The 49,566-nt window shown below is 48.3% G+C and carries 43 protein-coding genes (1 of these 43 running past the window's edge); 12 read left to right on the top strand and 31 right to left on the bottom strand.

Annotated features, from left to right (window positions below; genetic code table 11):
* Positions 1 to 21: 21 nt before the first annotated feature.
* The gene (locus A3849_RS21540) at positions 22 to 1,314 is read right to left on the bottom strand and encodes a WD40/YVTN/BNR-like repeat-containing protein (protein WP_178382771.1); all 1,293 of its coding nucleotides are present in this window, start codon (positions 1,312 to 1,314) and stop codon (positions 22 to 24) included.
* 24 nt (positions 1,315 to 1,338) lie between these two features.
* Complete coding sequence (gene bcaP / locus A3849_RS21535; protein ID WP_074113266.1) at positions 1,339 to 2,724, bottom strand: branched-chain amino acid transporter BcaP; 1,386 nt, start codon at positions 2,722 to 2,724, stop codon at positions 1,339 to 1,341.
* Between the two features lie 258 nt (positions 2,725 to 2,982).
* Here bcaP and A3849_RS21530 point away from each other — a divergent pair, with 258 nt between their 5' ends.
* Positions 2,983 to 3,909 (top strand): L-lactate dehydrogenase, encoded by a 927-nt coding sequence (locus tag A3849_RS21530; protein ID WP_074113265.1) that lies wholly within the window; start codon positions 2,983 to 2,985, stop codon positions 3,907 to 3,909.
* Between the two features lie 241 nt (positions 3,910 to 4,150).
* Here A3849_RS21530 and A3849_RS21525 read toward each other — a convergent pair whose 3' ends face one another.
* Positions 4,151 to 5,062, bottom strand: a complete 912-nt coding sequence (locus tag A3849_RS21525) for a tyrosine-type recombinase/integrase (protein WP_083613614.1) — start codon at positions 5,060 to 5,062, stop codon at positions 4,151 to 4,153.
* Positions 5,063 to 5,120: 58 nt separating this feature from the next.
* On the bottom strand, positions 5,121 to 6,056 hold the full coding sequence (locus tag A3849_RS21520) for a LysR family transcriptional regulator (RefSeq protein ID WP_074113263.1): 936 nt from the start codon (positions 6,054 to 6,056) through the stop codon (positions 5,121 to 5,123).
* Between the two features lie 133 nt (positions 6,057 to 6,189).
* Here A3849_RS21520 and A3849_RS21515 point away from each other — a divergent pair, with 133 nt between their 5' ends.
* Complete coding sequence (locus tag A3849_RS21515) at positions 6,190 to 7,467, top strand: APC family permease (RefSeq protein ID WP_074113262.1); 1,278 nt, start codon at positions 6,190 to 6,192, stop codon at positions 7,465 to 7,467.
* A gap of 76 nt (positions 7,468 to 7,543) precedes the next feature.
* Here the strand turns inward: A3849_RS21515 and A3849_RS32485 are convergent, their stop codons facing one another.
* On the bottom strand, positions 7,544 to 8,161 hold the full coding sequence (locus A3849_RS32485) for a hypothetical protein (RefSeq protein ID WP_218619253.1): 618 nt from the start codon (positions 8,159 to 8,161) through the stop codon (positions 7,544 to 7,546).
* A gap of 188 nt (positions 8,162 to 8,349) precedes the next feature.
* Here A3849_RS32485 and A3849_RS21505 point away from each other — a divergent pair, with 188 nt between their 5' ends.
* Positions 8,350 to 9,300 (top strand): alpha/beta hydrolase, encoded by a 951-nt coding sequence (locus tag A3849_RS21505; protein WP_074113260.1) that lies wholly within the window; start codon positions 8,350 to 8,352, stop codon positions 9,298 to 9,300.
* A gap of 230 nt (positions 9,301 to 9,530) precedes the next feature.
* On the opposite strand, the gene A3849_RS21500 is transcribed toward A3849_RS21505, so the two are convergent.
* The 3 genes from A3849_RS21500 to A3849_RS21490 all read right to left on the bottom strand — a co-directional run bounded on the left by A3849_RS21500 (position 9,531) and on the right by A3849_RS21490 (position 14,753).
* Positions 9,531 to 10,757 carry an aminotransferase class I/II-fold pyridoxal phosphate-dependent enzyme gene (locus tag A3849_RS21500; protein ID WP_074113259.1) on the bottom strand — a complete coding sequence of 409 codons (1,227 nt, stop codon included), beginning with the start codon at positions 10,755 to 10,757 and terminating at the stop codon, positions 9,531 to 9,533.
* 306 nt (positions 10,758 to 11,063) lie between these two features.
* Complete coding sequence (locus A3849_RS21495) at positions 11,064 to 12,167, bottom strand: GerAB/ArcD/ProY family transporter (RefSeq protein ID WP_074113258.1); 1,104 nt, start codon at positions 12,165 to 12,167, stop codon at positions 11,064 to 11,066.
* Positions 12,168 to 12,983: 816 nt separating this feature from the next.
* Positions 12,984 to 14,753 carry an ABC transporter substrate-binding protein gene (locus tag A3849_RS21490; protein ID WP_074113257.1) on the bottom strand — a complete coding sequence of 590 codons (1,770 nt, stop codon included), beginning with the start codon at positions 14,751 to 14,753 and terminating at the stop codon, positions 12,984 to 12,986.
* 161 nt (positions 14,754 to 14,914) lie between these two features.
* Between A3849_RS21490 and A3849_RS21485 the strand changes: the two genes are divergently transcribed.
* Positions 14,915 to 16,153, top strand: a complete 1,239-nt coding sequence (locus A3849_RS21485) for an MDR family MFS transporter (RefSeq protein WP_074113256.1) — start codon at positions 14,915 to 14,917, stop codon at positions 16,151 to 16,153.
* A gap of 143 nt (positions 16,154 to 16,296) precedes the next feature.
* Here A3849_RS21485 and A3849_RS21480 read toward each other — a convergent pair whose 3' ends face one another.
* Positions 16,297 to 17,253 (bottom strand): helix-turn-helix transcriptional regulator, encoded by a 957-nt coding sequence (locus A3849_RS21480; RefSeq protein ID WP_074113255.1) that lies wholly within the window; start codon positions 17,251 to 17,253, stop codon positions 16,297 to 16,299.
* A gap of 120 nt (positions 17,254 to 17,373) precedes the next feature.
* On the opposite strand from A3849_RS21480, the gene A3849_RS21475 reads away from it, so the two are divergent.
* Both A3849_RS21475 and A3849_RS21470 read left to right on the top strand, forming a co-directional pair.
* A complete protein-coding gene (locus A3849_RS21475) occupies positions 17,374 to 18,306 on the top strand; it encodes a Gfo/Idh/MocA family protein (RefSeq protein WP_074113254.1) in 933 nt (310 codons plus the stop codon).
* A gap of 353 nt (positions 18,307 to 18,659) precedes the next feature.
* Entirely contained in the window at positions 18,660 to 19,058 is a 399-nt protein-coding gene (locus A3849_RS21470) for a hypothetical protein (protein ID WP_256700849.1), read from the top strand.
* Between the two features lie 163 nt (positions 19,059 to 19,221).
* Here the strand turns inward: A3849_RS21470 and A3849_RS21465 are convergent, their stop codons facing one another.
* Both A3849_RS21465 and A3849_RS21460 read right to left on the bottom strand, forming a co-directional pair.
* Complete coding sequence (locus tag A3849_RS21465) at positions 19,222 to 20,061, bottom strand: hypothetical protein (protein WP_074113253.1); 840 nt, start codon at positions 20,059 to 20,061, stop codon at positions 19,222 to 19,224.
* Between the two features lie 293 nt (positions 20,062 to 20,354).
* Positions 20,355 to 20,864, bottom strand: a complete 510-nt coding sequence (locus A3849_RS21460; protein WP_074113252.1) for a GNAT family N-acetyltransferase — start codon at positions 20,862 to 20,864, stop codon at positions 20,355 to 20,357.
* A gap of 182 nt (positions 20,865 to 21,046) precedes the next feature.
* Between A3849_RS21460 and xerS the strand changes: the two genes are divergently transcribed.
* The gene (xerS, locus tag A3849_RS21455) at positions 21,047 to 22,129 is read left to right on the top strand and encodes a tyrosine recombinase XerS (protein WP_074113251.1); all 1,083 of its coding nucleotides are present in this window, start codon (positions 21,047 to 21,049) and stop codon (positions 22,127 to 22,129) included.
* 32 nt (positions 22,130 to 22,161) lie between these two features.
* Positions 22,162 to 22,992 (top strand): pentapeptide repeat-containing protein, encoded by an 831-nt coding sequence (locus A3849_RS21450; protein WP_083613616.1) that lies wholly within the window; start codon positions 22,162 to 22,164, stop codon positions 22,990 to 22,992.
* A gap of 135 nt (positions 22,993 to 23,127) precedes the next feature.
* Here A3849_RS21450 and mobB read toward each other — a convergent pair whose 3' ends face one another.
* The 9 genes from mobB to A3849_RS21405 form a co-directional block, all read right to left on the bottom strand.
* Positions 23,128 to 23,697 (bottom strand): molybdopterin-guanine dinucleotide biosynthesis protein B, encoded by a 570-nt coding sequence (mobB, locus tag A3849_RS21445; protein WP_074113250.1) that lies wholly within the window; start codon positions 23,695 to 23,697, stop codon positions 23,128 to 23,130.
* A 37-nt stretch (positions 23,698 to 23,734) separates the two neighbouring features.
* Positions 23,735 to 25,018, bottom strand: coding sequence for a molybdopterin molybdotransferase MoeA (locus tag A3849_RS21440; RefSeq protein WP_074113249.1), 1,284 nt, complete (start codon positions 25,016 to 25,018; stop codon positions 23,735 to 23,737).
* Between the two features lie 206 nt (positions 25,019 to 25,224).
* Positions 25,225 to 25,728, bottom strand: coding sequence for a DUF4178 domain-containing protein (locus A3849_RS21435; RefSeq protein ID WP_074113248.1), 504 nt, complete (start codon positions 25,726 to 25,728; stop codon positions 25,225 to 25,227).
* Between the two features lie 57 nt (positions 25,729 to 25,785).
* Positions 25,786 to 26,196, bottom strand: a complete 411-nt coding sequence (locus tag A3849_RS21430; protein WP_074113247.1) for a DUF350 domain-containing protein — start codon at positions 26,194 to 26,196, stop codon at positions 25,786 to 25,788.
* 126 nt (positions 26,197 to 26,322) lie between these two features.
* On the bottom strand, positions 26,323 to 26,994 hold the full coding sequence (locus A3849_RS21425; protein WP_074084504.1) for a PspA/IM30 family protein: 672 nt from the start codon (positions 26,992 to 26,994) through the stop codon (positions 26,323 to 26,325).
* A 62-nt stretch (positions 26,995 to 27,056) separates the two neighbouring features.
* A complete protein-coding gene (gene lpdD, locus A3849_RS21420) occupies positions 27,057 to 27,404 on the bottom strand; it encodes a prenylated flavin chaperone LpdD (protein ID WP_074113246.1) in 348 nt (115 codons plus the stop codon).
* 87 nt (positions 27,405 to 27,491) lie between these two features.
* Positions 27,492 to 28,424 (bottom strand): dihydroorotate dehydrogenase, encoded by a 933-nt coding sequence (locus A3849_RS21415; protein ID WP_074113245.1) that lies wholly within the window; start codon positions 28,422 to 28,424, stop codon positions 27,492 to 27,494.
* Entirely contained in the window at positions 28,417 to 29,121 is a 705-nt protein-coding gene (locus A3849_RS21410) for a dihydroorotate dehydrogenase electron transfer subunit (protein ID WP_074113244.1), read from the bottom strand. The genes A3849_RS21415 and A3849_RS21410 overlap by 8 nt, the downstream gene beginning before the upstream one ends.
* An 87-nt stretch (positions 29,122 to 29,208) precedes the next feature.
* Positions 29,209 to 30,249 carry an NADH:flavin oxidoreductase/NADH oxidase gene (locus tag A3849_RS21405; protein WP_074113243.1) on the bottom strand — a complete coding sequence of 347 codons (1,041 nt, stop codon included), beginning with the start codon at positions 30,247 to 30,249 and terminating at the stop codon, positions 29,209 to 29,211.
* A gap of 209 nt (positions 30,250 to 30,458) precedes the next feature.
* On the opposite strand from A3849_RS21405, the gene A3849_RS21400 reads away from it, so the two are divergent.
* Positions 30,459 to 31,340: a polysaccharide deacetylase family protein gene (locus A3849_RS21400; RefSeq protein ID WP_074113242.1), complete on the top strand. Its 882-nt coding sequence runs from the start codon at positions 30,459 to 30,461 to the stop codon at positions 31,338 to 31,340.
* 103 nt (positions 31,341 to 31,443) lie between these two features.
* Here A3849_RS21400 and A3849_RS21395 read toward each other — a convergent pair whose 3' ends face one another.
* Complete coding sequence (locus tag A3849_RS21395) at positions 31,444 to 32,112, bottom strand: 3D domain-containing protein (protein WP_074113241.1); 669 nt, start codon at positions 32,110 to 32,112, stop codon at positions 31,444 to 31,446.
* 365 nt (positions 32,113 to 32,477) lie between these two features.
* On the opposite strand from A3849_RS21395, the gene ppk1 reads away from it, so the two are divergent.
* Entirely contained in the window at positions 32,478 to 34,598 is a 2,121-nt protein-coding gene (gene ppk1, locus A3849_RS21390) for a polyphosphate kinase 1 (RefSeq protein ID WP_074113240.1), read from the top strand.
* Here the strand turns inward: ppk1 and A3849_RS21385 are convergent.
* From A3849_RS21385 to A3849_RS21370, 4 genes are all read right to left on the bottom strand, one after another.
* Entirely contained in the window at positions 34,546 to 36,075 is a 1,530-nt protein-coding gene (locus A3849_RS21385; RefSeq protein WP_074113239.1) for a Ppx/GppA phosphatase family protein, read from the bottom strand. The two genes, ppk1 and A3849_RS21385, sit on opposite strands and share 53 nt — an antisense overlap.
* Before the next feature lie 117 nt (positions 36,076 to 36,192).
* A complete protein-coding gene (locus A3849_RS21380; RefSeq protein WP_074113238.1) occupies positions 36,193 to 36,915 on the bottom strand; it encodes an amino acid ABC transporter ATP-binding protein in 723 nt (240 codons plus the stop codon).
* Positions 36,902 to 37,561 carry an amino acid ABC transporter permease gene (locus A3849_RS21375; RefSeq protein ID WP_074113237.1) on the bottom strand — a complete coding sequence of 220 codons (660 nt, stop codon included), beginning with the start codon at positions 37,559 to 37,561 and terminating at the stop codon, positions 36,902 to 36,904. The genes A3849_RS21380 and A3849_RS21375 overlap by 14 nt, the downstream gene beginning before the upstream one ends.
* A 142-nt stretch (positions 37,562 to 37,703) precedes the next feature.
* Positions 37,704 to 38,522, bottom strand: coding sequence for a transporter substrate-binding domain-containing protein (locus A3849_RS21370; protein ID WP_074113236.1), 819 nt, complete (start codon positions 38,520 to 38,522; stop codon positions 37,704 to 37,706).
* A 335-nt stretch (positions 38,523 to 38,857) separates the two neighbouring features.
* Here A3849_RS21370 and A3849_RS21365 point away from each other — a divergent pair, with 335 nt between their 5' ends.
* The gene (locus A3849_RS21365) at positions 38,858 to 40,603 is read left to right on the top strand and encodes an alpha-glycosidase (RefSeq protein ID WP_074113235.1); all 1,746 of its coding nucleotides are present in this window, start codon (positions 38,858 to 38,860) and stop codon (positions 40,601 to 40,603) included.
* 111 nt (positions 40,604 to 40,714) lie between these two features.
* Here A3849_RS21365 and glgA read toward each other — a convergent pair whose 3' ends face one another.
* Together glgA and glgB are read right to left on the bottom strand one after the other, a co-directional pair.
* Complete coding sequence (gene glgA / locus A3849_RS21360; protein ID WP_074113234.1) at positions 40,715 to 42,139, bottom strand: glycogen synthase GlgA; 1,425 nt, start codon at positions 42,137 to 42,139, stop codon at positions 40,715 to 40,717.
* Positions 42,140 to 42,179: 40 nt separating this feature from the next.
* On the bottom strand, positions 42,180 to 44,099 hold the full coding sequence (gene glgB, locus A3849_RS21355; protein ID WP_074113233.1) for a 1,4-alpha-glucan branching protein GlgB: 1,920 nt from the start codon (positions 44,097 to 44,099) through the stop codon (positions 42,180 to 42,182).
* A gap of 216 nt (positions 44,100 to 44,315) precedes the next feature.
* Between glgB and A3849_RS21350 the strand changes: the two genes are divergently transcribed.
* Positions 44,316 to 45,539 carry a glucose-1-phosphate adenylyltransferase gene (locus A3849_RS21350; RefSeq protein ID WP_074113232.1) on the top strand — a complete coding sequence of 408 codons (1,224 nt, stop codon included), beginning with the start codon at positions 44,316 to 44,318 and terminating at the stop codon, positions 45,537 to 45,539.
* Positions 45,540 to 45,617: 78 nt separating this feature from the next.
* Here the strand turns inward: A3849_RS21350 and A3849_RS21345 are convergent, their stop codons facing one another.
* The 4 genes in view from A3849_RS21345 to A3849_RS21330 are tightly spaced (at most 36 nt apart) and all read right to left on the bottom strand, a layout consistent with a single transcriptional unit that may run on beyond the window.
* Complete coding sequence (locus A3849_RS21345) at positions 45,618 to 47,045, bottom strand: sensor histidine kinase (RefSeq protein ID WP_074113231.1); 1,428 nt, start codon at positions 47,043 to 47,045, stop codon at positions 45,618 to 45,620.
* Complete coding sequence (locus tag A3849_RS21340; RefSeq protein ID WP_074113230.1) at positions 47,042 to 47,740, bottom strand: response regulator transcription factor; 699 nt, start codon at positions 47,738 to 47,740, stop codon at positions 47,042 to 47,044. Before A3849_RS21340 ends, A3849_RS21345 begins: the two co-directional genes overlap by 4 nt.
* Positions 47,733 to 49,016 carry a hypothetical protein gene (locus A3849_RS21335; protein ID WP_178382769.1) on the bottom strand — a complete coding sequence of 428 codons (1,284 nt, stop codon included), beginning with the start codon at positions 49,014 to 49,016 and terminating at the stop codon, positions 47,733 to 47,735. Before A3849_RS21335 ends, A3849_RS21340 begins: the two co-directional genes overlap by 8 nt.
* Positions 49,017 to 49,052: 36 nt before the next feature.
* Positions 49,053 to 49,566 carry the 3' portion of a phosphonate ABC transporter ATP-binding protein gene (locus tag A3849_RS21330; protein WP_074113228.1) on the bottom strand. 212 nt of this gene lie beyond the right edge of the window, so 514 of the gene's 726 nt are visible here — the last part of the coding sequence; its start codon lies off the right edge, out of view; its stop codon occupies positions 49,053 to 49,055.

Below are 49,566 nucleotides of genomic sequence, written 5' to 3'. Positions count from 1 at the left end.
TCTCATATTCATGATCTGAAATTACATCACCCGCCAGCTTAACCCTCCATTAGTGGTCTGCAGCAGGATGGATTTGCGGTCTTCTTTTTTCTCGATCAACAGCCATCCGACCTCGGAGGAAACGAACTGCAGCTTCACAATCTCAGGATACTCCGCTAGCTTCGATTGCAGCACACCGCTGGCAGGAAGCGCCGTCCAGGTCTTGCCTTGATTCGTTGTCTTGTACAGCACATCCTTCTTCAGGGTCCAGCCAAGCTGTGCGTTCAAAAAGGAAGGCGCAATATGGCGGTTAATCCCAATCTGGGCTCCTAGTCCAAAGGTTACAAATTTCCAGTTCCCTCCCCCATTGGCAGTGAAATAACCATTGTAAGTAATACTGCCTTCCTTGTCCTTTTGGCAGCCTACTGACATCCACCCGTTCAGACTGGCCTTGTCAAAAAAATCAGGCTCGCCTGTGATCACCCGGTCACAGCCCCGTAACTGTTCATTCACAAGAAATTCCGGTCCCTGATCCCAGCTTATCCCACCGTCTTTGGTCATGTAGATTTTGGGAAGTGCGCCGGTCTGTAAAGTTACAAACCCATGTTCAAAATCCTTGAACACCATTCCCGTAATCACACCGGATATCGGGATCGTATTATTCGGCAAGTTAGGGTTATATTGCTCGTTTTGCATAACCAAGTTCCAGATCGCTCCACCATCGTTTGTAGCATACAGCGCTTTACTCTCTTTGGTGGCTTTTGCATCCCAGGACGTCATCAGCCATCCGTGCTCAGGGGAATTGAAATAGATCGAAGAAATCGCATTGGCATCAGGAAAAGAAGAAATTTTCCAGCTGCTTCCCCCATCTGTCGTGCGTAGTACAACCGTTTCCGTATGACCCGACGCGCTGCGGATGATCCATCCATTGCTTGGATCTGTGAAGAATATGTCTTTGCCATAGACAGGATTGGACAAAAACTGGACATTCGAAGATGGCGAAATATTGCTCCAGGTCTTGCCGTTATCCATCGTCATGTATATCCGCAGCTCATTTTTGGTAACGCCCCAGGCTAGTCCTATGGCATCATTCAGCAGTCTGAAATCCGTCAGACGGGTCTGAATCTGATATTTCGGTGTACTTTTTTCGTTATCGATATTTTGGGCATCCGGGGTAATTAGTGTAATCGTCTGCCCCTCTTCCGGCGCCTCCGTCGGCTGTGGGGGCTGGGACGGTTCCGGAGGAGGAGAAGAGCAAGCAGAGAGTATAAGCAAGGTCAGGAATACCGTAATTACAGCTCCTAGAACCTTGAAACCTGTAATCTTAAATGACAAAGCCCTCTCCTCTTCCTGCATGAATTATTTGTTATGATTCAGATTACTTCTCTTGTAACCGTATAATGCATAGATGATTAAACCGATGACCAGCCAAATTACGAAGCCGATCCAGGTATCTGTACCCAAATTATACATCAAATATCCGCAAGCCGCCGCACTAAGCAAAGGAATTACAGGCACCCATGGAACTGTAAATCCTCTTTTCAAGTTCGGATGGGTATGCCGCAGTGCGATTACACCCAGCGAAACGACAAGAAAAGCGAAAAGTGTACCAATACTGGTCAGATTAGCCAGACGGTCCAGCGGAACAAAACCAGTGACCACGGCAATAATGCCGCCTACCATCCAGGTGCTGCGTACAGGAGTGTGCGTCTTAGAACTAACTTTGGATAAGGTCTGGGGCAGAAGACCGTCCCGTGAAATCGCAAACATCAGACGGGTCTGGCCGAATAGCAACACGAGCAGAACTGTAGTCATCCCGGCAATTGCCCCCACGGAGATCAGACCGGCTATCATATTCTGGTCCACAAAACGGAGCGCAAAGGAAACCGGGTCACTGACATTCAGGCTCTGGTAAGGAACGATCCCGGTGAGCACCAGCGATACAACGATATAGAGCACCGTACAGATCGCCAGGGAGGAAATGATCCCAATCGGCAGATCACGCTGTGGCCGTTTTACTTCTTCTGCTGCGGTGGATAAGGCATCAAAGCCGATATAGGCAAAAAATACAGTAGCTGCACCATTGACTACGCCATGCAATCCAAAGGGCATAAAGGGTGTCCAATTCTCCGGTTTCACATAGAAAACACCCGTAACAATAAACAAAATGACCACCGTCAGCTTGATTGTTACCATAATGGCATTAAAGCGGGCTGTCTCCTTGACCCCCCTGGTCAGCAGGAAGGAAATCAGTAAAATAATGATAATTGCAGGCAGGTTTATAAACGTTCCTTTGTCCGCATTATAAGCCCCTGAGAGGGCAGTGGGCAAATGCAGGCCAAATCCGTCAAGGAGACCCTGGAAATATCCAGACCATCCGCTGCCTACCGCTGCTGCTGCAACGCCGTACTCAAGCACCAAATCCCATCCCAGAATCCAGGCTAATAGTTCACCGAAAGCCACATAGCTATAGGCATAAGCACTACCCGATACCGGAATCGTCGATGCAAACTCTGAATAACACAATGCAGATAGCACGCAGGCAATCCCTGCCAGCACGAATGACAGGACCAAGGCAGGCCCCGCGTGCTCTGCTGCCGCCACTCCTGTCATTACAAAAATACCGGTACCAATAATCGCCCCCACACCAAGCATGGTTAGATCCAGAGCACCTAATGTCTTGCTGAGCTTATCTCCTTCGGCGCTTGCTGGAGCACTCAAAGGTTTCTTGCGGAATAAATCCATTCGTTCATTCTCCCCTGTCTTCTATATAAATAGATCATGCTATAAAGAAGCGGCCAAACTCAAGACCAAATAACCCATATAATTACAATAAATATGGAAATACTAAACATTACTTACTCAGTTATTCCAAAATCCTTGTTAGTTTGCCCAATTTCGGGTAATGGATTAAAAGTGGACCGCTTGAAAACACTAACCTTAGCGCTTATGATAGATAAGATTGGACACAAAAAATTCAAAAAATCAGGAGGAGATGTAGCAATGGCCCCCCCATTCAAACCTAATCGTGTTGTCGTGATCGGCACTGGTGCAGTTGGCACCACTACGGCCTACACCTTGCTGCTGCGCAAACGCATGCAGGAGCTGGTTCTAATTGATGTGAATCATCAGAAAGCACTTGGTGAAGCACTTGATATGAACCATGGCATGCCTTTTGTCGGTGGTGTAAAACTCTGGGCAGGAACCTATGAAGATTGCCGTGAAGCAGATATCATTATTGTGACCGCTGGCGCCTCCCAAAAGCCGGGTGAAACCCGGATTGATCTGCTGCGCAAAAACATTTCGATTTTTAAAGACATTATCCAAAAAATCACGAAATACAACCAGCATGCCATTCTGCTGATCGCGACGAATCCAGTGGATATTCTGGCTTATGCTACCCTCAAGATCAGTGGTTTCGACCGCAGACGTGTTATCGGCTCCGGAACAGTGCTTGACAGCGCAAGATTCCGGTATCTGATTGGCCTTCACAAAGAAATTGACCCGCGCAGCATTCATGGACAGATTATTGGTGAGCACGGTGACTCCGAGCTGCCTGTATGGAGTCTGTCCAATGTCGCCGGGATTGATCTTGGTTTTGACGAAGCCGAACGTCAGGATATTTTTGAGGATACTAAAAATGCCGCTTATGAGATCATTGATGCCAAAGGTTCAACCTCCTATGCGATTGCTCTGGCACTGGATCGGATCGTAGTTGCTATTCTTAACAACGAAAGTGCCGTGCTTAACGTCTCCACGCTGCTTAACAATTATAATGGAGTCTCCGATGTATTCCTGGGAGCCCCATGTGTAGTTGACCGTTCCGGCGTACGTGAAGTGCTGGATCTGCCGCTCAATGAAGAGGAGAAAGCCCTGTTCCAGAAATCCGGTGAAAAGCTGAAAAATGAAATCTCGAAACTGGAACTATAGACCGCATTCTAGAAATTCCGGACTATTTCTTCCTTCCATCAGGAGGAGATAGTCCTTTTGGCATGTCCTTGTCTGCTCCTGCAGCCCAAACTTCGGGACCGGAAAACAAAAGAAACCGTCCTTCCGGTCATGGAGAATAACCCCCACTACTGATAGGACGGAGTTTCTAGTACCAGTAAATATAACATGAATCGTTATGTCTGCCAATGAAATAGGTCCTTGCTTATAAATGATGAAAATACTATTGGGGCATACTGATCTGCAGTCTGGACATCGCTTCTTCTTTTTCCCGGCTCGTGATATGTGTATATACAGTAGTGGTCTGGATAGACGAGTGTCCCAGAAGCTCCTGGACGGTCCGCAAATCCGCTCCTTTGCGCAGCAGCATGGTTGCGAAGGAATGGCGCAGCTTGTGGCTGGAATAAGGTCTGCGGAGGGCAGCAGGTACTTCACTCTGGAAACGGCCAAAGGTGTCTGCAGCAATCCCCTGGATCCCCCGGATGGATAATCTGCGCCCTTTTTGAGAAATGAATAAGGCATCCTCCTTACTTCGCCAAGGCTCAAGCCGGTCTGCCAGGGCCTGCTCCAAAAAAGGGGCCAACTCCACAGGCACCGGAATATTCCGCCATTTGCGGCCTTTTCCGAATACTCTAAGTGTCAGGCGTTCGGCATTATAGTCACTCAGATTCAGGGTGTGAACCTCCCCTACCCGCAGTCCCATGTATGACATAAGCAGAAAGACCGCCAGGTTACGGCTTCTGTACTTCCCTTCGACAGCAGACAAAAAACGCTGTAATTCATGCTCCTCCAGATAGACTGGCTCACGGTTTTTCTCCGTCTTGGATTTCTTGATGCCCGCCGCAGGATTCACAGTCAGCAGCTCAAGCTCCATAAGTGCCTTAAACAAGCAGTTAACAGAAGCATGCTTACGGTTACGAGTTGAATCACTGACCCCCCGCTCACGGACTGAGGTTAAGTAGGACACGATATGAAGCTTCTTAACGGTATCCAGACTTTTGCCGTTCAGACTCACCAGAAATTCCCGCACATCGGCAAGATAGGACTTCTGTGTATATGGTGTAAAGCCGGCATCCTTCATCCAGATTAAAAAAGCATCCAGCTCTTCTTCATAGTCAGGCTCTGGGTGGTTCATGTCCAATTTCCCTCCCGTGTTCATACAATATATTCTGCCATAGATTATCTTTAGGATATCAAGAAGTTAATAGGTGAGATTTATCATGGTCTGTTTCCCCGGTTCTCCAGGCAGCCGCATGATTCTCTACAATAGTCAGGAATTCTGCCAGAGCCGGTGATTTCCACTTTTTATTATGATACGCGGTTTGGGTAGCTACACGCTGCGATTCGTCATTCCAATGCAGACGGACTAGCTTGCCTTCAGCGAGCTCACTCCGGACTGTAATCAGAGGTAAAAAAGAAATGCCCAGTCCGGCCATCACGCATTGCTTAATCGCTTCTATGCTCCAGAATTCCAGCTTCGGATCGGGGAACACGCCGTGACTGTTCAAATGCCGCTCGAACAACGTACGATAGGTGCATCCGGTTTCGGTGTGAAGAATAGTTTCATCCTTCAGATGAAGCGGCAGAACCTCATCCAGATCCATGAGCGGATGACCAAGTGGTGCAATCAGTGTCATCGCCTCATGAACAAGCGTCTCCGTACGAAGATCCTTATACTCCGTCTCGGGCTGCAGCAAAAACACCAGATCCAGCTCACCGGAGCGGACAAACTCGGTTAATTCCCAGCAGGCGCCAGGCTTCAGTGTGATCTGCACCTGAGGATACTTTCCGCGGAATTCCTTAATGATGCCAGGCAACCGAAAAGCTGCCAGAGACTCGGGTGCACCAATCCGCAGTGCTCCAGTCAGTTCGCTTTCCGAACGCAGCGCAACCTCGGCCATAGTGTGCATCCGGGAAATCTCCTGGGCATACGGGAGCAGGCGGCGGCCAGCATCTGTTAGAATAATCTTTTTACTGATACGGTCAAACAGCGGCTGGCCCAGCTCTGCTTCAAGCGCCTGGATCTGTGCAGTAATGCTGGACTGCGCATAATCCAGTTTCTGGGCGGCGCGTGTAAAGCTGCCGGTTTCGACTACGACCAGAAACGTAAACAGATGGCGTGATTCCAGGGAGACCCCTCCTTCATGTATAATAATTATCTATCGGTTTTTCAGATGGATGTTATCTGTTAATTCCGTTTTTCCAATGGATCTATTATCTGATACTCTATACTTAAATACAAGGAAAGCAGGCCATATTTATATGAAAGAAACTTTACAGCGCAATATTGGAATGCCGCAGGCTATTGCCCTATATATTGGGGCTGTGCTGGGTTCAGGGGTTCTGATTGTCCCCGGACTTGCGGCTGAAATGGCTGGGCCTGCCTCTCTTCTTGCTTGGGGATTTATGACGCTGCTGATCCTTCCCTTGGCTCTATCCATGGGTCTCCTATCCGCCAAATTTCCGAATGCGGGGGGAGTTTCACATTTTGTCACACTGGCATTTGGCCCAAAGGCGGGCGCACTGGTTGGATGGTTCTTCCTGATGTCGGTCCCGATCGGAGGCCCCGTCGCCGCATTAACCGGAGCTGGTTATATGACGGCAGCTATGGGCTGGGGTGACAATGCCAGAATTGCTCTGGCTGCAGCCATGCTGGGAATTGGGCTGGTTACGAACTGGATTGGAATGCAGGTAGCCGGGAAGGTACAGATCGCTGTGGTGATTGCCATCGTCGCCGTATTGGTATTCTCATTTGCCGCTGCCCTTCCCCAGATGGAACGTGTCCACTTCACACCGTTTGCTCCGCATGGCTGGATGAGTGTCGGCCAGGCGGCAGCTATATTGTTCTGGTGCTTCATCGGCTGGGAAGCCGTGTCTCATTTGTCTGAAGAGTTCAAGGACCCGCAACGGGCTGCAGTCAAGGGTGTCACCATCGCCGCCATTATTGTAGGAGTATTGTATTTCCTGTCGGCACTTGCTACTGTCGGTACTCAGAGCTACCTGAAGAGTGGAGCCGATTCCTCCCTGGTCTGGATCATCAGCCAGCCGCTTGGCTCCTGGGGCGGATTCATCGCCGGCTTGACCGGACTGTTCATCTGCACCGCGACTATTATCGCTTATACCGGGGCCGCTTCGCGAGTAGCCTTTGCACTTTCCAGGCAGGGTTATGCCCCTAAATGGATGGGCCGAATGTCGAAGCGATATCAGACCCCCACAGGGGCCATCGGCTTCCTGCTATTCTGCTTTGTCACAGTGCTGTTTCTGTACGGCAGCGGACTGCTTTCGATTACGACACTGATCCAATTTCCAAATGCCACCTTCATTTTGACATATATCGGGGGCTGCGCAGCGGGAATCCGTCTCCTGAAAGGCAACCGGGCGGGTGTTGTGATCAGTTGGATCTCATTCGCCGCTACAGCAGGTGTGTTTCCTTTTACCGGCCTAGCGATTGGTTATCCATTGTTGATTACTGCCCTCTTCTTCCTGATTGTCTATACCAGAGCCCGTCGCAATAGAGCCCATCTGGAGCCGAATGATTAGGATACCCTCCTGTATAACAAACAGGCCGCAGCGACCTTGGTGACAAGGACGGATGCGGCCTGTTTGTTATACAAGCTTACATAATCTCTACGGCGAAAACTGCCGAAGTCTGATTCAGCGTATATTTTCCATCTTCAGTCAGCCAGGCCGCTTCATATAGATAATAGTATAATCCTTTCACTTTAGGCGCCTCAAACACCCCATCCGACAAAGCGACCGGAAGATATACATTCTTTTCTCTAATTTCTGAAACATAAACTTTAGCAGGCAGTGGTTCGTAGTTTGGCTTAATGGTGATCTGATCTCCCGGATCAATAACTGTGGGGGGCTCACCGTTTAGCATGGCTCTGCCACCCACATAATCAGCACAACCCAGCATCTCCCAGCAATAACTGCTTTGTACTACATGCACTGAAGTTATTGGTGTGCTCACTATGGGCAGAGGGGGCTGGCCTGCCGGTGTCAGAGCTTTTGATGATTGTGGGATTGGTGGCGCTGAGAGAGCTTCTAATGAATTCGGGTTGTCTGCTGGCTCCGTTGTTCTTGTAGATATTGCCTCTAAGTCTACTAGATAATGCTCCGGCTTCCCTGGTGTCCCTTCAATTGAAGGATCAATAGCTTGATTTGCTGTATTGCCCACAAACATCAACCCAAGTACCAACAAAGCCATCCGACTGAAATATTTTATCAACATATTCACCTCAGTTTTAAGACGAGTATTCCAATAAAAGGTTGCGAATTTTCTATATCAAGGTATATTTTACAATTGACTTACACTTGTAAAGCCTCAAATAGAACCAGTACTTACCGTTTCAGTTGACGAAAACTTGGTTATGAATGAAAGGAGACTGCCCAAATTGGGATAGAAGGAGACGATTGACCATGCCAAAAGATAATAAAATCATTCTAGAAGCTGCGGCCCGAAAATTTGCCGATGACAATGCCGAACCTCCATTTCTGCCTGACTTGGGACCTGAAAAAGGACGCGAAACAGTGAATACAGTGCAGTCCAGTGAAATTTACAAACCGGAAGCAGATCTTCAGGATCTTACCGTGCCCGGTGGACCCGGAGGTGAAGTTCGTGTACGTATCATCCGCCCGGTGAACACTTCAAGTGAAACTCTGCCTGTCATTTTGTATATTCATGGTGCAGGGTGGGTCTTCGGCAACAGCCATACCCATGACCGGCTGATCCGCGAGCTGGCAACAGGTGCTGGAGCAGCCCTCGTATTCCCTGAATACAGCCTCTCTCCGGAAGCAAAATATCCTACAGCTATTGAGGAGATATACGCGGTACTGACCTGGATTGCTGATCATGGACCGGAATATGGCCTGGATACCAGTAAATTAACCGTAGCTGGCGACAGTGTCGGTGGAAATATGACCGCTGCCATAACCTTGATGGCCAAGGAGCGAGGCGGCCCTGCGATTTCCAAGCAGCTCTTGTTCTATCCGGTAACGGACGCTTCCTTTGACACCGAATCTTACCATCTCTTTGCTGAAGGCTACTTCCTGCAGCGGACCGGGATGAAATGGTTCTGGGATCAATATACAACCAGTGAGGATGAGCGTGCACAGATCACGGCCTCACCGCTTCGGGCCAGCCTGGAGCAGCTAAGTGGACTTCCAGAAGCACTGATTATTACCGGCGAAGCCGATGTCCTCCGCGATGAAGGCGAAGCCTATGCCAATAAACTGCGGGAAGCTGGTGTTTCCGTAACCGCGGTCCGCTTCCAGGGAATGATTCATGACTTTGTGATGCTGAATGCCCTGGCTGAAACTAACGCCAAAAAAGGCGCTATCTTACTGGCTACCAGTTGGCTTCGTCAATAGGTCAGGGTTAGCATTTACTTGATTAATATATAACAGCAAGCAGGCCTGCAATGGATATCCTCCGGTGCAGGCCTGTTTTTTCATGAGATTACCTATTCTACTGTCCATATTTCATCCAAACTTTACGCGGTACATTGAACTCAGCCGCTTTGACCAACATGTTCATCATTGATCCGATCCCGCGGCGAGCAAATCGTTAAGTTTACATAACATTATTTATGTTACCTTATCTAATCGACCTTACTCATTCGCAAATACTCCCCTATTCTCCGGGCGGCTTCCACAAGCCGTTCTTCCTCTTCTACCAGTGCAATCCGGACGTATCCCTCCCCTTGTTCCCCAAAGGCCGCTCCAGGAATAACTGCTACTCCAGTTCCCAGTAAAAGATCGCGTGCAAAGCTGTGTGATCTTCCTTGTCCCTGTCCAGAGTTGTAGGCATCAGGCAGCTGTGCCCAAATAAACATAGTCGCTTTGGGCTTCTGAACCACCCAGCCTTGCTGAGCCAATGCTGCTATAAATACATCCCGCCGTCGTTCATACAACATCGCGACTCCCTCATTCTCCCCGGCTTTCATCGCCATCTCCAACGCAGCTACAGCTGCTTCCTGGATGGGGTCGAACACACCATAATCCACATTACTCTTAAGCTCCTTCAGTGCACCAACCGCCTCACGGTTGCCAGTCATGAAACCAATCCGGCAGCCAGCCATGTTGAAACTTTTTGAGAAGGAATGAAATTCAACAGCAGTATCGTGCGCTCCCAGCACCTGCAAAATGCTAACCGGCTTATACCCGTCAAAACCCATTTCCGAATAGGCCAGATCGTGTATAACCAGCACATTCCATTTACGGGCTAATTCGATTAATTTCTCCATATATGTAAGATCGACTGTTGTAGATATCGGATTGCCGGGAAAGCTGAGGAGAATAAAAACAGCTTCCTGCCATACCTCATCTGGGATGCTGTCCAAATCAGGAATGAAGGCGTTCTTCTCCAGCAGTGGCAGTGTCCAGGCTTTCACTCCTGCTATCGCGAGTGAACCGGCATAAATGGGATACCCCGGGTCAGGCACAATAGCTAGATCACCTGGATTGCAGACGGCAAGCGCCAAATGTGCCAATCCATCTTGTGAGCCCATGAGCGCCACGATTTCATCCTCCGGATCTACCGTTACGCCAAACCTTGCTTCCATCCAAGCAGCTGCTTGTTTCCGGAATGCCGCACTCCCCCTAGACGATGGATAGGAGTAACTGTTCTCCCTAAGTACAGCTTCGCTCAGAACCTGACGTATTTGTGGAGCGGGCGCCTGGTCCGGACTGCCGATTCCCAGATCGATCACATCCAGACCGGACATTGATGCCTCCTCTTTCCATGCTGCTACTTCTGCGAAAATGGAGGAACCCAGCCGGGATAGTTTGTCTGATCTCCAGCTTCGTTTGGAATTGCTAAATGTCAACGAGTCCACCTACTTGTTTTTGAATCATTATAGCATGACCCAGAAGAAGTTGATTTCGAAACTTTGAGCGATACTCAGTTAATACTTGTAATTGATAATTTTATACTTAAATATTATTTTTTGCCTTTTCCTTTGATGTATTTGAGTCGTACAAGTGCCTTATTTCATAAATAAAATCGATCTCATCCAAAACAGCGTATAATTTAAGTTATACGCTGTTTTTTTTAAGCTTTTGAGTTGTCTTTTATGTATTTTTTTATTCTTTGATACGCCAACGGTTCAATCCTGAAAACGCGAGGTTGACGTTTACATATTCTGCTTCAATACCTTCTTTCTAATTATCAATACAACTGAAAGCAGCACCGACAGCAAAAAAAACAATAGGATCCCCATCCCTCCAATAACATCTCCAACGGCAAATACATCATTGATTCGTACGGGAATCATCGCTGTAATGAAAATCACCGGCATTAGCCCAAAGATCACAGGGACAATCTTAATCTTGAATACCTGCGAGATGCCCAAAGCAGCATTAAAGAAAAAACTGCTAAAGATGCAAAACATCTGCATCATCCAGATCACCAACAGAGGGAATTCGAAGCGTTCAAAAAAGAATCCAGTGATCTCAAGACTGCGCACTAAATCAATAGTAGGCCAAGTACTCGTGATCACAGAATCTATAGACAAACCTCCGATGACCATAACCACAGTCAGGATGTATAAGGTCATGGGTACGACAATTCCCGTTAGCATGGCTCTGATCGCTTGCTCCGGATGCTGCATAAAGGCTGTGATAACCATCACTACCTCACATCCGGTAAAGACGAGTACTGTGGATTTAAGTCCCCTGATTACAGGCATGAGACCTTCGCTCAGTACAGGACGCAGATGATTAATATCAAATATTCTGATACTGAGGGCATAACATAAGATCAAGATAAAGAAGCTTATGGGGAAAATAATTTGATAGACTCTGGCGATGGAATTGATGCCTCCAAACACCAGGTAAGCCCCAATCCAAATGAACGGAATGATGATTGCCCATATAGGTGTTCCTTCGAGCAGGAAAAAAATCATTATTTCTCCTAATACGCGATTCTGAAATCCGGCACTCAATAGAAAATATGAAATTAATAACAAAGATAATAATCCTCCTGGGCCCCCCCCTACGATCCGTTTGGAGTATTGATAAATGGTCTTGCCGGGAAATTGTTGGCTTAATTTCACCATTATCACCGTAACCAACATTACAATAATCCCGCCGAGCACTACAGACATCCATGCGTCTGGAGTCTTAACAGATTCCGTCACATCTCTAGGCAAAGTGAGAATACCCGCCCCGAGTACCGAATTCGTCAAGAATAACGATGCCTGTCTTGTTGTGATTTTATCATCACCACGCTCAAACATTTCTTCCCCTCCCTCCATTTATTTCTTAGGTTCTGTGTAATTGGATGGGAATATAAAGCGTTTGCCTCTACTGCTCTGGATTGACTCATAGTAAATTCATTGCAAGCTGGATAAGCAGCGGAAAGAGCTACATAGAAGTAGCTCTTTCCGAATTTATGTACAATTTGATTCTCACTGATTGATTTAAATCAGACAGTCTTTCATTTCATATAGAACATATTCTATCCATTAATATAGGGTTTATTCCTCAATCTCTGACCCGCAAAAAAGCTGGATTCAAGCATTTCTTAACAGAGCTATACTTTTCGCAGTATTTAAAGATTTGCAGCGGAACCCTACCTTCTGCCTGGGCATAAGATAGGCGTATCACGAGTGAAGGTGGAATCTGCATGTCTAAAAACAAACGCGGAAAAGCACTTTGGCGTACTCCGTCCCGGAGCAGAGGAACATGTCCGATCTGCGGAAGCACGCGAATCAAGCTTTTGTATTTCGGAAAAGGACTTTCTGGGGAGAAGCTCACCGTCTGTAAAAAATGCGATGGCAAGCAAGCCGTTTGACAAGATCCACCCAGGGTCTATTTATCCTAAAGCACTGGCGAAAAAATAGGGAATGCCGTAATTGCGGCATTCCCTTTTCTTTTGATATTTTGGTAAGAGTATGAACTGGTGTCCCGCTAAGAATGGACAACCCCTTTGACACTAACTGAGCCTGCCTGAAAGCACAGATTCGAAAAGTGATATTTCCACCTTTTTGACCAGACGGCCGCCGAAATAACCTCCAGTTGCTCCTGCACCCGCGACATGAGAATCCGAACCTTTAGTGCACTGGCTTGATCCACAGCTTGGAGATATCCAGGAAGCCAAATGAGCTGGTATGCAAACCGAGCAGGCTATGATTGAGCTGAGCTCTTTTGTTAACATGAGAACCATATAGAAGCCAGCAGTGATCCCGGATGATTCCCTCCACTGTATCCAGCAGTTCAGCCCGTCCCTCTCCGTCTAATTGTGTAAAGTTCTCCAGTTCCCGGTCCAGCATAGAGCTTTGGGCAGACTCCAGATAGGCGTGCAAATAATTAGATTTATTCCTAAAATAATTAATCAATCCCCATTGCCAGTCGTCCTCGAGAATTTCCTCCGCCATAATCAGTTCGGCTGAGCTCAGCGCGTCTTTGGAATGTGATTGGATATAGGACTGAAGCTCAATATCCAGCCCGATCTCTGCTCCGCGCCGTTTAAGCCAGTCTGCTTCTTCCAGGTCTTTATGAACCGTATATGCAAGGAGGATACGCTCACCTTGATAACCACTGCTGGCCAGCAGCTCGCGCGCCTGTTCCAATGGAGGCTCTGTCCACTCTCTTTGAGCGCTCTTCCAAGGCAGGAAGCTGTCTGCTGGTGTAATGCGGTTGCCGCCCAGTTCCCTTACGAGTGCCGCTTGGTTGTACAGGATTCGCAGTGCTTGCCGAAAAGCGAGCTGATGATGGACTCCCTTTTTACGGAAATTAACCAGCATGTACCTGCAGCCCAAAGCCGGGTAGTTAATGCTGTTCGTCACGGAACCTTCCGATGGGAGCTTCATCCGGTATGCACCCGGCAGCTCATAGTGACGTTCATTCGGGCCGTGATCCGGCACAAACCAAATATCCACCCGATCCAGATGCGGGCGAATCCCGTAATATTGTTCAAATGCGCTGAGTACCAGCACATCTTCATTCAAATTGCTGATCCGGTAGGGTCCAGTCCCGATGAGTTCCGTACGGATATCTACATCATAGGGCAGAATGCTCATGTGCATGCAACTAAACAAATGCAAGAAGAATAGATTGGGACGACGAAGCTCGAAACGAATACAGTGATCCCCCTCTACACTCACCTGTTCGATGTCCTCATAGTTCCAAATAGCCGGACTGTTCAGATCGAATAAACGCTGCAAGGTTTCCTTAACATCCCGAGAAGTCATCACTCTTCCGTGATGGAATCGCACACTTTTACGCAGAAAGAATACCCATATCTTATGATCCTCACTGCATTCCCAAGTGTGCGCCAGTCCCGGAAGAAAAGTCTGGGTTGAGGCGTCATAGGTGACTAACGTGCTGCAGATTTGCCCCAGCAAATAAGCTTCAAAAGCCGTAATCACAAAAGCCGGGTCCAGCTTCTCCAAACGTCGCCCACGCATCATACGCAGGACATCTTGCCTGGAGGCGGTTTCCGCTTCACTATGAAAGCCCATCTGTATATTCAGCGAACTGAGCAGCCGTTCCTTTAGTGTTTCATTGGCTTCAGTGACGCCGATTAATTCGATGGCTTCCTTTATCTTTCCTTTTCCCATCAACTCCTGAAAGTTATCCTCAATAGCCTCATCAATTCCCCGCAAAAAAGTCAACTCCGAAGTATGACCTCTCCCGCGTCCCGGCTTCCAATGAATAAATGCATTTTCTTCAAGCCTCCGCAAAATAAATTTCACGTTACGGGGGGTACAGCACAGGGCGGCGGACAAGCTGTCTATGGTTACAGGAATAGGCTCTTGGATTCTAAAAGGAATGTTAAACGTTCTTGCTAAATGTATAAAGTGTGCGGTGCTCGTATCCATTGTCGTTGCCCCTCTTTTAAAGGTGAAATTCATCGTATAATTCTTACACTTTTATTTCCCCCTTTTATCATTACAATTATACACAAGCCGTTTTTTATTTCAAAGCAGCATAAATAAGCAATTCCCAAATTCATCACTAAGATTAGGAGATCCTCAAACACATGAAACAGCATTTGCGGCACATCCATCCCTTGGCCTGGACCATTATTATCGGCACGATGTTCGGCCGTCTCGTGACCTCGATGAGTATTCCTTTCTTATCCATCTACTTAACCCAAGTTCTCGGTGCTTCGCACTCGCAAACGGGCATAACGGTGGCCGTCAGCTCATTGGCAGGTGTATTGATCAGCTTCTATGGCGGGTACATCTCTGATATCTTTGGGCGTAAAATCGTCATGTTGGTCTCTGTATTCGGCTGGGCCTTGGTCTTCTTCGGCTTCTCATCAGCGCAGCATATCTGGGTGTTCTTCCTGGTAAATACGTTAAATGGACTATGCCGTGCCGTATTCGAGCCAACATCACGTGCTTTGCTCTCGGATATCACCCCTCCGGCTCATAAGCTGCTGGTCTTCAATCTGCGGTATGCTGCAGTTAATCTGGGTGTTGTATTCGGTCCAATTATCGGTTTGCAGTTAGGCTCTGCTAAATCCACATTCCCGTTTGTCATCGCTGGAGTCGTCTATATTGCATACGGAATCGTGCTGTTCTTGCAATTCTCGGTCCATCGGGCCAGCCTGCCTGTCCGCTCAGAAGCACGCGCTCCACAGCTGCGTGAAGCTCTGGCAGTCACCAGCCGGGACCGGGTATTTCTGCCAGTGCTGCTGGGGACCATCTTTTGTGTACTGGGTTATGGTCATTTCAGCTCCACGCTGGCCCAGTATCTGGCGGTCGATACGCATTTCTCAAACGGCAGTCAGGTCTTTTCCTACATGCTGTCTCTTAACGCAATCACCGTATTGGTCGTACAGTATCCGATCGTCCGTACAGCAAGCAAATTCCCGCCGCTTGTTCCATTAATACTGGGGAATATTTGCGTGGCCCTGAGCCTGCTTCTGTTCGGACTTGCCAGTGGAGTAGCGCTCTTAATGTTCAGTGTGGTATTGTTCACGATCGGTGAGGTTCTGCTCTTCACTATGATGGATATGCTGATCGACCGGATTGCTAAGCCTGAATGGAAAGGTACGTATTTTGGCACGATTGGCTTCAATAACCTGGGTAACGTAATGGCTCCTATTCTCGGTGGCCTGCTGTTGGATCAATTTGGCTCCACTAATGGCCCGGCTGTATTTGTTCCGCTTGCTTTAAGTACAGCGCTGGGGCTTCCTTTCCTGATTACCGCACACAAAAGGCTGACTGCCAGAGAGCGCACAGAAGCAAAAATCAGCTCGCAAAGTGCTTGACTCCACAAAGGACCTCTCCTCAACAGCATGAAACAAGACCCGTGTAAGCCAAGGCGCTTAGCGGGTCTTGTTTATGAGGAAGAGGGTTACAATAGGTTTACATAATATATAATATGTTATCTATAGATGCTGCAATACTTCTTTCAAGAATAGACCTTCTGCAGGAATACAAGCTGTTCCTGAATATATCTTCTAATTTCCGGGGGAGAGACGATTTCTGTTTCGTTCAGCAGATTCATTACCTGCCTGCACGCCGATTCATAACTATACAGATTCAGCGTGTACTCCATGAGCTCATCCGATTCCAATACTCCGACAATTTCGTACTGCTTCATCCGCGTCTGCTGGTCCTTTCCGGATCTCACAACTACAGGATAGTATTCCTCTTGCTTGCAGCTTTGCTTGAAAGACTCACTCCCTCGCAGCCAATATTCCTCCAGAGCGAAATCTTCTGGGATCATGTAATTGCCTTCCGTAACTTCGGCTGATGTAATCCGGTCGCACTTAAATGTACGAATAGCTTCTGCTGACTCGCAGTATGCCGCCAAATACCAATCTCCCTGCTTCACAATCAGTCCATAAGGCTGTACATTACGGCAAGTCAGTTCCCCATTTACCTTACGGTATTGAATCTGAATACATCTGCACCTCCAGACCGCAGACCGAAGCTGCTCGAGACAAGGAATCTCAGTCCGTTCCTCCCACCATGGAGTGTTATCGTAATAAAACCGGTCTTTGGCCTTGCGGATATCCTCCTGGTAGGCAGCTGGCAACGTATTTTCCAGCTTCAGCAGCGCATTCCTAAGCATCAGCCCTGATTCAGTCCATGCATCAAAAGGAATCCCCATTCCCGTCAAATACAGGTTAATCACCTCTTCCCCGTGCAGCTTTTGAAGATTAACGGTGTATCCCTCCATCAAGGAAATCCCGCCACCCGGCCCGGAAGTTGTCACCATGGGGATTCCCGATTCTGCCAAAACATCAATATCCCTGTATATCGAACGAACGGAGGTTTCCAGCGCTTCCGCCAGCTCCTTCGCCTTCATTTTCCCCCTGGATTCCAGTAGTAAAAGGATTGCAATCAAGCGATGCAGCCTCATTTCCAGCCTCCTAATACATTAGTAAAAGATTAAGATTTGCCGCTCTCGCACTATTCTTGCCACTCTGATGTCAACAATATAAGTGTATGCTGAATGTATCAGAGAGAGGAGCTGCTGTAAATGAATATTGGCATACTGGGAACTGGCTTTGGAGCTTATCATGCAAGCCTGCTGGTAAAAATGAAAGGTATCAACCGGGTTGTTATCTTTGGCAGGAATGAAACCAAGCTTCATCAGCTGAAGGAAGAACTGGGGGTTGAAATCACTAACTCCATCAACGAAATCCTATCGGATGCTACGCTGGATGTAATTGATATCTGCCTCCCTTCCAGCCTACACGCTGAATATGCTATTGAGGGACTGAAGGCTGGAAAACATGTGTTTTGCGAAACACCGGTATGTCTCAGCTGCGAAGATGCTGCGGCTATGCTGCAGGCGGAGAAAATCTATGGAAAACGGATCATGGTCAACCAGTTTATCAAATTTGATCATGCGTATTCCTATTTGTACGAGGCAGTGCAGAGCGGGAAATATGGGAAGCTGCTTCACATATCTTTGAAAAGAGAAACTGCACCGTTATGGGGCGACCTTGGTTTAAGTAAAATTGCTACCCATCTGATGATTCACGAACTGGATATGGTATGCTGGCTGCTGGATAACCCTCCACTCACCTCTGTATGGGGAAGCAGCGGACAAGACGGGCAGGCGCTGGTTCATGCGGTTTTTGGTACACCAGCGGTTTCAGCAGAGATCTTAGTCACCTCACAAATGCCTGCTTCGTATCCGTTCACTGTTGGCTATGAAGCCTATTTTGAACAAGCCAAGCTTGAATTTCATGAAATAGATTATCCGGAAGGCAAGATGGATTCCACACTGTATGAGTATGGAGTTTCCGGGAAACAGGAGCTTGTACTGGAACAGAGTAATCCCTATGAGAAAAGCCTGTGCTATGCACTCCAATGTTTCCAGGACGGATCAGCGTCGATGATCTCGCTCAAGGAAGCTGGGCGTGCTGTGGAAACTGCATTTGAGATTACACGCAAATTAACTTGAGATTACAGAACAAATAAGGAAACCAGGCACCCCCACCCTTTTTCTGTTTTTTTGTATTGCTGGAGCGTCTATTGTTGTGTTTAGGCGATGTGTGGTGGGAGGAGTTGCCGGGTTTGCTTTTCTATTGTGAATTTTTCATATGATGAAATAAGGGGGTTAGTCATCCAAAATCTTAATAATTCGGCTTGTCGATTACATTACCGTTGGTTAAAGTTTACGTATTTAATGTTATGTAAAGTATTATATATTTTATCCGCAAAAGTATCCTCCTCACTCCTATTTCCAGCGTGCCACTGACTTCACGACCTCTTTTTTGCTATAATAAGGAAAATAGTGATAGGGAGGGATCTCATTTGAAAGATGACGAAAAATTAGATGCAACCTATGTGGAATTCACGGGCAAGCCAGTTCCTAATAGGACTGGTCTTCCCCACTCCCGGTACAGGAAAGAACCCGAAGATATATTCTGGCATACCGAAACGATGAGTGTAGACAGCTTTCATGAAGCGCATGAATGGATAATGAGCGGACCTTACAACGAGATTGGATACCTCTACAGCGGCTATATAACAACAAATTGGATGCTGGCCCATGTTCTTGTATATGAACGGACTTGGCGGAATACAATTTCTGATCCTCAATTTCTGGTGTACACAAATTATGATTATACCCCTGAAGGCATACTTTACAAAGTTTGGGTTACTCCCGTATCAACAGTCGGTGTACAAGAAGTAAGACCTGAAGAGTCCTAAAGAATTATAGATAAATACTGAATAACGCAACCTTATTATAGTTAACATATTTATTATTATGTAACCTTACTGTATAGGAATGGCTCCTTCGGCTTTGACTTCATAAAAATAGGAAAAAGGCATACCGCACTAATACGGTACGCCCTCCTCTTCATTCCACTCTTCAATCGATATTCGCGACCTTCCACTCCCCTTGCTTGTTTCGCAGTAATGAGATTGTATAGCTCTTGTCGGCCTGATAGCCTTCATCCGTCATAAACTGATAGCTAACATTGAAATTTGCCCTCTGCGTACCTTCTGCAGGGATACCCTCATAGGTCATCTCTGTAAAACGGTAAGATGTCGAGTTATTGATGAAGAAGTTGAGGTAGTCTCCGGTTTCCGGTGAGTACATAGTGCTCATAAACTTCTTTTTGTCATGTGTAACTATGGCCTGGAGACAGATCATGACCTCATTCAGCATCTGTCTGTTCTCTTTGCCCCCTCCAACATTAGGCTCCTGAATAAAAACTCCGGCAACCAGTGGTGTCCGTTTCTTCATGTATTGAACTTCTCTCAGGATATCTATGAACAGGGGCAGGAGCTCTTCCCGCTGCTCTGGTATGGTTCGGATTTCAGCTTGATAGACTTGCTCTTTGGCTCGGATTCTGAATACATCTACCCTGCTGTTTCCATCGGAATAGCCGCCCTGATATTCCTTATATTGAAGCAGGGCAGCAGCACCATCGGCTATTTCAGGTTTGTGTGCACCTGCCGGAGCAGAATCATCTGTCTGAAATTTGCGAAAAGAGATCCAGTTCGCCTTATCGCTTGTCCCCCATGCTGTTCTGCCGTTCCTCTCAAAACGGATCAAGTTCTCCGGCATAAATACCGCTAGCGGCAAATTCAGATCACTGGAATAATCGGCCTTCAGCTCCGTGCCTCCAGTCATATAGGCCCTTCCGCTTCCGTCATATTCAGGCACTCCGTCTTTGATCAATGCGACTGATTTTGCTGCAGGCAAAGAAGTTGCCTCAGCGGTAGGCACAGTAGTTGCAGATGCAGAGGGAGCGGAACTTACTTGTGATGGATTTGCTTTTGACTCCTGAGTCTGAGAATTTGAATGACTGCTACAGCCTGAACTTATCGTAGCTATAACAGATACACAGCCTATCCAGAAGATTTTTGGGATGCTGGACATGAACAATCACCTCAATATCCAGACGCTGGAAATCCCTACAAGTTGCACAGTAACGAACTATTTTGCCGCTTTATGCTCACTGAATGAGTTGTATATTCGATCCTTTTTTTGTTATTTTATTTATTCACTCTATTAATACTTAATGTACTGAAATATTGACTGGGATTCCCCTGCTTGGAATTAAAACGTTCTTTGAATTCACCGCCAGTGTAGGAACCGATGACCCGGTGCCAGAAATTGCGTGCGGGAGTATTGGCGCGAATCTGCGATACCTTCCAGTCACCAGGGAACATATCGAACAACCGGTGTGCGGCCCATGTGCCTACTCCGCTGCGGCGGTATTTTTGCATCACAAAAAACTCTGTCATGTAAAATTGCCCCTCCGAACTGCGGAGCAGCCTGTCCACTAAGGCGAAGCCGGCAATCTTGTCGTCCACCGTAAATAAATAGGCGAATTTATTGTTACCGCTATTCCAGTAAGCCTCCAGGCCGGGATATGGCGGGAACATGCCGTCACGGTCCACCTCAAGCTCCAGATAGCGGGTAAAGTCATATAGATAAAACTGCATCAGTCTGCTGATGGTGTGGCGCTGCTCTTTGGGAACCAGCTCGATTCCAAGTTCCATGGGGTCACCTCTGAGATTCACTTTTATTACACATTCTATAACTTTGTCCCTTCAGGAGCAAGGCAGCCTCCGTATAAGAGCTGTGAATTCCGGCTAAAAGCCATGAAACATGATAAAATAGGAAGAAACCAGATAGACTAGTCCGCTGAATAATCAGCACCCTTAAGGCAGGTGAAAAAGTTTTGAGCATCCAAAAAAACACTGACCGCATACATCTCGACCAAAAAGTGGTTCACATGCCCTGGTTTGTGCAGCAGTTCATTGACTACAAACGACCAGATCTCTCGCCCTCTACCCTGCTGGAGTACATCCGCGATTATGAATCGTTCTTCGGCTGGCTTTGTGGGGAGGGACTTACCCAGGCCGCGAGCCTCTCAGAGATTACATTGCTGGATCTGGAGACGCTGCATATGGACAGTATCGTCGGTTACCGCATGCATCTGACAACACGTGCAGAGGGTATGAATTCCAAAGTTACCGTCTCGCGTAAGCTGTCTGCCCTTCGTTCACTATTCCATTATTTAAGCCAGATCGCCGAGGACGAGAACTTTTATCCTTTGCTCAAACGCAATGTGATGGCCAAGGTTGAGATCAAGCGTATTCACAAACCTAAAGATACCGCCGCTAAGCTCAAAGGCAAGATTCTGGAAGACGAAGAACTGCTGGAGTTCGTAGGGTATATTTATGAAGGGTATGGGCGCGATATTGAAGCAAATAAACAAGCCTATTATTCGTTTCAGCTCAACCGTGAACGCGATGCCTGTATCGCCAGCCTTATTCTCAACTCCGGCCTCCGTGTCTCAGAAGTGGTCAACCTCAATGTGGATGATCTGGATGTGAACAACAAGCTGCTGTATGTCTACCGTAAGGGTCACAATGATGAAACATTCAAGACTCCGGTCTACTTCCGGGAGCAAGCCAAAGATGATCTCTCCCTCTATCTAACACTGCGCCAGTCCCGTTACAAGACGCCCAAGAAAGAAAAGGCGTTGTTCATTGCTCTGCCTAATGGAAGTCATGAAGGCAAACGGATGACCAAGCGTGCAATCCAGGAGATGATTATTAAATACGCCAAACGGTTCGGCAAGCCGTACTTGACTGTGCACAAGCTGCGCCACTCATTTGCCACGGACTATTATCTGCAAAATGATATCTACAAAACGAAGGAACAGCTCGGACACGCCTCAACGGAAACAACCGAAGTCTATGCCCATCTTACAGACAAAACGATGTCTGAAGCGATTGAGCGGCGTCTGGAGAGCTGAATACCCATCTGCGGAGGGAGTTATTGTCTCAAATGTTTCATCATATGAATTTACAATCCAACTGTGAAGAGTGCTTCGGCCTTTGCTGTGCCGCATTGCCCTTTGCCGCATCAACAGATTTTGCGATTAACAAAAATGCGGGCCAGCCTTGTCCCAATCTTCGGGATAACTTCCGCTGTGGAATTCATACCGGGTTGAGAGCCCAAGGATTCAAAGGTTGTACAGTATACGAATGCTTCGGTGCAGGGCCCAAGGTGTCCCATTACACCTTTGCCGGCAGGGACTGGCGGGCGGCACCGGAATCAGCGGCTCTAATGTTCGAGGTCTTCCCGGTAGTGCGACATCTTCATGAGCTGATGTACTATCTGACCCAAGCACTTGAGTTACCGGCCTCGGGGCCGATCCACAGCCAGCTCCATGCCGCACTTGAGCAGACTACGCGGATGACTCTACTGCCTGCTGAGGCACTGCTGCAGGTGGACGTGCCTACTCACCGAGCAGAAATTAACGAGTTGCTGCTGCGGACAAGCGATTTGGCACGTGATGCCGCTAGGCGTCAACTGAAGAATGTCCCCAAACGACCCAAAAACTATGGTAGAGGTGCCGACCTGATCGGGGCAAAGCTCAAAAAATCCGAACTGCGCTGTGTCAGCCTGCGTGGTGCTTATCTGATTGCGGCAGACCTTAGCGGTGCTGACCTGAGGGGAGCCGATTTGATTGGCGTTGATTTTCGCGACGCGAATCTCTGCGGGGCAGATCTCACAGATACCCTCTTCCTGACCCAATCCCAGCTCAATGCGGCAAAGGGCGATGCGTTAACCAAGCTTCCTGACGCACTTGCACGTCCTGAACATTGGGCTTGATTGTAAACGGGATGCAAAACAGCGGCCTCGAGCTCCTCTTTTTGGGGAACCGGGCCGCTGTTCTTTGTGACAGAGATCTGTAAGGCGTAACTAATCCTGGAGCTGCAGCACTATATGTCATCTATTATGAATTTTTCATATATTGAAATTTTGAAAATAAGACCGTTGCTGCCACATAAAGCTGGCTATTTCTGTCTTGTCGTTAATATCAAATCGGCGAATAGCCGAATTTTTCAGCAGAGAAGGATGATCTTGAATCGAATTCCAAGTGACCACTCCAATAATATGGCTTGTCCCGCTAAGTATATTAAGGTCCTCTTCCCTGCGGATCAGTACGAATTTAGGATATCGTTCCTGCTTGAATCCCTCCACCAGCACAAAATCATAGTCCGCAAAGGATACGATCAGTTGATCCAGGCTGGTTCCCCGTTCCTGAATGACAGATGTTCGCCCCCCGCTTGTAATGGCAACCGCTGAAGCTCCAGCCTGCCGCTGCTTCCAGGTATCCGTTCCCTCATGATCTATCTCAAATTCATGACCGTCATGTTTGATTACCGCAACAGAACAGCCTCTCTGCCGCAAGAGTGGAATCAAGTCGCAGATCAGGGTCGTTTTACCGCTATCTTTGTATCCGACAATCTGACACACAGCAGGGCTGCTTGTATTCTTCGAGCACTTTAGCGATTGCTGTCTACGCCTCCTCATTTCAACTGCCTCCCACCTTTTATCATCCAGCCAGACTCTATAAAACCCGAATTTCCCCGGGCAGCTTAAGCACTTTCACGGAATCCCCTGCAGACAGGCCCCGTTCTTCCGGTGGAACTACAATTAAACAGTCACTGTCCTTAATCGTTACCATGACAGACGATTCGTCTATGTTCGCCGGAAAAGCGTAAAGGCGGCCCTCTTGGATCTCCAGACGGGAACGGACAAACCGGGTGTAGTTGTTCACTTTGGAATATTCTGCTCCTAGCACTGCTGTCCATTCCGGCAGAAAGGGCTGAACGGATCCCTGCATTTGTAGGATAATAGGCCGAGCGAATAAATGAAATCCAACAAAGCAGGCTCCTGGATTACCTGACAGTGCCAGCAAGAGCGTACCTCCACGCACGGCAGCCGTTGTCACACTTCCGGGACGCATGGTTACCTTATTAAACAGCATGTCACCGCTGTTCTCGCGGATCAAATCTCCCATGATGTCATAATCCCCGACAGATACTCCTCCGGTGGTAATCACCAGATCGTAGCTCTCGAGTGCCATCTGCACCTTGCTTCGTGCCAGTTCAATATCATCCACTATTGCGCCAAGCATCACCGGGTCTCCGCCGCTCTCCCGGACCAGTGACTCCAGCATTGGCGAATTGCTGTTGCGTATTTTACCTGAAACGAGCGGTTCATGCACTTCCAGCAGTTCGGTTCCAGTTGCGAATATACCTACCTTGGGTCTGCGGATCACCTTTACAAAGGGAATTCCAAAAGCGGCCAGAACCGCAATATCTCCGGCCTTAATCATCCTTCCTGCAGGAAGCACAAGCTCTCCTTCCCTCAGCTCAAAGCCACGCGGAGTGACGTTCCGGCCCGCCTTTTGCGGCTTGCGTATGCCTACCTGGAGGAGACCGTCTACGTCCCTGCTCTCCGTAGCTTCAAGCATCACTACCGTATCCGCTCCCTCCGGTACCTGAGCTCCTGTCATTATCCGGGCAGCTGTCCCCCGACGTATATCGACAGAAGGCACTGCTCCGCATGGAATGTTGTCCACAATGTCCAGCCAGACCAAGTTCCCTTCATCCATCTCTTCAGTATCGGCTGCAATAAGTGCATACCCGTCCATACCGGAACGGTTAAAGGCCGGAAACGGATGCGGCGCATAGACAGGTTCAGCCAAATAACGCCCTGGACTTTGATATAAAGGCACTTCTTCTGAATTAAGCACCTTCGCATATTCAATGACCCGTGACTGGGCTTCCTTAACCTGGAGCGCCTTACGATGAAATTTAGAATGTGTTGTTTCCTCTCTGCTGTTCATATACACCCAACCTCTTCTGTCCCATATTTTCATTGCCAGAACAAAGCCACCGCTATTCTAACCTATTTTAACATGACAACTGGTGATGCGATATTTGTTCCACTGTGTTACCCCACAAAAAAGATGCCCCCACAAAAAAAATGGAGGCATCTTGTCAGGATTCATAGGATAAAAGCTGGAAATTGATGATACACTTGTAATTGACATCAGGCACGGATAACCTTTACATCTCCCGGGATCACCTTTTCACCCTCGTATAGCATAAACCGTCCATTCTGCCATTCAACGCGGAGAAGACGTGATTCATCGGACTGGTACTGCCAGACATGCTGTTGACCGCCATTCATGTAAGGAGTTTGGCCTGACACTGACGCATATCCCTCATATTCCTCTTCCAGATAATAAGTATAATCGTCCAACTCTAAGGTTGCCGGGACCTCGGCAGGATCATCCAGACGCCCGTCAATCGGCTGATATAATGCATACTGGAGCTGCTCCCGTTCTTCAATATGCATATAGGCAATACGGCTGCCATCACGCAGTGTCAGAACCACAGCATTGCGGCCGCTGGTTTGTGTACGTCCTGTTACCTCATAGGTCACCAGCGATACCTCGCAAATATCTCCGGCAGACAGGTTCAACATGCTCTTGGGCACAGCCGGTGCCTCAGGTTTGGAGAAGATATTGCCAATACGTTTCCATATACTCAAATGAATCATTCCTTTTTAAAGGTTTTGTTCACACGCATGATTTTGAATATCCAAACTTCAGCCCTTGATAAAGGCCGCTATAATCAATGCACCTGTCACATGCAGCGAGCCTGCCAATACACCATAGCCTATTTTGCCCAGCATTGTACCATGATCCAGGTCGAGTTTTGCCCAGCGGAACAAAAGAAGTCTTACTATCTTTTCCATGAAGAATAACAGAACAAAGGAAACTATAGAGACCACCAGTGCATCTCCCAAACTGTTCGTAGAGGCAATGGAGGACGAGAGAATATAACCTTGTGCCAGCAGCTTAAGCACAAACCGCATGGTAACCGCCATATTTCCTGCCCGGATCTCTTCCAAATCGTTATATCGGGTAAAGAGCGAATCCACGTACATCAGCACACACAGCAGTATCGAGCCGCACAGCGTCCATACTACCATGGACACCAGAGTGTGGAAATCCATTGTTTAGCCTCCGATGTTCAGTTTGCCTGCCCTGACGGGCAGCATAGAGAAGGCGAAGGAGAAACGTCTTTCTGTCTCCCCTTCGCCTGTGGACACGAGCCTTATATTGCGGCTTCTGCCAATATGTTATTGTTGTTTGTCGTACTGCTTCATCAGCGCAGCCAATTCATCTTCAACCGCCTGATCCTTACCCAGCTTCTCGAATTCATCATCCAGCGATTTGTTGCCGGAGCTCATTTCGTTGCTGGCTTCTGCCTGGGCTTCCGCCTGCAGCATTTTGTCTTCCATGCGTTTCAGACCGGCTGAAGCAGAATCAGAGCTGAAGCCGCTCATGGCTTTGTTGATTTCGGTTTGGGCCTTAGCTGCATTATAGCGTGCAACCAGTGTCTCACGTTTGTTCTTCATCTGGGTAAGCTGTTTACGCATTTCCTCCAGCTTGCCCCGCAGATTATCCGCAGAGGCCTTGTTCTGATCGAAGCTCGCCTTGTATTCCACAAGCTTGGCTTCCGCAGCCTTCTTCTCTTCCAGGGCACGTCGCGCCAGGTCAGCATTGCCTGCCTGAGCAGCAGCATGTGCCTGCTGATTGCGTTTGTTCACGAGCGCTTCCTGTTCTTCATAGAGCTGCTTGAATTTTTTCTCAATGGCAATTTGGGCCGCTACAGCTTTCTCAGCGTCTTCCAAATCCTCGGTCATGTCACGAATGTATTGGTCCGTCATCTTAACCGGATCTTCGGCTTTGTCGATAATCGCATTCACATTGGACATCGTTAAATCACGCAATCTTTTAAATATAGACATGGTTCATTCCTCCAAAATAAAAGTGAGTTGCTTATTTGTTATCTTTTACGCAGGAAGTGCCATTATCGTTTCAAATTTTGCCCAAATAAATATTGATCGACTTTAAAATTCACGATTTCCACAACACTTGCAATGCCTTCCCGGGTCAAATGGTCGTAGTGAATACCCATAACTACGGTAACCGTCCGTTGTAGAGCAGCAGCAACACGTAATGCAATCGACTCAGTGATCGTATGCTCCTTGTGATGAGGTACCGCTGAAGTAGTTACTTTAACTTCCCCCTCATCCATGTAAGCGGTACTGGCTGCGCCGATGTGACGGGCGCCCCCGGTAATCAGCAGCAGCAAATCACGGCCGACCTCAGTGGCAGACAATTCAATATCGCCTGGGTACAGCTCTGGAGAAGACATGAGTATCTCCCCTTTTCCATTATATTAACCATTGCTCACAAAGATATCTCAGGGAAGAGAAGACTTGATTCTCCATACTGAAATCATCTAGATGATGCCACGGATTTCATCCAGAGACGAAATGCTCTCCTCTATCATAAACTGCTGCAATTCTTCAACAAGCGTACTGCCTGCGCGCAAATTCATGAAGTTATACGTTCCAACCTGAATTACTGTTGCCCCGGCCATAATAAATTCGATAATGTCTGTAGCCGAAGTGATTCCGCCCATGCCGATTACCGGAATCGTTACCCGCTTCGCTACCTGGTGCACCATTCTCAGTGCCACCGGCTTGATCGCAGGCCCGGATAATCCGGCATATAAATTATTGAATACGCTACGGCGGCGGCGGACATCGATCTTCATTCCAGAGATGGTATTGATCAGCGAAATAGCATCTGCGCCTTCCTCCTGGCACATTTCAGCCATTTCAGCGATATCCTCGGCATTCGGAGACAGTTTCACAGCAAGCGGCAGCTTGGTTGCGGCTCTCACGGCACGGACTACCTCCTGTGCAGCAGGAGTTTTGACACCAAATGCGATCCCGCCTTCCTTAACGTTAGGGCAGGAGATATTCAGCTCAATCATATCCACGGCAGGTCTGCCAGCAGCGCTTCGCGCATCGGCGTCTCGCTGAATCAGCTCCGCACCCAGCACATAATCAGGCAGTGTGTTGCCTCCCAGGTTCACCAAACGGGCAGTATCCAGCGTTTCCCAATAAGGAAGTTCTTTGGCGAGAAATGCTTCAACACCCGGATTCTCCAGTCCGACACTGTTCAGCATGCCCGAAGCCGTTTCAAATACACGGACACCAGGATTACCGGCCTTGGCATGAAGTGTAAGACCTTTGCCTGAGATGCCCCCCAGCAGCGATACATCATAGAGCTTGCTATATTCACGGCCAAACCCGAAAGTTCCGGAAGCCATAATGATCGGATTCTTAAAGTGGACACCTGCTATATTGGCTGTCAGATTAATCATTGAAGATCACCTCATCCGCGAGGAATACCGGTCCGTCAGCACAAGCCTTGCGCTGACCGTCACGGCAGGAGACACTGCATACAAGACAGGCGCCAATTCCGCAAGCCATACGGTTCTCTAAGGATAAATACACATTAGGTCTCTTGCCAGCCGCTTCTGCAGCTATGCCTTTCAGCTGAGCAGCTTTGAGCATCGGATGAGGTCCGCAGACAAATATATGGTCATAGCTTGTAAAATCAACGCTATCAAGCACTAAACCCCCAACATTAACTGTCAGTTCGGCAGCCAGAGGACGAAATGCTTCTGTACGGAACGCTTCCCGGCTGAAGCCCAGATAAATATCACTGCCAGGAAGCTCTTGGGCACAGTAATACAGAGGCGCGATCCCAATTCCACCGCCTACCAGAGCAACCTTTCCTTCAACCGCAGGAAATCCGGTGCCAAAAGGCCCTTCGAGCTCAACAGAATCTCCGGGTTCCAGCCCAGCCAGTATTTTCGTTCCCTCACCCACCACATGATACAAAAAATCCACACCATCTTCGTTTACTTGATGTATGCTCAGCGGTCTGGACAGCAAGGGATAGGCTCCCCATGCCCGCAACATGTAGAATTGCCCCATCGTTCCACCGTGATCCCCCTCAACCCGAAGGTGATACACTCCATCCGCCAGCCGTTCGTTACTAATCACCGTAGCCAAGTTATCAAGCTCCTTCAAATTTAATCTTAATAACCATGCCTTAGAAGGAACTTAAAATCTGTGATAAAGTTCACATTCATAAGCAGTCTATTTCCGCTTCCAAACTCCTCGTTCATATGGCTTAGGCACATTAGCCTTTTCAACACCGCCAAGAGCTTCCTCGGCGTGCAGCGCCCAATACGGGTCACTTAACATCCCCCTGCCTACAGCAACAAGCTCTACCTTTTCTTCAGTAACAATGGACTGCGCCTCTTCATAGGATTCAAGCCGTCCTACTGCAATTACAGGGATCTGGAGTCCGCTGCGGATATACTCTGCCAGATCAACCTGGTAGGCCGGTCCTGCATTGGGTCCACCATTTGATCCAATCGGTCCTTCACCGCCCGAGGATACATGGAACATATCCACTCCAGCTGCCTTGTAGCGCCGGCAAAATTCAAGAGCGTAGGTTTCATCATAACCGCCTTCTACATATTCCCTGGCGGAGACCCGCATAATCAGCGGCATTTCAGCTGGGAGTACTTCCCGCACCGCTCTAGTCACCTGTTCCCCGAACAGCATTGGGTCTGTACCATATTCATCATCTCTGACATTAGTGAGCGGAGAGTGGAACTGGTGAATGAGATAACCGTGTGCACCATGAAGTTCTACGGTATCAAATCCAGCATCCACGGCCCGCCGTGCACCTTCACGGTAGGCTGCAATCAGTTCAACGATTCCTTCTTTTGTGAGCGCCTGCGGTGTTTTGGAGTTGGCGTCGAACGGGATAGCTGATGGTGCAACGGGAGGATTGGCATCTAGCGCCTTTCGGCCAGCATGTCCTAACTGAACAGCTATTTTGGCGCCATGAACATGTACAGCTTCCGTAAGTCTCCGGTACGCTTCAATATGTTCATCGCTCCAGATTCCTGTATCTTGATTTGAAATCCGGCCATCCGGATGGATCCCCGTCATCTCCACAATAATGAATCCGGTGCCGCCGATGGCGCGGCTGACGTAATGAACGAAATGCCAATCATTTGGGGTACCATCCTGCTTGACTACAGCATATTGGCACATTGGGGGCATCACGATCCGATTTTTTAAGGTCAAAGCCTTCAACTCATAAGGAGCAAATAAATCGGGCATCTCCATTCCTTCCTTTCCGCAATTCACGTATTCAATTTCAGGTTATTCTCCAATTTAGTATACACGTATTTTCTGTGCCGATAAATCATAATCAGAAGCTTGATGATCCAGAATAATTCAGTCTGATAAAGGGGATAACAAGATAAGCAGAATCATTTCCCGGAGATTCCACTATTGTTGTCAAAAACATAAAAAGGAGGCATACCTTGATGAAAAGCCTGCAGATCAGCCGAAATCTGCTCATTTCAGTGATTGTCTGCTTCAGTCTGCTCAGCCCCGCTTCCGCCGGAGAGCTTGCAGCGGCCTTTCCTGAGTCTCCCGTCTTGTTGCCGCCACTGGATGGAAGTACGAGACCTGCAGAATCGCCCATCGAAGACCAGGCGATCCCCGCAGGCTCTTCGCGAACAGCGTCCCAATCCCAAAAACGGGCGGAAACCCTTACCCTCAGCCAGCTGCTTCGCAAATATCCTGAAACGATCAAGACCCAAGGGCCTCGGCGCAAGCACATCGCACTCACATTCGATGACGTTCCGGACCCCCGATTCACTCCACAAGTGCTTGACGTGCTGCGCAGGAATCATGTTCACGCTACTTTCTTTGTCGTGGGCAGCCGGGCAGAGAAACACCCTGAACTTGTGGCCCGGATGATTAAGGAAGGCCATGCCGTCGGCAATCATTCCTATAACCATCCGAAGTTTGGTGGAATCAGTGTAAATGCTTTTAGGACCCAGATTATCCGCACTGAAAATATCATCAATACGATGGCCGGCTATAAGCCGCGGCTGATCCGTCCTCCCTATGGAGACATCAGTGAACAGCAGCTAAAATGGGCCAAAGCCCATGGGTACAAGCTCGTGAACTGGAATGTAGACTCCCTGGACTGGAAGGGACTGCCGAAATCACAAGTACGGAATAATATCATTACCCACGCAGGTAAGGGCTCCATTATCTTGCAGCATGGCGGCGGAGGCCGGGGCAGCAATTTACTGGGAACAATTCAGGCTCTCCCCGAAGTGATCAGCATCATGCGCAAACGGGGTTATACCTTTGTGACCGTCCCGCAGATGCTCCAGGTCAGCAAAGAAAAGTAAGGAAGAACATGAATATTGATTAGCCCTGAATCTGCGGTTTTACAAAAAAGGAAACGAGGACTGCCGTGCTTCGGCATGCTTCGTTTCCTTTTGAGTCTTGAGTCTATTCAATTACAAACAGCTGCACATATTGGAAACCAAAATCTGCAACAAAGCTTTGACTGCCAGGGATAAAGATATCAATGCGGTTCCCTTTGATCGCACTTCCCATATCCGTTGCCGTAGCAAGAAATGCCTGTTTAGGCAACCCAGGATGAGAATAACCAGTTACCAATACCTGAGTTCCAAGCGGGATCACAGTTGGGTCCACAGCAATGGTACCCAGCTTCAGCGGATTGCCAAAATAGTCAACTGCACCCCATTTGCCATTCTCACTGGCAGCAGAGGAATAAGCAGTTGCTTTTACCTGAAGCACTTTGCCGTAGCTGTACTCCTTACCCCAGGCTTGAACTGTGTTGCTCTGGGGCTCTACACTTAAGAGTGACACTCCTGTTGATTCTTTAGCTGAAGGTTCTGCAGCCGCAACATTCTGTGCTTTGAGAATGCCAGGGATTGAGAGCCTAAGTCCGGGATAAATATTACTTGCCGGAATATTCGGATTGGCATCCATAATTTTATCCATGCTTATGCCATAATGATTGGATAGAGTATAATAGGTGGTAGTATCTCCTGCGATATGTATACTGTCTGCCTGGACGGGTGCGGCTTGTATCAGTGTGCTGATTCCTATGGCTGCAGCGAGTGCTGCAACGGCTCCAAATTTGATTTTCATGATTTCCTCCTTCATTAGTAGCGCAGTCAGACCCGGGGGAAAACCCTGTTCATGCTGCTTCAAAATAACTCCGGACGTATGTACGTATGCTTATGCCCTGGTGTTTGTAAAACTAACAGTTATTAATATATCACAATTTTGTAACCTATGCCTAAGAAATTGTTACCAATTTGACAGAACTGGAGTTTTGAAGCGTTATCATTTAACTTGAAATTAACATTCCTTTCATAAAGGCATTCGAAAATTCATTATTTTGTTGCATCTTCTGAACATTTTCGCGCAAATTTTACACAGATTTAACATTTCTCTCTTGAGCAAATAGTAGAATAATAGAAGACAAAGACATTGAAGCACTTGGAGGGTCTATGAACGTGAATGCAGAAGAGAAAAAGAACATCCATACCAGCCCAGCAACAGCATATCTGAACCGTGATCTTAGCTGGATTGAATTTAACCGGCGTGTCCTTCAGGAGGCACAGGATGCGGATAACCCTCTTATGGAGCGGGCCAAGTTCCTGGCGATTGTCTCCAGTAATCTGGATGAATTCATCAGTGTCCGTGTTGCGGGGATTCAGGATCAGATCCGGGCAGGCTATACAAAAAAAGACTTCACCGGATACACCCCCTCCGGCCTTTATAAGCGCCTAATCAAAAGGGTCACTAAAATTATTGCCGACCAATACAGAACATTCCGGGATATCTCCCGAAGTCTGCACAAAGAAGGTATCGTGTTTGTAAATTACGAGGACCTTACCCAGGCGCAGGAGCTCTCGATTGAACAATATTACCGGGACATTATTTTCCCTGTACTGACTCCGATGGCGGTTGATCAGAGCCGGCCATTCCCGCTCGTTCACAGCCAGTTTATCTATCTTGCGGTGGTGCTGACACGAAAGGGTAGTCTGGAAGAGGACCCTTATTTCGCAATTCTGCAGATCCCTTCCAATTTGCCCAGATGCATTCCGCTTCCCCACCGTTCCAACAGCAAAAAACGTCAGTTTGTATTTATTGAGGATGTAATCCGCCATCATATCCAGACTTTATTCAGCGGTTATGATCCCGTGGCCGTTAGTGAGTTCCGCTTAACGCGCAATTCCGACCTCACTATTGATGAAGAAGGTGCGGAAGACTTGCTGGAAGAGATTGAAAAGGAGCTGCGCAAACGGCGGAGAGGAGTTCCTGCCCGCCTAGAGGTGCAAAAAGGGATTCATCCCTATGCGCTGGAGCAGCTGCAGGCTGAATTCGAGCTTGAAGATTTCGTGTTTGAGGTTGAGGGGCCGCTGGATCTCGGTTTCCTGCGCGGTTTTGCAGGCAGTCTGAAGGGCTTCAGCTATCTCCATGATGCTCCTATCGAACCTCTCTATCCGGCTGAATTCGATGAGAACGAGGATTTCTTCGAGGTGCTACGGGAACGGGATGTACTAGTGTACCATCCATATGAATCGTTTGATGCAATGACGGACTTTATCATTCAGGCTTCAGAGGACGAGCAGGTCATGGCCATCAAAATGACGTTATACCGCGTCAGTGGCAACTCCCCACTGATTACAGCACTGGCCAACGCCGCGGAATCGGGCAAGCAGGTCACTGTAGTCGTGGAGCTAAAGGCCCGCTTCGATGAAGAGCGCAATATCGCCTGGGCACGCAAGCTTGAGCAATCGGGCTGTCATGTAGTATACGGTCTGGTTGGCCTCAAGACTCATGCCAAGGTTACGCTGATTGTCCGACAGGAAGGGCTTGAATTGCGCCGTTATGTACATGTCGGAACAGGCAACTACAATGACAGCACAGCCAAAGCTTATACTGACCTTAGCTTGTTCACTGCGAATAACGAGATCGGCCTGGATGCCTCTGAGCTGTTCAACCAGATGACAGGATATTCCGCCAATTATGACTGGAACTCCTTCATCGTTGCACCGACCAATATGAGTCTGTCGCTTCAAAAGCTGATCCTGCGTGAAGCCGAGCATGCCGCCGCCGGGCGTCCATCCCGGATCATCGCCAAAATGAACTCCCTCTCCAATCAGGAGGTTATCGATAATCTGTACAGCGCAGCACAGGCTGGTGTACCGATTGATCTGATTGTGCGCGGGGTGTGCTGCCTGCGTCCAGGGATTGAAGGGCTTAGTGAACGTATCACTGTACGCAGTATTGTGGACCGTTTCCTGGAACATTCCCGGATCTATTATTTCGAGAACGGCGGCAACCCTGAGGTCTACTTGTCCAGCGCCGACTGGATGACGCGGAATCTGACCCGGCGCATTGAATTGATGTGTCCCGTAAAAGACAGCCAAATCCGTAAACAGATTGTCAAGATTCTTGATATGACGCTTAAGGATAATGTGAAGTCCAGTTTCCTTCAGCCGAACGGATACTATGAGCGTGCAGACGACAAAAAGGCCCCGTTCCGGAGCCAGTTCGCCGCTATGGATGTTACCCGTTGGAAGGGAAGCCGAGTTTTACCTTCAGCCCCCAAACATTCCTGAACGTTTTGAGGGCATTCTCAATGTCCTCCAGACCGATCAGAAGCTCACCGGCACCCTGCAGCTCCAGATCAAGCGTATTGCCGTGGAGGCGGGCTTCTAGTCCGCTTACAATACCTATCTCGGTACTATCCAGCGCAATGCTTAGCTGTACGAGTGTGCCCAGCTTATGAATCCATTCTTCGTCGGAAGCCAGTAAAATGTCCTTGTGGATCTGGGACAATTTCTGCTTCCGGCTTTTTGTGCTGTAGGAGGCAATCAAAGCTCCCAGGATCAGCTGACGGTGGGTTAGTCCGCGGATCGGGGAGTTCATCAGCCAGTACCGCGTATGCCGCTTGGATTGATAATAGTTGATATTGGAGCCGGTCCGATGCAGCATGATTGACACGTAGATCAGCATCCGTTGCTCGTCCCGGTCCCCTTCCGTACCAAATGCGTCAAAGAGGCTGATTGCCAGCTTAAAGATGTGATCCAGATGCCGCTTCGATGTCCGGATATCAAACCGGATGATCGTATTGAGACTGAATTCCAGCGCACTCTCACGCACAGGCTGCTCCGGTTCAAGCAGGTCATGCAACATCCCTTCCCGCAGGCCCTCTCCACTGATTAATGCCTCACTGGCACCAATATACCGGTAAACCGTGTGAAAAATAATCAACCCCGAGACGATAATATCCCCACGGCTCTTGGACAACCCGTCCAAATCTTTGCGCTTCTCATACGGAATCGAAGGCAGTGTCTCCATAAAGTGATCTATGGTCTCAGTGGATAAGGTATAGCCGTGGGAATTGGGAAGGGAATAATCCCGCATCTTCTGGTCCAGCTTCCCCAGTGAGCGCAGAGTTCCGCCAAGACCGTAAAGTGGCAGTCCCGCCCCGCTGTTCAGCCAGTCATGCTCTACTAGTCTCCCTATCACATAGGCCTGAAGTTTACGTACTTGGTCTACATTCCAATTGCCACTATGGCTGAACATTAGATTTGTATTGACCGCACCGAACGGAAAAGAAATACTGTGCTGGTAACGTCGTCCCCGAAATAAGGTGATTTCCGTGCTTCCGCCACCGATATCTATTACAAAACCATCCTGAACATCAAAGGCATTAATAACGCCTAAAAATCCAAAGTAAGCCTCCTGGTGTCCGCTGATAACTTCAATATGAATCTCCGATGCCTCTGAAAGGTAGGAGATAATCTCTTCAGAATTTGCCGCATTGCGGATAGCCGCAGTGGCACCGGCCCGGATTTTATCGACCTCAAAGGCGCTGCAAATCTCCTTGAACTGGTGCAGAACAGGAACAATGGTATCCATGTCCTTCCGCTCGAGCCTGCCTTCCTTTGTAATCTTTTCACTCAGACGAGCGGAGTATTTGCACTCCTTGATGATTTTGTAGCCTCCTTCCAGCGTCGTATCATATATTACAAGACGAATAGAGTTGGAACCAATATCAATAATGCCAATCCGGCAAAGATCATCTCTCATCTGTATGTACTCCTTTTCAAGTTGATTGGCCATTTATGTATACTATATCACCCATTCCGCTTCGAACCAAAAACAAACGGCCGCCGGAGAATGGTTCCGGGGCCGTTCGGAGCTAAACTATAGGACTTTACTTAAGAAATCCTTCGTCCGGTCATGCTTAGGATTGCCGAAAACCTGCGACGGTTCGCCTTCTTCCACAATCACACCGCCGTCCATGAACAAGATACGGTCGCCTACTTCACGGGCAAAGCCCATTTCATGGGTAACGATTACCATCGTCATGCCATCTTCAGCCAGTTTCTTCATGACCTCCAGTACTTCACCGACCATTTCAGGATCAAGCGCCGAGGTAGGCTCATCGAACAACATTACATGCGGCTGCATGGCGAGAGCCCTTGCTATGGCGATCCGCTGCTTTTGTCCACCGGAAAGCTGAGACGGATAAGCATCCCTTTTATCTGCAAGGCCCACGGTGCGCAGCAGTTCAGTAGCAATTTTTTCCGCTTCGGATGCCTGCTGCTTTCTCACTTTCAACGGAGCCAGCATAATATTCTGCAGTACAGTTTTGTGTGGAAACAGGTTGAACTGTTGGAAAACCATGCCCATTTTTTCCCGTGTCACATTGATATCATGCTTCTTGTCTGTAATCGATTCACCTTCAAAGGTGATTTCTCCTCCTGTAGGCTGCTCCAGCAGATTCAGACAACGCAAAAAAGTGCTTTTGCCCGATCCGCTAGGGCCGATAACGACGACTACTTCTCCTTTTTGGATCTGCAGGTCAATGCCCTTCAGGATTTCCAGCTTGCCGAAGCTTTTTTGCAGGTTCTTAACGGTGATCACCTGTTCTTAGCCTCCTTTCCAATACACCCAGGATCTTAGATAACGTAAATGTCAGAATAAAGTACATTACAGCAATTACGAGCAAGGGATTTAGCCCTTCGTAGCTTATAGACGTAACGGATCTCGCTTCGAATAGCAGATCGGCTACCCCAATCATTGAAACGATAGAAGATTCCTTAATGATGGTGATGAATTCATTACCGATTGCAGGCAGTACATTCTTGATAGCCTGGGGCAAGACAATATAACGCATCGTCATCCCTTGCCGCATCCCAAGCGAACGTGCCGCTTCCACTTGTCCACGGTCCACCCCCTGTATCCCGGCACGGAATATCTCAGCCAGATATGCAGAGCTGTTAATAGTCAGTGTGATTGCCCCGGATTGAATCGGCGAAAACTCAATGCCGAATTCAGGAAGACCGTAATGGATTAAAAACAGCTGGACCAGCATTGGTGTTCCACGCAGGAATTCCACCCAGGCTGTCGCAATGAAACGCAGGATCCACCACTTGGACATGCGAAGCAAAGAAACTACAATGCCGAGCACAAATCCGAAGAATACCCCCAGCACAGCCAGCAGCAGCGTGTACTTCAAACCGGAAAGGAAAAAATTGCGGTACTCATAAGCAATATCGAATACATTCATTTTTGGCATAACCTCCTGTCTGCAAAAAAATAGAAAACAGCGGAGCACCGCCATTTTCATATCCACTCTTATTATTAAACCTTCCCCCGCAACATTCTGCAGGGGCGGCTAAAAACACATCTGCTAAAATTGGCCGGAAACCTTACTTCTCGGCAAGCTCACTGGCAGCAGCAACATACTCGTCGATCTTGCCATCGGCATTCAGGCGGGTCAGTGTAGCATTAATTTGCTTCAGCAGCTCATCGTTGCCTTTTTTCACACCAATTACATAACCGTCATCTGCAACCTCAGGTTTGGCATCTGTAATCGCCAGTCCTTTAACGTTCTTCACGAAAGCTTTGGCCACAGGTCCTTCCATAATGGAAGCATCAACACGGTTGGATTGGAGCTGGAGCACGATTTCGGAAATTTTCCCCAAGGAAGTCAGCTGAGCACCTTCAATGCCTTTGGCGATGTCTTCCTGGATGGATCCGGTCTGCACACCCAGTTTGATACCCTTCAGGGAATCCATGGTAGCAAACTTGTCTTTGTCGGCTTCCCGCACAACAACAGCCTGTTCTGCTTTATAGTAAATATCCGACAATCCTACCGCCTTCTCACGCTCCGGGGTTGGACTCAGTCCGGAAATAACCATATCCACTCTGCCGCTGGACAATTCATTGAGCAGGGAATCGAAGTTCAGGTCCTTGATGACGAGTTCAGCGCCCATATCCGCCGCAATATCTTTGGCAATGTCGATATCAAAACCCACAATGGTATCTTTGCCATCCACTACTTTATGGAACTCATATGGAGGAAAATCCGCACTGGTTCCCAAGGTAAGTGTCTTGGCAGCAGCTTTGGTACCTGTATTCGCACTGGTGTCCGTAGCTGCACTATTGTTTTTGTTATTGTTGCCGCAGCCGGTCATCAGACCTGCTACCAGCACCATTCCTAGTGAAAGTTTACCCCATTTGTTCATTCTGTATATCTCCCCTGTTCTCTTTAAGTTCTTAAATTCTCTAAGTTGTCCCATTGACCGATTTATTATAAATCACTACGCATGAATATGCAAAGACAAATTTGTGACAAAGCTTGCTATATACAGAAGGAAAATCAGGAGCACTGCTCAGTCCCCCCGCCATTTTGCACATGCTGTTAAAAGAAGTATATACTATGTACTATCTCCAATTACTCCCGGAATAACCGGGTTGGTTCATGCAGTCTCTACCGGTGGTATTAACTTCAGAGCCCACAAAACATAAAATTATGTTTACGAAGCGAGTTTTATACACAAAACTTTTTGGAGGTGCAATCATGCTAGTTGAGGCTATGTACCATGTTCCCCGCGACAAGTGGGCTTATGCCTACGATGCAAAGACTATACATCTGCGTGTTCGCACCAAACGGGATGATGTGGACTGTGTAGTGGCGCTAACCGGGGACAAATACAATTGGAAAGATACTTCTTACGATATTATGATGGAAAAAGCGGCTTCGGACGACATGTTCGATTATTGGGAGGCTGCGGTCCGGCCTAAATATAAACGCCTTAGCTATACCTTTCGTGTGAGCAAGGGCGACGAAACGGTATATCTGCTCGACAATGGTATCCGTTCGGAATGCCCACAAGCACCCAATCATTTCTATGAGTTTCCCTACATCCACCAAATCGATCTGTTTCAGGTTCCAAAGTGGGCCAAGGATGCGGTGTTCTACCAGATTATGACGGAACGGTTCGCCAACGGCGATCCATCGAATGATCCGGAGGGTGTAGAGGAATGGGGCGGCAAGCCGAAGCTGGATAACTTTTTTGGAGGGGATCTGCAAGGTGTGCTGGACCATCTGGACGATCTGCAGGAGCTCGGGATCAATGCGGTCTACTTCACCCCTCTCTTCGTGTCACCTTCGAACCACAAATATGATATTGTCGATTACAAAAAGGTCGATCCCCATTTCGGGGATAATGAGTTGTTCAAAACCGTTGTCGAGGAATGTCATAACAAAGGCATTCGCGTCATGCTGGACGCCGTGTTCAACCACTGCAGCGACAAGTTCCCTCCGTTTCAGGATGTTCTGGAAAAGGGGGAGTATTCGGTATACAAAGACTGGTTCCATCTGAACTCCTTCCCTGCCGAAATTGTCGACGGTATTCCTACGTATGACACTTTCGGTTTTTTTGGCAATATGCCGAAGTTCAATACAGCCAATCACGAGGTGAGGTCCTACCTGCTGGAAGTTGCTGAATACTGGATCAAGGAAATAAAGGTGGACGGCTGGCGGCTTGACGTTGCCAACGAAGTCGATCATCATTTCTGGCGGGATTTCCGCAAAGTGGTCAAAGCCGCCAATCCGGAAGCCTATATCGTTGGCGAAGTATGGAGTGACTCGTTGACCTGGCTGCTGGGAGATCAGTTCGATTCTGTCATGAATTATCCTTTTTCGGGTACGGTACTGGAGTTCTTCAACGGAGGGATGGATGGTATTACTTTCGGTCACCGGATTGGGGGTCTCCTGATGCGTTATCCGCAACAGACGAATGAAGTGGTCTTCAATTTGCTTGGCAGCCATGATACCCCCCGGCTCTTGACGGTATTAAACGAAGACAAGCGGAGACTGAAGCTGGCTGTTGTTTTTCTTTTTACTTTTATGGGTACGCCCTGTATCTATTATGGCGACGAAATCGGCCTTACCGGCAACGAAGACCCGGACTGCCGCAAATGCATGGAATGGGATGAAGCGAAGCAGGATCGTGAGTTGTATGATTTTTACCGGATGATGATTGCGTTGCGAAAGGGAAACAAGGCGCTGCGCGAAGGCCGCTTCCGCATTCTGCAGGCGTGTGAGAATGACCCGTGCATCGTATACGAGCGCTCGGATGACGTGATTCATTTTACCGTATGGATGAATAATTCTCCGGAACCCCGTATTCTTAGTCATCCCATGGAAACCGACGATTGGCAGGATGCGCTTACGGGAGCGTCTGTCGCCCCGGAAGACGGAATGATGCATATCTCGCTCGACCCTTACGGTTACCGGATTCTCAGCCGGGACTTAAGCTAAATGTAGTGAATGGTCGCAGCAATGCTTATTGGCACCAAATAAACAAAGGACGTTCTGCAAAGATCACTATGATCTGCAAAACGTCCTTTGTTGTATACTTAAGACTCTCTTCTACTCCAAAATACGGTTATAAATGTCCATGTACTGCTGCGCCGATACGTTCCAGCTGTAATCACCGGCAAACGCATTCTTGGTTACCTTCTTCCAGTGTTCCGGCTTCTGATAGAACGACACCGCCCGGCGGATGGTATACATCATATCATGGGCGTTGTAATCCTTGAAGGTGAATCCGTTCCCCTCTCCGGTTTCCTCACTATAGGCATGTACGGTATCGTTCAACCCGCCTGTCTCGCGGACTACCGGAATACTTCCGTAGCGCAGGGCCAGCAGCTGGCCGATTCCGCAGGGCTCAAATTTGGATGGCATGAGGAACAGGTCACTTGCCGCATAAATTTTGCGGGACAGTGCATCATTAAATAGGATTTGGGAAGACAGCTTGGTTGGATAACGCCACTGCGCCTCACGGAACCAGCGTTCGTAGACTTCATCACCAGTGCCCAGCAGTACAAACTGGATATCATCATAATAGAGCAGCTCATCCAGCACACGTGTTAGGAGATCCAGACCTTTGGAGTCGACCAGGCGCGTGACCATGGCCAACATCGGGATATAGGGTGCGACCGGAAGTCCCAGCTCCTGCTGTAAGGCGAGTTTATTTTCGGCTTTTTTGGCCAGATTGGAACGGTAGCGGGTATAAATTTGCGGATCGCTGGCCGGATTATAGATCTTAGTATCAATCCCATTGACGATCCCGCTCAGGCTGTCTGCCCGTGAGTTGAGCAGTCCATCCAGCCCATATCCATAATACGCAGTGCGGATTTCTTCAGCATACGTCGGACTAACCGTCGTGATATGATCGCTGTAGACAATACCTGCTTTCATATAATTCACATTCCCGTAATACTCGACTCCTAGGAAGTAGCTGTCATCCAGACCCAGCAGTTCACCAAGCACTTCGTAAGGGAATACTCCCTGATACAGAAGATTATGGATGGTGAACACGGTTCGGATGTCCTTGTAGAACGGATTGTGGCGGTAATGCCCCTGAAGCAGCATCGGAATCACTGCCGCATGCCAGTCATGACAGTGCAGCACATCCGGTTGAAAATCAATAATCTCCAGGCACTCCAGAACCGCACGGTTGAAAAAGGCAAAACGCTCGCCATCATCCATATAGCCGTATATACCGTCCCGTCCAAAATAGTATTCATTATCAACAAAGTATATCGGAATGCCGTCATATACCAACCGTTCAATACCGCAATACTGATTGCGCCAGCCGATCGGCACACTTAGAACAGCAACATGCTCCATTTGGGAAACAAATTTCTCTGAAATCCCCCGGTACTTAGGCAAAATCACCCGGACATCCACACCTGCACTTTTCAGCGCTTTGGGCAACGCTCCAATGACATCGGCCAGCCCTCCCGTTTTGACAAACGGATGCGCTTCGGCTGCAGCGAATAAAACCTTCATATCTCGATATCCCCCTTAAATGTATGGACTTCGATCCCTTTTATTTTACTGCCTTTCGGCCTGATTTCTTCAACACCAGGAAGCTAAGCGGAGGAATGGTCAGTTCAATGCTGTTCACCTGATTGTGCCATTCATGCTTGGTGCTCTTCATCGGTTCATTGTGCATACCCGACCCGCCGAATTCAATATTCTCCGAGCTAAACAGCTCTTCATAAGTACCCGGGCGCGGAACTCCAATCCGGTACAATTGCCGTTCAACCGGTTGGAAATTAATGATGATCAGCAAGGTATCAACCGGTTTTTTGCCACGGCGGATATAAGAGACAATACTCTGGCCGCTGTCGTCGGCATCAATCCACTGGTACCCTTCCATATCATGATCAAGTTCCCATAATGCTCTTTCGTTCACATAGAGCTTATTCAGTGCAGCCGTGAAGGCCAGCATGCGTCGGTGGCTCTCATAATCCAGCAGCAGCCAGTCGAGCTGGTCCTGATCCTTCCATTCGATATATTGGCCGAATTCTCCTCCCATGAACAATAGTTTTTTACCGGGATGGCTGATATGGTAACCCAGCAGCAGGCGAAGGCCTGCAAATTTCTGCTCGTAGCTGCCTGGCATTTTGTCCAACAGTGACTTCTTGCCGTGCACCACCTCATCATGGGATAAAGGAAGCGTATAATTCTCGGCATAGGCATAACAGATGGGAAAGGTTAACAAATTATGATGATACGGTCTCGCCCCGAAATCATGTTCTATGTAACCCAGTGTGTCATTCATCCAGCCCATGTTCCATTTATAGTTAAAACCCAGTCCTCCCTCATGCACAGGAGCTGTAACGCCCGGCCAGGCACTGGACTCCTCCGCCATCATCAGAGCCTTCGGATAATAGTGGTATATTGTCTTATTGAGTTGCTGAATAAACCGGATGGCATCTAAATTTTCCAAACCGCCATTTGCATTTCTGCGATACTCATGATTTTTCTTTTCGAAATCCAGTCTGAGCATACTGGTGACTGCATCTACACGCATTCCGTCAATATGATACATCTCGAACCAGAACAGCGCATTGGATATCAGAAAGGATGAAATTTCCGGTTTGCTGAAATCAAAAGAAAGTGTCCCCCACCCTGGTTTCTCGGCCAGCATTGGATCCGCGTATTCATACAACGGCGACCCGTCGAACAATCGAAGGCCATGGGCATCTTTGGCAAAATGAGCCGGAACCCAGTCGAGGAGCACACCGATGCCTGCCTGATGCAGCTTATCGATCAGAAACATCAGATCCTGCGGTTCCCCATAGCGGCTTGTCGCAGCAAAATACCCTGTGCCCTGATATCCCCAGGACAAATCATATGGATGTTCAGCGAGTGGCATAAATTCGACATGGGTGTAGCTCATTTCCAGCAGATAAGGGATCAGAAGCTCACTCATCTCACGGTACGTGTATAGTTCACCATCTTCTTTTTGGCGCCAGGTTCCAAAATGCATTTCGTAAATATTCAGCGGTGCTTGATACGGAGCCTTGCTCCGCCGCCGCCAAGCAGCGTCTCCCCAGGAGTAACCATCCAGTTCAGCAACAATAGAAGCTGTGGCCGGACGCACCTCCGCTTGGAAGGCATAAGGGTCTGCTTTGAGGAAGCTTGACCCGTCTGTTGCCACAATCCTGTATTTGTAAAAAGTTCCCGCTTTCATCTCCGGAAAAAAACGACTCCAAAATCCTGAATCGGGTATCTTATATAACGAGTCCACGTCATCAGTTCCATCCCAGCCGTTATGATTACCAGCCAATCCTACATATGTCGCATGAGGAGCCCACACGGTAAAGCGTACGCCAGGTATTCCTTCTTCAGCGGCAATGTGCGCGCCCAGCATCGTATAGCTGCGATAATTCGTGCCCTCATGGAACAAATAAATATCATCGTTTGACGGGAGGTTAACTGTTGCTGATATATCGGCCAAATCATCACCACCTTCTAATATAGGATGCACCTTTAACATTACCCGAATGCGACTGATTTGAAAATGATTTCGGGCAGAAAATCGGGGGTTCAAGAATAAAGAAAATTATTCATGTAATTTTTGCAGAATTAAGGCAATATATTTCACCTATGCGTTTCAAGTGCTTGCTGAGCGTGTATATTACAAGCATTGACAAAAAAATGGGAGGGATAACAAATGAGTAAAAAACAATGTATCGCCATGCTTCTGGCAGGCGGGGAAGGCCGCAGACTGGCTCCCCTGACCTCCACCATGGCTAAGCCTGCAGTCCCTTTCGGAGGACAATATCGAATCATTGACTTTCCCCTCAGTAACTGTGTAAATTCCAATATTGATACTGTTGGGGTACTGACACAATATGAATCTAATTCCCTGCACAACCATATTGGAGCGGGTGAGCCATGGGGGCTCCATACCCAGTCGGACAAAGGTGTGAAGCTGCTTCCTTCCGGCGTTGAAGGCAGAGATAGCTACACAGGAACAGCCGATGCTATTTATAAAAACATTGAATTCATTGACAGCCACAGCCCGGAGCATGTCCTAATTCTGTCGGCAGATCATATTTACCATATGAATTACAAGAAAATGCTCGATTATCATTTAAGCAAATCGGCAAAAGCCACCATTTCCGTTATGGAGGTGCCTTGGGATGAGGCCAGCCGGTTCGGCGTGATGAATGTGAATGAGGAACTTCAGATTTCGGAATTCGCAGAGAAACCTAAGGTTCCAAAAAGCAACCTTGCTTCAATGGGAATTTACTTATTTGATTGGAAATACCTCAAAGAGCATTTGCTGCTGGATGCAGCTAACCCTGCCTCCAGCCATGATTTTGGCAAGGATGTGATTCCAGCCATGCTGGATGGTCAAGATGAATTGTTCGCATACCGTTTCAAAGGTTATTGGAGAGATGTTGGTACCGTAGACAGCTTATGGGAAGCTCATATGGACCTGCTGCACGAAGACAACGGCTTCAAGCTCGACAACTCCCGTTGGCCGATGTATAGCAGAGCCCGCCGGACGAAACCCGCTCCACATAAACCGCGCCTTCAGATGTCCACCACTGACAGTCTGGTGAATGAAACTTGCCTGTTGGAGGGCAGTCTGAATCGTTCGGTTGTGTTTGGAGGAGTGGAAATCGGCAAGCTGAGCCTGGTTAAACAGAGCGTCATTATGCCCGGGGTAAAAATTGGCCGTGGCGTATTGATTGAGAATGCCATTATAGGCGAAGGTGCAATCATTAAAGATGGTGCCGTGATCAAAGGCAGTCCAGAGAACATTGTAGTTGTCGGACCGCATGAGATCGTCGCTGCCAAACCGGTGATCAAGACCCAGCCTTCCCGCCTTTTGCAGGAAGTATACGAAAAAACAGGCCGTCTGCGAGCAGAAGGACTTCCTTCGTAACAACTATATATTAACAAAAAAGGATGAGGAAGCTGTCAACTACAGCTTCCTCATCCTTTTTATGATCTCAATATCATGTTATAACGGTTGGTCTTCCTGTGAAGCAGTAACAGGCAGCTCTTCCGTCATAGGCAGGATCACAGTCACCTGCGTCCCCTTTCCAAGCTCACTGTCCATTTCAAGCTTGCCACCATGAAGCTCCACGATTTGTTGAGAAATTGCGAGACCCAGACCCGTGCCGCCATTCAGCGCATCCACCTGGAAGAACCGGTCGCGTACTCTGCCAAGATGTGCCTCACTGATGCCTATACCGCTGTCACGGACAACGACCGCCAGTTCACTGCCGCTCAGACGGTGCGCGGACAAAACTATGCTTGAATCTTCGGGGGAAAATTTCACAGCGTTATCTACCAGGTTAAGGAATACCTGCTTCAACCGGTTAGCGTCAGCCTTGATATAGAACGTCTCGTCGCACTCCAAAAGCAGATGAATCCGTTTCTTTTCTGCCTTGGCCCAAATGTTCAGAATCGTCTCCTGAAGCAGTACTTTGATATCCACACGGCCCATAGACAGCTTCATCTCGTTCTGCTGCAGCTTGGAGAAATCGAGAATCTCTTCCACAAGCCCAATCAGTCGGTCACTTTCTTTGGAGATAATACCCATGCCCAGCTTGGTTTCCTCGGGATCATACCCGCCTGAAATAAGCGTTTCGCTCCAGCCCTTAATGCTAGTAAGCGGGGTCCGCAGCTCATGCGAGATGGAGGAGATGAAATCATCCTTAATCTGATTACTGCGGATAATTTCATCTGCCATGTAATTCAGCGTATTCGCCAAATCCCCAATTTCGTGTTTGTAATCGCCCTTGATCCGTGTCGTGAACTTGCCTTTGGCCATCTGGGCTGAGACTGCCGTAATATTCTTCAGCGGCTTTACAATCGAATTCGCCAGACCGAAGCTGAACAAAACCACAATCGCCATCACCGCCACACCAATCCCGATGGATACCAGTGTCAGGTTCAGCAGATCACTGTCGATTCTCTCCATGGAGGTAATGTAACGGATCACATAGGTTTCTCGCCCGTTGATATGCACCATCTTAGACACCGCCATTACACTCTCGTTCGTTCCGGGCTGGCGTCCAACCCAGCGGCCGAAGCTTCCTCCCACCGCCTCCGGGACATCACTCGTCGTAATGGTGCGGTCGGGCTGAAATCCAGTGGAGCTGATGAGCATATTGCCATCCAGTGTCAGCACCTGCAACTCGGTATAGTCCATTTGAAAGAAATCCAACAGCTTTTGCAGCTGATTGGGCGAACGATCCCCGGAAATCTCATATTTCTGGAAATCCTCCGCCATTCCGATATGCAAGGTGATTTTACTGTATACACTGTCATAATAATACGTCCGGATCGCCAGCAGGAATATAACCTCAACGAGGAGAAGCGCCACAAAGACGACAAAAATATAGTGCAATACAATCTGTCTGCGCATCCCCTTCTTGATCATTGTGCTTGGCCTTTCCACTTATAGCCATGACCCCACACGGTCTGAAGATATTCCGGCTCCGAAGGATTATTCTCGATCTTCTGACGCAGCCGGCGGATGTTCACATCCACAATTTTGGGATCTCCCATATATTCCTTGCCCCAGACATGATCGAGCAGCGAATCCCGGCTAAGCGGGGTATTCTCCATCTCCAGAAAATACTGAACCAGTGAAAATTCGGTCGGTGTCAGTTCGATAGCCTCACCGCTGCGCTTGAACTGCTTGGAGATCAGATCCAGAGTAAACGGTCCAGACTGAAAAGAAACCTTGGCGGACTGTTCACGGTGAACATTAACCCGGCGAAGCAGCGACTGGATGCGCGCGATCAGCTCAGTAGGACTAAACGGTTTGCTGACATGGTCATCCGCTCCTACCGACAGGGCATATACTTTATCCTGCTCCTGTACCTTGGCTGTCAGGAAGATAATCCCCAGCCGCTCATTAGTTTCCCTGATCCGTCTGCATACCTCAAAGCCGTCGATGCCCGGCACCATTACATCCAACAGTGCAATGTCAATATCCGGCACCGTTGTCAGCTTGTGAAGGGCTTCATTGCCGTCTGCTGCCTCCAGTACTTCAAAGCCGTTACGTTTCAGATTGATCACGATAAAACTCCGGATAGATTCTTCATCCTCCAGGATTAATACCTTACTCATCGATTCCCTTCCTTTCAATAGGCGAGGTGATTTTATTACTCTCTCCTCCGCTTTTGCTCTCTTCCAATTCTCCACGGTAGCCGATTATTTTGTCCAGATCGCTTCCTAACAGCTCCCAGCCTTCATTTTTATCCCGCTCCCATTCAGCAGGAGTAAAGAAAGAAACCTCAGCGACCGTTTCTCCGGTGTCCAGCACAATAAATCTCAGATATTTATCCTGAACGGACTTGGTGTCAACTGTGACCTTCTCGTACCACTTCGGTAAAATGTTAATGGTGAATCGGTCCGACGGGTCCTGGTACAACTGATCGGAGAACGTAAGACCGTTCTTTCCATCCCATTTATAATAGGAATTAAAATAAGGGATCGTCTGCGGATCAAAATATTCCCAGCCCTTAGGCGACTCGAGCAGGCCGATCTCCAAAATACCGTCACCGTCGATGTCTTCACTGACAATCTTTCGTTCTTTAAACGTGCGAGCGTCTCCCGGAACAACCACCCGCAGCTTGTTGTTCTCCATCACAACCATGGTTGTGTATGCCGAATGGGAATCCACCGCAGCATCCAGGATAATACCTTCTTTGTTCTCTGCTACTTTTCCTGAGACAATATTGTAATAATTACTGAAATACGGGTCCAGATCATCCAGTTCATCCAGAACCTTGAACCCGTCACTGTACTGGTAGGTTGTAATTGTGGCAAATTCATTACGCTTGAAATTCACAACCGTAATGTCTTCAATGCCATCCTCGTTCAGGTCATCCAGCAAATATTTGGTGTAGGGCTGGGTCAGCACTTCCTCCAGGACTCCGCCCGCATAGCGGTACACCACCATGCCTTTTTCTTCACCTCGTGAGTATCCTGCAATGATATCCAGTTTGCCGTCTCCGGTTACATCCTTGATGTCAACAGAATCAAGCTCCATCCCGTTACCGTCAAACACAAGCTTCTTCACCCAGCCCTCATCCTGTTTCTCCAGAATCATCCCGTGAATCTGTACCGTTTCGTTCTTGGTAAGATAGAATACCAGCGTCTCCATGACGCCGTCCTTATCCAGATCCTCCGTGAATATAGAACTGTCGTCGTCATTCGCCGGACGAATCAGTGTGGAGCCGGCGGGCTTCAGCGAATTGATTGCTGTCATCAGTGATGCCTTGTCAGCCGACAGCTGGGGTGCCTTCATCCGCGAAACAGGGTCACTGATGAAGGTGCATCCTGACAGCACTGATAGTGACAGTGATAACGCCGCCAGACGCTTGATAACATGTCTACTCAACTTCATCACTCTTTCCCGGTTACGTGGTTCGATCCGCTATAAATGGGCACGCTCCTGAGAGGTTAGGCGGCGGCCCCTGACATCATGTCTGATTCTTCCATCCTCCAGCACCCAGAGGCGTGTAGCATAACGCTCCGCCAGCTCGATCGGGATTACGGTAATCACGGTAAGCCCTGTTTCCTTGCACAGCTTGCGCAGCGTTTCCAGCACATTCTCTGCTGTTTTGGGATCCAGGCCGGTAACCGGCTCATCTGCCAGAATAACCTTGGCACCATGCACCAATGCACGGGCAATCGCCACACGCTGACGTTCCCCGCCGCTGAGCTGGCTGGTCTTCATCTTCGCCTTGTCAAGCAAGCCGAGTAAATCCAGCTCGTCCATTGCACCCATGTAATCATCTGAACGCACCATGCCGGTAACCATCCGCCAGAGAGGCGTCTGGGAGGACTGTCCAATCAGCACATTTTTGAGCGCTGTACGGTTCGGATTCAGTTCTGCATTCTGCTCCAGATATGCCCATTCCCGGCGGATCTTGCGTTTGCCGGCAAAG

The sequence above is a fragment of the Paenibacillus sp. P46E genome (genome assembly GCF_001909095.1).
Classification (GTDB): domain Bacteria; phylum Bacillota; class Bacilli; order Paenibacillales; family Paenibacillaceae; genus Paenibacillus_AQ; species Paenibacillus_AQ helianthi.
This window is presented reverse-complemented; position numbering and strand designations above follow the sequence as displayed.

Coding starts and splice junctions, on each gene's coding strand:
- bcaP (WP_074113266.1), bottom strand. CDS start 2,724: ATGGATTTATTCCGCAAGAAACCTTTGAGTGCTCCAGCAAGCGCCGAA.
- A3849_RS21530 (WP_074113265.1), top strand. CDS start 2,983: ATGGCCCCCCCATTCAAACCTAATCGTGTTGTCGTGATCGGCACTGGT.
- A3849_RS21525 (WP_083613614.1), bottom strand. CDS start 5,062: ATGAACCACCCAGAGCCTGACTATGAAGAAGAGCTGGATGCTTTTTTA.
- A3849_RS21515 (WP_074113262.1), top strand. CDS start 6,190: ATGAAAGAAACTTTACAGCGCAATATTGGAATGCCGCAGGCTATTGCC.
- A3849_RS32485 (WP_218619253.1), bottom strand. CDS start 8,161: ATGTTGATAAAATATTTCAGTCGGATGGCTTTGTTGGTACTTGGGTTG.
- A3849_RS21505 (WP_074113260.1), top strand. CDS start 8,350: ATGCCAAAAGATAATAAAATCATTCTAGAAGCTGCGGCCCGAAAATTT.
- A3849_RS21495 (WP_074113258.1), bottom strand. CDS start 12,167: ATGTTTGAGCGTGGTGATGATAAAATCACAACAAGACAGGCATCGTTA.
- A3849_RS21490 (WP_074113257.1), bottom strand. CDS start 14,753: ATGGATACGAGCACCGCACACTTTATACATTTAGCAAGAACGTTTAAC.
- A3849_RS21485 (WP_074113256.1), top strand. CDS start 14,915: ATGAAACAGCATTTGCGGCACATCCATCCCTTGGCCTGGACCATTATT.
- A3849_RS21480 (WP_074113255.1), bottom strand. CDS start 17,253: ATGAGGCTGCATCGCTTGATTGCAATCCTTTTACTACTGGAATCCAGG.
- A3849_RS21475 (WP_074113254.1), top strand. CDS start 17,374: ATGAATATTGGCATACTGGGAACTGGCTTTGGAGCTTATCATGCAAGC.
- A3849_RS21460 (WP_074113252.1), bottom strand. CDS start 20,864: ATGGAACTTGGAATCGAGCTGGTTCCCAAAGAGCAGCGCCACACCATC.
- A3849_RS21450 (WP_083613616.1), top strand. CDS start 22,162: ATGTTTCATCATATGAATTTACAATCCAACTGTGAAGAGTGCTTCGGC.
- mobB (WP_074113250.1), bottom strand. CDS start 23,697: ATGAGGAGGCGTAGACAGCAATCGCTAAAGTGCTCGAAGAATACAAGC.
- A3849_RS21440 (WP_074113249.1), bottom strand. CDS start 25,018: ATGAACAGCAGAGAGGAAACAACACATTCTAAATTTCATCGTAAGGCG.
- A3849_RS21430 (WP_074113247.1), bottom strand. CDS start 26,196: ATGGATTTCCACACTCTGGTGTCCATGGTAGTATGGACGCTGTGCGGC.
- A3849_RS21425 (WP_074084504.1), bottom strand. CDS start 26,994: ATGTCTATATTTAAAAGATTGCGTGATTTAACGATGTCCAATGTGAAT.
- lpdD (WP_074113246.1), bottom strand. CDS start 27,404: ATGTCTTCTCCAGAGCTGTACCCAGGCGATATTGAATTGTCTGCCACT.
- A3849_RS21415 (WP_074113245.1), bottom strand. CDS start 28,424: ATGATTAATCTGACAGCCAATATAGCAGGTGTCCACTTTAAGAATCCG.
- A3849_RS21405 (WP_074113243.1), bottom strand. CDS start 30,249: ATGCCCGATTTATTTGCTCCTTATGAGTTGAAGGCTTTGACCTTAAAA.
- A3849_RS21400 (WP_074113242.1), top strand. CDS start 30,459: ATGAAAAGCCTGCAGATCAGCCGAAATCTGCTCATTTCAGTGATTGTC.
- A3849_RS21395 (WP_074113241.1), bottom strand. CDS start 32,112: ATGAAAATCAAATTTGGAGCCGTTGCAGCACTCGCTGCAGCCATAGGA.
- ppk1 (WP_074113240.1), top strand. CDS start 32,478: ATGAACGTGAATGCAGAAGAGAAAAAGAACATCCATACCAGCCCAGCA.
- A3849_RS21385 (WP_074113239.1), bottom strand. CDS start 36,075: ATGAGAGATGATCTTTGCCGGATTGGCATTATTGATATTGGTTCCAAC.
- A3849_RS21375 (WP_074113237.1), bottom strand. CDS start 37,561: ATGAATGTATTCGATATTGCTTATGAGTACCGCAATTTTTTCCTTTCC.
- A3849_RS21370 (WP_074113236.1), bottom strand. CDS start 38,522: ATGAACAAATGGGGTAAACTTTCACTAGGAATGGTGCTGGTAGCAGGT.
- A3849_RS21365 (WP_074113235.1), top strand. CDS start 38,858: ATGCTAGTTGAGGCTATGTACCATGTTCCCCGCGACAAGTGGGCTTAT.
- glgA (WP_074113234.1), bottom strand. CDS start 42,139: ATGAAGGTTTTATTCGCTGCAGCCGAAGCGCATCCGTTTGTCAAAACG.
- A3849_RS21350 (WP_074113232.1), top strand. CDS start 44,316: ATGAGTAAAAAACAATGTATCGCCATGCTTCTGGCAGGCGGGGAAGGC.
- A3849_RS21345 (WP_074113231.1), bottom strand. CDS start 47,045: ATGATCAAGAAGGGGATGCGCAGACAGATTGTATTGCACTATATTTTT.
- A3849_RS21340 (WP_074113230.1), bottom strand. CDS start 47,740: ATGAGTAAGGTATTAATCCTGGAGGATGAAGAATCTATCCGGAGTTTT.